Annotated in this window: 47 protein-coding genes and 4 tRNA genes; 41 read left to right on the top strand and 10 right to left on the bottom strand. The window is 45.4% G+C overall.

Annotated features, from left to right (window positions below):
- Window positions 1-330: 330 nt before the first annotated feature.
- On the bottom strand, window positions 331-1,419 hold the full coding sequence (locus tag M988_RS07310; protein WP_064573487.1) for a YeiH family protein: 1,089 nt from the start codon (window positions 1,417-1,419) through the stop codon (window positions 331-333).
- 668 nt (window positions 1,420-2,087) lie between these two features.
- On the opposite strand from M988_RS07310, the gene M988_RS07315 reads away from it, so the two are divergent.
- From M988_RS07315 to cirA, 7 genes are all read left to right on the top strand, one after another.
- Window positions 2,088-2,528, top strand: a complete 441-nt coding sequence (locus tag M988_RS07315) for a universal stress protein (RefSeq protein ID WP_008813916.1) — start codon at window positions 2,088-2,090, stop codon at window positions 2,526-2,528.
- A 318-nt stretch (window positions 2,529-2,846) separates the two neighbouring features.
- Window positions 2,847-3,710, top strand: a complete 864-nt coding sequence (gene yieE / locus M988_RS07320; RefSeq protein WP_064573488.1) for a DNA-binding transcriptional regulator YeiE — start codon at window positions 2,847-2,849, stop codon at window positions 3,708-3,710.
- 217 nt (window positions 3,711-3,927) lie between these two features.
- Window positions 3,928-5,412, top strand: a complete 1,485-nt coding sequence (locus M988_RS07325; RefSeq protein ID WP_008813915.1) for an amino acid permease — start codon at window positions 3,928-3,930, stop codon at window positions 5,410-5,412.
- Between the two features lie 242 nt (window positions 5,413-5,654).
- Entirely contained in the window at window positions 5,655-6,800 is a 1,146-nt protein-coding gene (locus M988_RS07330) for an ABC transporter substrate-binding protein (RefSeq protein ID WP_020303681.1), read from the top strand.
- Window positions 6,801-6,857: 57 nt separating this feature from the next.
- The gene (locus tag M988_RS07335; RefSeq protein WP_004089621.1) at window positions 6,858-7,940 is read left to right on the top strand and encodes a FecCD family ABC transporter permease; all 1,083 of its coding nucleotides are present in this window, start codon (window positions 6,858-6,860) and stop codon (window positions 7,938-7,940) included.
- Entirely contained in the window at window positions 7,937-8,725 is a 789-nt protein-coding gene (locus M988_RS07340; protein WP_064573490.1) for an ABC transporter ATP-binding protein, read from the top strand. The genes M988_RS07335 and M988_RS07340 overlap by 4 nt, the downstream gene beginning before the upstream one ends.
- Window positions 8,726-8,932: 207 nt before the next feature.
- Entirely contained in the window at window positions 8,933-10,894 is a 1,962-nt protein-coding gene (gene cirA, locus M988_RS07345; protein WP_008813911.1) for a catecholate siderophore receptor CirA, read from the top strand.
- 66 nt (window positions 10,895-10,960) lie between these two features.
- On the opposite strand, the gene metG is transcribed toward cirA, so the two are convergent.
- Window positions 10,961-13,015, bottom strand: coding sequence for a methionine--tRNA ligase (gene metG / locus M988_RS07350; RefSeq protein ID WP_064573494.1), 2,055 nt, complete (start codon window positions 13,013-13,015; stop codon window positions 10,961-10,963).
- 275 nt (window positions 13,016-13,290) lie between these two features.
- On the opposite strand from metG, the gene apbC reads away from it, so the two are divergent.
- From apbC to dcuC, 5 genes are all read left to right on the top strand, one after another.
- A complete protein-coding gene (gene apbC, locus M988_RS07355) occupies window positions 13,291-14,403 on the top strand; it encodes an iron-sulfur cluster carrier protein ApbC (RefSeq protein ID WP_008813909.1) in 1,113 nt (370 codons plus the stop codon).
- Between the two features lie 203 nt (window positions 14,404-14,606).
- A complete protein-coding gene (gene udk / locus M988_RS07360; RefSeq protein ID WP_004089611.1) occupies window positions 14,607-15,248 on the top strand; it encodes a uridine kinase in 642 nt (213 codons plus the stop codon).
- Between the two features lie 434 nt (window positions 15,249-15,682).
- Entirely contained in the window at window positions 15,683-16,264 is a 582-nt protein-coding gene (dcd, locus tag M988_RS07365; protein ID WP_008813908.1) for a dCTP deaminase, read from the top strand.
- Window positions 16,265-16,360: 96 nt separating this feature from the next.
- Window positions 16,361-18,229, top strand: coding sequence for an outer membrane assembly protein AsmA (gene asmA / locus M988_RS07370; RefSeq protein WP_064573495.1), 1,869 nt, complete (start codon window positions 16,361-16,363; stop codon window positions 18,227-18,229).
- A gap of 306 nt (window positions 18,230-18,535) precedes the next feature.
- The gene (gene dcuC, locus M988_RS07375; RefSeq protein WP_008813906.1) at window positions 18,536-19,894 is read left to right on the top strand and encodes an anaerobic C4-dicarboxylate transporter DcuC; all 1,359 of its coding nucleotides are present in this window, start codon (window positions 18,536-18,538) and stop codon (window positions 19,892-19,894) included.
- An 80-nt stretch (window positions 19,895-19,974) separates the two neighbouring features.
- Here the strand turns inward: dcuC and M988_RS07380 are convergent, their stop codons facing one another.
- Entirely contained in the window at window positions 19,975-21,558 is a 1,584-nt protein-coding gene (locus M988_RS07380) for a TerC family protein (protein WP_039187586.1), read from the bottom strand.
- Between the two features lie 507 nt (window positions 21,559-22,065).
- On the opposite strand from M988_RS07380, the gene M988_RS07385 reads away from it, so the two are divergent.
- The 15 genes from M988_RS07385 to tmaR all read left to right on the top strand — a co-directional run bounded on the left by M988_RS07385 (window position 22,066) and on the right by tmaR (window position 37,622).
- Window positions 22,066-22,686 (top strand): NeuD/PglB/VioB family sugar acetyltransferase, encoded by a 621-nt coding sequence (locus M988_RS07385; protein WP_064573498.1) that lies wholly within the window; start codon window positions 22,066-22,068, stop codon window positions 22,684-22,686.
- Between the two features lie 3 nt (window positions 22,687-22,689).
- A complete protein-coding gene (neuB, locus tag M988_RS07390; RefSeq protein WP_064573500.1) occupies window positions 22,690-23,730 on the top strand; it encodes an N-acetylneuraminate synthase in 1,041 nt (346 codons plus the stop codon).
- Between the two features lie 3 nt (window positions 23,731-23,733).
- Window positions 23,734-24,996 carry a cytidylyltransferase domain-containing protein gene (locus M988_RS07395; protein ID WP_064573502.1) on the top strand — a complete coding sequence of 421 codons (1,263 nt, stop codon included), beginning with the start codon at window positions 23,734-23,736 and terminating at the stop codon, window positions 24,994-24,996.
- The gene (neuC, locus tag M988_RS07400) at window positions 24,997-26,160 is read left to right on the top strand and encodes a UDP-N-acetylglucosamine 2-epimerase (RefSeq protein ID WP_064573503.1); all 1,164 of its coding nucleotides are present in this window, start codon (window positions 24,997-24,999) and stop codon (window positions 26,158-26,160) included.
- Window positions 26,161-26,223: 63 nt separating this feature from the next.
- Window positions 26,224-27,453, top strand: a complete 1,230-nt coding sequence (locus M988_RS07405; RefSeq protein ID WP_064573504.1) for a lipopolysaccharide biosynthesis protein — start codon at window positions 26,224-26,226, stop codon at window positions 27,451-27,453.
- Window positions 27,450-28,421, top strand: a complete 972-nt coding sequence (locus M988_RS07410; RefSeq protein ID WP_064573508.1) for a glycosyltransferase family 52 — start codon at window positions 27,450-27,452, stop codon at window positions 28,419-28,421. The genes M988_RS07405 and M988_RS07410 overlap by 4 nt, the downstream gene beginning before the upstream one ends.
- Window positions 28,414-29,562 carry a hypothetical protein gene (locus M988_RS07415; protein ID WP_064573511.1) on the top strand — a complete coding sequence of 383 codons (1,149 nt, stop codon included), beginning with the start codon at window positions 28,414-28,416 and terminating at the stop codon, window positions 29,560-29,562. The genes M988_RS07410 and M988_RS07415 overlap by 8 nt, the downstream gene beginning before the upstream one ends.
- A complete protein-coding gene (locus M988_RS07420) occupies window positions 29,552-30,523 on the top strand; it encodes a glycosyltransferase family 2 protein (protein ID WP_064573512.1) in 972 nt (323 codons plus the stop codon). Before M988_RS07415 ends, M988_RS07420 begins: the two co-directional genes overlap by 11 nt.
- Complete coding sequence (locus M988_RS07425) at window positions 30,520-31,377, top strand: glycosyltransferase family 2 protein (RefSeq protein ID WP_169817470.1); 858 nt, start codon at window positions 30,520-30,522, stop codon at window positions 31,375-31,377. Before M988_RS07420 ends, M988_RS07425 begins: the two co-directional genes overlap by 4 nt.
- Before the next feature lie 12 nt (window positions 31,378-31,389).
- Window positions 31,390-32,217 (top strand): glycosyltransferase, encoded by an 828-nt coding sequence (locus M988_RS07430; RefSeq protein ID WP_064573514.1) that lies wholly within the window; start codon window positions 31,390-31,392, stop codon window positions 32,215-32,217.
- A 2-nt stretch (window positions 32,218-32,219) separates the two neighbouring features.
- Window positions 32,220-33,176 carry an NAD-dependent epimerase/dehydratase family protein gene (locus M988_RS07435; RefSeq protein WP_064573516.1) on the top strand — a complete coding sequence of 319 codons (957 nt, stop codon included), beginning with the start codon at window positions 32,220-32,222 and terminating at the stop codon, window positions 33,174-33,176.
- 1 nt (window position 33,177) lies between these two features.
- A complete protein-coding gene (locus M988_RS07440; protein ID WP_064573531.1) occupies window positions 33,178-34,086 on the top strand; it encodes a sugar phosphate nucleotidyltransferase in 909 nt (302 codons plus the stop codon).
- A gap of 152 nt (window positions 34,087-34,238) precedes the next feature.
- Window positions 34,239-35,405, top strand: coding sequence for a nucleotide sugar dehydrogenase (locus M988_RS07445; protein WP_064573517.1), 1,167 nt, complete (start codon window positions 34,239-34,241; stop codon window positions 35,403-35,405).
- Between the two features lie 231 nt (window positions 35,406-35,636).
- A complete protein-coding gene (gndA, locus tag M988_RS07450; RefSeq protein ID WP_039186182.1) occupies window positions 35,637-37,049 on the top strand; it encodes an NADP-dependent phosphogluconate dehydrogenase in 1,413 nt (470 codons plus the stop codon).
- 249 nt (window positions 37,050-37,298) lie between these two features.
- Window positions 37,299-37,622, top strand: coding sequence for a PTS system regulator TmaR (gene tmaR / locus M988_RS07455; protein WP_004089583.1), 324 nt, complete (start codon window positions 37,299-37,301; stop codon window positions 37,620-37,622).
- A gap of 171 nt (window positions 37,623-37,793) precedes the next feature.
- Here tmaR and M988_RS07460 read toward each other — a convergent pair.
- The 4 genes from M988_RS07460 to M988_RS07475 form a co-directional block, all read right to left on the bottom strand.
- Window positions 37,794-37,869: transfer RNA gene (locus M988_RS07460), tRNA-Asn, on the bottom strand.
- 336 nt (window positions 37,870-38,205) lie between these two features.
- Window positions 38,206-38,281 (bottom strand) — tRNA-Asn (locus M988_RS07465).
- 321 nt (window positions 38,282-38,602) lie between these two features.
- Window positions 38,603-38,678, bottom strand: a tRNA-Asn gene (locus M988_RS07470).
- 730 nt (window positions 38,679-39,408) lie between these two features.
- A tRNA-Asn gene (locus M988_RS07475) sits at window positions 39,409-39,484 on the bottom strand.
- A gap of 175 nt (window positions 39,485-39,659) precedes the next feature.
- On the opposite strand from M988_RS07475, the gene M988_RS07480 reads away from it, so the two are divergent.
- Genes M988_RS07480 through M988_RS07500 form a run of 5 tightly spaced genes read left to right on the top strand, consistent with a single transcriptional unit; the run spans window position 39,660 to window position 42,838 of the window.
- Window positions 39,660-40,088 (top strand): PPC domain-containing DNA-binding protein, encoded by a 429-nt coding sequence (locus M988_RS07480; RefSeq protein ID WP_039186236.1) that lies wholly within the window; start codon window positions 39,660-39,662, stop codon window positions 40,086-40,088.
- A 2-nt stretch (window positions 40,089-40,090) separates the two neighbouring features.
- Window positions 40,091-40,672, top strand: coding sequence for an ECF transporter S component (locus M988_RS07485; protein ID WP_008813866.1), 582 nt, complete (start codon window positions 40,091-40,093; stop codon window positions 40,670-40,672).
- Window positions 40,672-41,379 carry an energy-coupling factor transporter transmembrane component T gene (locus tag M988_RS07490; protein ID WP_064573520.1) on the top strand — a complete coding sequence of 236 codons (708 nt, stop codon included), beginning with the start codon at window positions 40,672-40,674 and terminating at the stop codon, window positions 41,377-41,379. Before M988_RS07485 ends, M988_RS07490 begins: the two co-directional genes overlap by 1 nt.
- Window positions 41,364-42,191, top strand: a complete 828-nt coding sequence (locus M988_RS07495) for an energy-coupling factor ABC transporter ATP-binding protein (RefSeq protein ID WP_064573521.1) — start codon at window positions 41,364-41,366, stop codon at window positions 42,189-42,191. The genes M988_RS07490 and M988_RS07495 overlap by 16 nt, the downstream gene beginning before the upstream one ends.
- On the top strand, window positions 42,185-42,838 hold the full coding sequence (locus M988_RS07500) for an energy-coupling factor ABC transporter ATP-binding protein (protein WP_039186246.1): 654 nt from the start codon (window positions 42,185-42,187) through the stop codon (window positions 42,836-42,838). Before M988_RS07495 ends, M988_RS07500 begins: the two co-directional genes overlap by 7 nt.
- Here the strand turns inward: M988_RS07500 and mtfA are convergent.
- From mtfA to M988_RS07515, 3 genes are all read right to left on the bottom strand, one after another.
- Entirely contained in the window at window positions 42,831-43,625 is a 795-nt protein-coding gene (mtfA, locus tag M988_RS07505; RefSeq protein WP_008813862.1) for a DgsA anti-repressor MtfA, read from the bottom strand. The two genes, M988_RS07500 and mtfA, sit on opposite strands and share 8 nt — an antisense overlap.
- A 275-nt stretch (window positions 43,626-43,900) precedes the next feature.
- Window positions 43,901-45,535, bottom strand: a complete 1,635-nt coding sequence (locus M988_RS07510) for a phosphoethanolamine transferase (RefSeq protein ID WP_064573522.1) — start codon at window positions 45,533-45,535, stop codon at window positions 43,901-43,903.
- 210 nt (window positions 45,536-45,745) lie between these two features.
- The gene (locus M988_RS07515) at window positions 45,746-45,928 is read right to left on the bottom strand and encodes a YodC family protein (RefSeq protein ID WP_064573523.1); all 183 of its coding nucleotides are present in this window, start codon (window positions 45,926-45,928) and stop codon (window positions 45,746-45,748) included.
- Between the two features lie 379 nt (window positions 45,929-46,307).
- Between M988_RS07515 and efeU the strand changes: the two genes are divergently transcribed.
- The 9 genes from efeU (at window position 46,308) to M988_RS07560 (ending at window position 56,582) form a co-directional block, all read left to right on the top strand.
- Window positions 46,308-47,153: an iron uptake transporter permease EfeU gene (gene efeU / locus M988_RS07520; protein ID WP_039186251.1), complete on the top strand. Its 846-nt coding sequence runs from the start codon at window positions 46,308-46,310 to the stop codon at window positions 47,151-47,153.
- Between the two features lie 44 nt (window positions 47,154-47,197).
- Window positions 47,198-48,322 carry an iron uptake system protein EfeO gene (efeO, locus tag M988_RS07525; RefSeq protein ID WP_064573524.1) on the top strand — a complete coding sequence of 375 codons (1,125 nt, stop codon included), beginning with the start codon at window positions 47,198-47,200 and terminating at the stop codon, window positions 48,320-48,322.
- Window positions 48,323-48,346: 24 nt separating this feature from the next.
- Complete coding sequence (gene efeB, locus M988_RS07530; RefSeq protein WP_064573525.1) at window positions 48,347-49,645, top strand: iron uptake transporter deferrochelatase/peroxidase subunit; 1,299 nt, start codon at window positions 48,347-48,349, stop codon at window positions 49,643-49,645.
- 219 nt (window positions 49,646-49,864) lie between these two features.
- Window positions 49,865-51,262, top strand: coding sequence for an anaerobic nitric oxide reductase flavorubredoxin (gene norV / locus M988_RS07535; protein WP_064573527.1), 1,398 nt, complete (start codon window positions 49,865-49,867; stop codon window positions 51,260-51,262).
- Window positions 51,263-51,269: 7 nt separating this feature from the next.
- The gene (gene norW / locus M988_RS07540) at window positions 51,270-52,415 is read left to right on the top strand and encodes an NADH:flavorubredoxin reductase NorW (RefSeq protein ID WP_248846500.1); all 1,146 of its coding nucleotides are present in this window, start codon (window positions 51,270-51,272) and stop codon (window positions 52,413-52,415) included.
- A gap of 10 nt (window positions 52,416-52,425) precedes the next feature.
- Window positions 52,426-52,770 carry a TehB family protein gene (locus M988_RS07545; RefSeq protein WP_064573529.1) on the top strand — a complete coding sequence of 115 codons (345 nt, stop codon included), beginning with the start codon at window positions 52,426-52,428 and terminating at the stop codon, window positions 52,768-52,770.
- A gap of 188 nt (window positions 52,771-52,958) precedes the next feature.
- Entirely contained in the window at window positions 52,959-54,110 is a 1,152-nt protein-coding gene (gene flhB, locus M988_RS07550; protein ID WP_008813854.1) for a flagellar biosynthesis protein FlhB, read from the top strand.
- Window positions 54,103-56,178: a flagellar biosynthesis protein FlhA gene (gene flhA, locus M988_RS07555; RefSeq protein ID WP_008813853.1), complete on the top strand. Its 2,076-nt coding sequence runs from the start codon at window positions 54,103-54,105 to the stop codon at window positions 56,176-56,178. Before flhB ends, flhA begins: the two co-directional genes overlap by 8 nt.
- Window positions 56,178-56,582: a flagellar protein FlhE gene (locus tag M988_RS07560; protein ID WP_008813852.1), complete on the top strand. Its 405-nt coding sequence runs from the start codon at window positions 56,178-56,180 to the stop codon at window positions 56,580-56,582. Before flhA ends, M988_RS07560 begins: the two co-directional genes overlap by 1 nt.
- Window positions 56,583-56,929: the final 347 nt, after the last annotated feature.

Here is a 56,929-nt window from a genome sequence, read left to right on the forward strand (position 1 = left end):
AGTCGTAGGGAGAGCCGGCACGACAGGGATGTCGTGACGGAGTTTGGGGCGCCTTGGATGGGCGATACCAAACCGTAGCGGAGATGGCGTCTCGAATAAAAGCGCGCGAGTTGAGAGCCACCGCGCAACGGGGCTCTCATCGGTCGCCTTCGCCAGCGGGTTCATGGAAACGCATTTGCTGACTGGCGAACGAAACATTTCACAGCTGCTTCATAAACGACAGGCGGGCGGAATATTACACAGTAGTCACATCAACGACAGCCGAACGAAGCCGTTCACAGGGCTTCCATAGGATATTGGCTGATTGGCGGGCGCAAGCGCCTACTACAATTACACCCACATCCCCACAAAGTGATTAATCAACGCACCACCGACAACCAGCCACACGAATAAAATACTGGCCAGCAAAATAGGTTTAATACCCGCCTGACGGATGGCGCTGATATGTGTCGTTAACCCTAAAGCGGCCATCGCCATGGCGAGTAGGATGGTGTCCAGTGTGATCAACTGGTGTACCAGCTCAGCAGGGAGCAAGTCGAAAGAGTTAAATCCAGCGACTACAATAAACAGCACCGCAAACCATGGGATCGTGATGGCAGATTTTTGCTTAGTTGCATTTTGTTTGTTACTTGGCATGCTGCGGGCAATAAAACTCGACAAAATGACTAAGAACGGTGCCAGCATCATCACGCGGATCATTTTGGTGATAACGGCGGCGTTACCGGCCTCATCGCTGATCGCACGGCCAGCGGCGACGACCTGTGCCACCTCATGGATCGTTGAACCAATGTAGATACCAAAGCCTTCCTGAGTGGTTTGCAGCCACTGGTAATGCTCGTTAAGTTGGTATAACCACGGGTAGAAAAAGATGGCGATGGTGCCGAAAATGACGACGGTAGAAACCGCTACGGCGACTTTACTGGCATCGGCTTTGACCACAGGTTCAGTGGCCATCACGGCAGCAGCGCCACAAATGCTACTACCGGCACCAATCAACATCACGGTTTGGCTGTCCATACCAAATACTTTTCGCCCCACCCACATGGCGAGCAGGAAAGTGGATGTCAGCGTAATAGCATCAGTAACGATCCCCGTCATACCCACATCAGCGATTTGCTGAAAGGTCAGTCTGAATCCGTACAGGATTATCCCCAGACGCAGAAGTTTTTGCTTGGAGAGGTGTACGCCAACGGCGCAGGCCCCTTCAATGCGTGGATAGAGAGTGTTACCTAAAATAATACCGAAAATAATTGCTAGCGTGAGTGCGCCGAAACCGAGGTTTTCAACCCACGGAATATTGCCAGCCCACATAGCAACCGCAGTGATAACACCGGCAAGCAGTAGCCCTGGAAACAAATTGCCTAGAGCATGAAGATAGCGGGGAGAGTTTTTGTGTTCAAAAGCACTGTTTGCGTGCATAGATCTCTTACCTATAACCCTATTTCTGATGCGGTAAGAGTAGTGGGGGAGGGCTTAAAAATGAAATTGATTATATATTTATAACCTAACGGTATAAGTGGTAAGTGGCGGTGTTTCTCCTGGCTGACAGAGAAGAATGTCGCCGTCAGCCATGAGCACTAGCGGTGATGGTTCCCGCCATTGCCAGAATGTCCGTGAGAGTGTCCACCATAATGGGGGGCATTGCTGCCTTGGTGCCAGTCGTAATGTGGTGGTGGGGCATGATGGCCGCGATGATCTGCAACAATGCATCCGCTTAATGATGATGAAATTAATAATAATGCTGCTATTTTTAACATGCTTTTCATTTTATAACGCCTACCAGAGTGGTTATTACTGTGGCAGATTAAATCGGCAAAGAATGCCTCAATATAGGTTTTATCTTAAATGGGTGTTTTTATAATTAATTGATTTCTTTAAATAAAGTTAATCACATTAAATGTGATGGAAAAATGAAGAAATAAAGTATTTATTATGGATATTGTCTGATGACTGGCCTAAACACTATCGGATTTATTTTATGGTTTGTCGGGCATCACACTTTTGGTGCTGTAATATCAATCAATGGGTTAAATATGCTATTACAGAGATGAGAAATAAAAAAAAGCCCTTGCTGAAGGAGATGATAAATGGATTATGCGTACAAAATGATTCTTGTTCCTATCGATATTGAAGAGCCAAAGCTAACCGAAGGCGCGCTTAACCATGCTGCCTATTTAGCCAAAATGTCGCAGGCGAAAATTCGGCTTATGAACGTGCGCCCTTCGATCCCTACCTATTATATGGGGGAACATCCACAGCAACTGATTAAAATTCAAGATGATGCAACTAATAAGGTTCAGAAAGAGTTAGAGGCGTTAGCCTCTACGCTTGATGTATCGGCCGATCAGGTTTCTGTCGTGGTGACCTGGGGCTCTATTTACGATGAAATTTTGAAAGAAGCAGAAGTGTGTGGCGCGGATTTAATCGTGGTGGGATCGCGTCGCCCAACCATGTCTACCTATCTGATTGGCTCTAACGCGGCGCGCGTGGTTCGCCATGCCAAAACATCCGTATTGGTCGTCCGTTAAACGCGGTTAAAAGAATGCTCTCCGTGGTTGTTTTCTGCACAAATAATCACGGGGAGTCACGCGGGTAAAATGGATAGCCGTGTAAGTTCTTCTTATCTTCCGAAAGCACGCGATAATGATTCACTCAATGCTTTAATCTTGTGGTTATCTGCGCTTTATCTATATTTACGTTAAGTCTGCTATAAATAGGGATATTCGCGTTATACTTCCCTGCATCTCTCGTCCTCCTAAACCTGCTACTGAGCTTATCTCATGAGATTTGGGCTGATTTAGAGCATATCTCTTATAAATATACTGTGACTTTTTCGGATCTCTTTTATGCATATTACTCTGCGCCAGCTGGAAGTATTTACTGAAGTATTGAAGAGCGGTTCCACCACTCAGGCTTCTCATATGTTGTCCTTATCCCAATCGGCGGTGAGCGCAGCATTATCTGATTTAGAAACCCAACTTTCAGTGCGTTTATTCGATCGCGTAGGGAAGCGCTTAGTCGTTAATGAGCACGGACGTCTTCTTTATCCTAAAGCGATGGCGTTGTTGGAGCAGGCCGGAGAGATTGAACATCTGTTTCAAAGCGAAGCAGGCGCTTTACGTATCGCCGCGAGTAGCACTATCGGTAATTATATTCTGCCAAAAATGATTGCGGACTATCGTCGTGATTTTCCTGTCGCGCCTTTAGAGTTAAACGTGGGTAACAGCAGAGATGTGATTAATGCGGTTGCTGATTTTCGCGTTGATCTTGGGTTGATTGAAGGTCCTTGTCATATGCCTGATTTGCTGACGCATACTTGGCAACAGGACGAGTTAGTGGTTTTTGCGGCTCCCGACCATCCATTATTGCAGATGCCGATTACGTTGGAGTCGCTGGCACAGGCACCGTGGATCCTGCGTGAAAGCGGTTCAGGTACCCGTGAAGTAGTCGAGCATATTTTGCTGTCACATTTGCCGCACTTCGATTTGGTGATGGAGTTGGGGAATTCTGAAGCTATCAAGCACGCGGTTCGCTATGGCATCGGTATTAGTTGTTTATCGCGCCGAGTCATCGAAGAGCAGTTGCAGACGGGCGTATTAGTGGAAGTTCCTGTGCCATTGCCGCGTTTAAATCGCGCGCTTTATCTCATCCATCATCGTCAAAAGCATATTTCCAAGGCGCTTGAGCGTTTTCTTAGCTATTGCGATTAACGCTAGGAATGTGCAAAACGGCACAATTCATCTTTTGCTGTCGGTGATAGCAGATAAACAAATAGTCGCTACACTTAACAGTGGATTAACAGCTGACGCTAATAATCCACAGGCAATCATGAAGCTCTCTAATAAGATCAGATTGTTACTTTATGCAGGGGCCGGATTTGTTACAATTCGTCCTCTTTAATAATTATAGAGCAGATATAGGGTTCTAATGGCTCAGACAAACACTAAGACCTCCTCCACGGGGCGAGCACCGGCGCTGCGCCGGGAGTTAAAAGCGCGGCATCTGTCGATGATTGCTATCGGCGGTTCTATCGGTACTGGGCTATTTGTTGCATCAGGTGCTACCGTTTCTCAAGCAGGCCCAGGCGGCGCACTGCTTTCCTATATCATCATCGGTTTGATGGTGTATTTCTTAATGACCAGTTTGGGTGAACTGGCGGCGTTTATGCCGGTATCCGGTTCATTCTCTACCTATGGTTCTCGCTACGTAGAAGAGGGCTTCGGCTTTGCTCTGGGCTGGAACTATTGGTACAACTGGGCTGTGACTATCGCAGTGGACTTGGTTGCCGCGCAGCTTGTGATGGGGTATTGGTTCCCCGACACGCCAGGCTGGATTTGGAGTGCGCTGTTCCTCGGCCTGATGTTCTTGCTTAACTATATTTCTGTGAAAGGCTTTGGCGAAGCAGAGTATTGGTTCTCATTGATTAAAGTGACCACGGTAATCATTTTCATCATTGTCGGTGTTGCGATGATTGTGGGGATTCTGAAAGGGGGCGAACACGCAGGATTCCATAACTGGACTATCGGTGACGCGCCGTTTGCCGGTGGTTTCGCATCGATGATTGGCGTGGCGATGATTGTCGGTTTCTCTTTCCAAGGCACTGAGCTGATTGGTATCGCGGCAGGTGAATCTAAAGATCCGGGTAAAAACATTCCAATGGCGATCCGTCAGGTGTTCTGGCGTATTCTGCTGTTCTATGTGTTGGCGATTCTGATCATTAGCCTGATCATTCCTTATACCGATCCAAACCTGCTGCGTAACGACGTTAAAGATATATCGGTGAGTCCGTTCACGTTGGTATTCCAGAATGCGGGCTTACTGTCAGCGGCAGCGGTGATGAACGCGGTTATCTTGACGGCGGTGCTGTCTGCGGGTAACTCAGGTATGTATGCTTCTACGCGCATGCTGTTTACCTTGGCTTCTGAGGGCAAAGCGCCGCGCATTTTTGCTAAACTTTCTGCTGGTGGTGTGCCGCGTAACGCGCTGTATGCAACGACGGTAGTGGCGGGACTGTGCTTCTTAACGTCGATGTTTGGTAACCAAGAAGTTTATCTGTGGCTGCTGAATACCTCGGGGATGACGGGTTTCATTGCATGGTTGGGGATTGCGATTAGTCATTATCGCTTCCGCCGCGGCTATGTGAAGAAAGGTTTAGATCTGAACGCGTTGCCATACCTGTCAGGTTTCTTCCCTGTCGGACCGATTTTTGCCTTCGTATTATGCCTGATTATTACTTTAGGTCAGAACTATGAAGCGTTTCTGGATGACCGTATCGACTGGTACGGTGTAACGGCAACCTATATTGGACTGCCACTGTTCTTGATCATCTGGTTTGGTTACAAATTGGTGAAGGGTACTCACTTTGTTTCCTACAGTGAGATGGAATTCCCCATCACAAAGATTGATGACTAGTTAGTCATTTATTGACAGAAAAAGGCAGCCCTTGGGCTGCCTTTTTTGATCGTGATGCTGCCTCATCTCATAGGATATGATTGATGAATCAGCAATAATTTTTTTTGAATCAAAATTCCATCATTTATTAGAGAGTTATGGTGTGAAGTCGATTAATAAAATAAACAAATCACATTGATAAGTATTATCATTTGCTTTACCATTTTGTGCACTTATGGAATTGAAGAGCAGGAGTGGTGAAGGTGAAAGACACCGTTAAAGGAAGAAAATCGCGCTGGGGTATTCAATTACTCGCTGCAGCGACGCTGCTAGGCAGCATGAGTTCATGGGCTGCAACGGTCACGGATATTGCCGGCCGCAGCGTTGAAGTTCCCGCTAAAGTTGATCGCATTCTCCTCGGCGAAGGGCGCTTATTCTATGCCGTCTCATTGCTGGAAGGCCAAAAACCTTTTGACCGTATTGTCGGGTGGCAGGGGGATTTCCGCAAACTCGACCCGCAAACCTACGCCGTTTATCAGGCTAAATTCCCTGAAATTGACAAAATTCCGCTGATTGGCAATACCACTGCCGACAGCGTTAGCCCAGAAAAAGTACTGACGCTTAACCCTGACGTTGCCATCTTTGGCCTTTCGGGTCATGGACCGGGGCGCGATAGCCAACTGGTTAAGCAGTTGGAGAAAGCGGGTGTACCGGTTGTGTTTGTCGATTTCCGTACCTCTCCGCTGAAAAATACGCTACCAAGCATGCGTTTGTTAGGCCAGGTACTACACCGCGAACAGCAGGCTGAAAATTATATCAACTTCTACCAGGACAACGTGCGCTTGGTGACTGATATCACCAGCAAAATCCCCGATAGCCAAAAACCTAAAGTCTTTATCGAACTGAAAGCCGCAACCAGCGATGACTGCTGCGGTACCGCGGGTAACGGCAATATGGGCGACTTTATCGATCTCGCCGGTGGTAACAATATTGCGAAAGGTTTGCTACCGGGCGCGCTTGGTCAGATCAATCTGGAAAAGGTGTTGTCGGCCGATCCTGATGTTTACATCGCAAGTGGTGCTAAGGCGCCAAATGCCAAAGATCCGGGTATTAAGCTCGGGGCGCAGGTCGACGAACAACAGGCGCGCGATAGTTTGAACTTAGCGATGCAGCGAACCGGCATCAGTACGCTGAAAGCGGTTAAAGAAGGTAATTCGCATGCTATTTGGCACAGCTACTACAACTCGCCTTATAACGTATTGGCCGTGCAGGCATTCGCTAAGTGGATTTATCCTGAGAAGTTTGCCTCATTAGATCCTAAGAAAACCATGGATTCCATGTACCAGCAGTTCCTTGCTGTTGACCCAAGCGGCACCTATTGGGTTGATGCTAAAGCGTCGAATCAGTAATCGATAATTGTCCCTGCCAGCCGCCGCCAGCAGGGATGACCATTCACAGGTAACAAAATGAGTGCAAGCACCGAGCCAATGACCGCCGTGAAACGTCACGACGCTAGCGCAGTTAAAGGCCATTACCAGCGCATTGTGCGCCATCGCCTAGTGATTATGGGCGTGATTGTGTTAGCGATTTTGGCATCGCTGATCCTTGATTTCACCATGGGGCCATCAGGCTTATCCCTCAGTACATTATGGCAAACGCTGTGGCAGCCAGAAATGGCCGATGCGGGCACCCGCGTTATCGTTTGGGATATTCGTTTGCCCTATGCGCTGATGGCGATCGTCGTGGGATTGGCTTTAGGGTTAGCCGGCGCAGAAATGCAGACCATTTTAAATAACCCGCTAGCAAGCCCGTTTACGCTAGGTGTCTCATCCGCAGCGGCCTTTGGTGCTGCGCTGGCTATCGTGTTGGGTATTGGTTTTCCTGGTATTCCCGACCAGTGGTTTATTTCTGCTAATGCCTTTATTTTCGCGCTGTTCGCAGCGCTGATGCTAGATGGCATCACGCGCTGGACACGAGTGGCTACCTCAGGCGTGGTGCTGTTTGGTATTGCGTTAGTGTTTACCTTTAATGCATTGGTCTCAATGATGCAGTTCATTGCGACGGAAGACACTCTGCAAGGGTTAGTGTTCTGGACGATGGGCAGTCTGGCTCGAGCCTCGTGGGAAAAACTGGGCATTTTGTTGCTGGCTTTTGCCATTTTGATGCCGATTTCGATGATGAGCTCATGGAAACTTACGGCTTTACGCTTGGGTGAAGATCGTGCGGTGAGCTTTGGTATAGATGTGAAGCGCCTGCGTCTAGGGACGCTGTTGCGTATCAGTATTTTATCCGCTCTTGCAGTGGCATTTGTTGGGCCTATCGGTTTTATCGGCTTAGTGGCTCCGCATATTGCACGCCTGATTTTTGGTGAAGATCATCGTTTCTATTTGCCAGCAAGTGCCTTGATTGGTGCGCTGGTGCTGTCGATGGCATCGGTTGCCTCTAAAAATTTGATTCCCGGTGTGATTATTCCTGTGGGGATTGTGACATCACTGGTTGGTGTTCCGTTCTTCCTGAGCATTATTTTGCGTCATAGGGGGAATGTATGATTTCGGGATTAGAGATTTCGCATTTTAATGCGGGCTATCCACGTAGGGCAGTGATCGAAGACTTATCGGTTTTAACGTTGCCGCGAGGCAAGATTACCGTGCTGTTAGGGCCGAATGGCTGTGGGAAATCCACGCTGCTGCGTTCTCTGGCAGGACTTAATCGAGCTACAGGTAAACTGTTGCTCGATGGCAACGACTTGATGGCTCAGCCATTCAGCGAGCGAGCTAAGCAGGTGGTTTATCTACCGCAGTCTTTACCCGCTGGTGTTCACCTGCATGTTCTGGAGTCGATTATTGTGGCTCAACGCGCCTCGGGCGGTATGGGTCATAAAGGCAACGAAGGCGAAGTCATGCGGCTGTTGGAGCAGCTCGGTATTTCGCATTTGGCGCTGAGTTACTTGGATCAGCTATCGGGCGGGCAGAAACAGTTAGTGGGGCTGGCACAATCGCTGATCCGTCAGCCATCATTGTTGCTGCTTGATGAGCCGCTGAGCGCACTCGATCTGAACTACCAATTCCACGTCATGGATTTGGTACGCCGTGAAACTCAGCGGCGCAATATTGTTACCGTCGTTGTAGTGCACGATATCAACATTGCGCTACGCCATGGTGACCATGTGTTGATGCTTGAAAATGGAAAGCTGATTGCTGACGGTAAACCCGTTGAAGTGATTACGCCAGAAAGTTTGGCACGCGTTTATGGCGTCCGTGGACGCATCGAACATTGTTCGCAGGGAATGCCTCAGGTTGTGATCGACGGATTGGTCGCGGAACCCACCATCTGATTTTTTCCTGCCAGCAGTGTCGTTCATGAATAAGCTAGCTGAGCCAATTATCGGCTCCGCTAGCCATTACGTTCACGGCTAAACAACAGATTTCATCAATTTACTGAAGTACCAAAAGTGGGCTAAACGGCGCCATGAGAGCGCCATGCTTATTGAATAATAATTATTCTAATAACTATTTATATTAACCTCATGGAGATTGACCAAATGGCTAAGGCAAAACTTAACCCGTTAGCGAACTTATTGCGCGGGGGGCTTTGCGTACCGTTATTCATCGCAGCACCAGTGATGGCGGCCGAAGGGGACGACGTCATGGTTGTAACCGCTTCAGCAACAGAACAAAATTTGAAGGATGCACCTGCCAGTATCAGCGTGATTACGCGTGAAGATTTGGCGAAAAAGCCAATTCAAAATCTGAAGGATATTTTGCAGGAAGTTCCAGGTGTTCAATTGACCAACGAAGGCGACAACCGTAAGGGTGTGAGTATTCGTGGTTTGGATAGCAGCTATACCCTAATTTTGGTTGATGGGAAACGCGTAAGCTCGCGTACGGCGGTGTTCCGTCATAACGACTACGACCTAAGCTGGGTTCCTGCCGAGGCTATTGAGCGTATTGAAGTTGTTCGCGGCCCGATGTCTTCGCTTTATGGCTCTGATGCCTTGGGCGGCGTAGTCAACATCATTACCCGTAAAGTGGGAAAAGAGTGGCATGGTTCTTTAAGCGCTGACAGTACCATTCAGGAACATCGCGATCGTGGTGATAGCTATAACGGCAGTTTCTACACCAGTGGTCCGCTGATTGAAGATGTGCTGGGCGTTAAAGTCTTTGGTAATTTGGGCAAGCGTGAAAAAGATGATGCGCAGAAGTCCACAACGAGCAAAACCGGCGAATCAGGCCGTATCGAAGGCTACACCACGCGCGATGCTAACGTTGAGTTTGCTTGGACGCCAGAAGCTAATCAGGACATGACCTTTGGTTATGGCTTTGACCGACAGGATCGTGACTCTGACTCACTGGATAAGAATCGTTTAGAACGTCAGAATTATTCCATTGGTCATAATGGTCGCTGGGATCTGGCCAATACAGAAATTCGCGCTTATGGCGAAAAAATTGATAACTACAACGAAAATCGAATCACGGCTAAAAACAATGCCATCGACGGTAAAGTTGTCGTTCCTCTGGGTGACTTTAACCAGCTCTTCACTTTGGGAGGTGAGTACCGTAACGATAAGTTGAGCGATGCAGGTAACCTCAAAAACGGCGGTTCAACGTCAGCCAACCAATACGCACTGTTTGTTGAAGATGAGTGGCGTATCTTCGAACCGCTGGCCTTTACAGGCGGTGTTCGTATGGATAACCATGAAGATTATGGCGTTCACTGGAGCCCGCGTGCCTATTTAGTCTACAGCGCAACGGATACGGTTACGGTGAAAGGGGGCTGGGCAACGGCGTTTAAAGCGCCTTCGTTATTGGAGCTGAGCCCAGACTGGCAGTCTGCTTCATGTCGTGGCGCATGTACTATCGTCGGTAGCAAAGATCTCGATCCTGAAACGTCAGAAAGTTTTGAACTGGGTCTGTACTATGCCGGTGATGAGGGGATGTTGGACGGTGTGAACGCCAGCGTAACCGTGTTCCAGAATAACGTTAAGGATATGATTAATGTCAATCGTACTTCAGACGTTTCTGTCGCGCCGACGTATCCGAACTTTGTCGGCTTCGATAAGAATGGTAAGCCAATCTTTAGCTATTACAACGTTGATAAAGCGCGTATTAAAGGTGTTGAAACCGAGTTGAAGGTACCGTTTACCGATGAACTCAGCATTAGCATGAACTATACCTACAACGATGCACGTGACTTGACTAACGATCGCCCATTGAGCACACAGCCGTTCCACACTGCAAACAGCACGTTGGACTGGAAACCGGTTGAAGACTGGGCATTCTACGTTTCTGCCAACTACTCGGGCAAACGTCGCGTGGTTTCTAGCTCAGATAAAGCCTCGGGCGGTTATACGCTGTGGAACACCGGTGGTTCATATCAGATGACGAAAGATCTGAAACTGCGTGCCGGCGTTTTGAACGTGCTGGATAAAGACCTGAACCGCGATGATTACAGTTACAACGAAGAAGGGCGTCGTTACTTTATTGCTGCGGATTATACTTTCTAAAGCTGTATTCCACGTTTGTTGAGTATAAAAAAACCCGCCAATCGGCGGGTTTTTCGTATCAGGATATTATTTAACCTGATGGCCTGGCTGGGCACCGCTGTCAGGGCTGAGCAGGAAGATATCCTTACCGCCAGGACCTGCGGCCATTACCATACCTTCAGACATGCCGAAGCGCATTTTGCGTGGGGCCAAGTTTGCTACCATTACGGTTAAACGGCCAACCAGTACGCTAGGATCTGGATACGCTGAGCGGATGCCGGAGAAGACCTGACGGGTTTCGCCGCCTAAATCCAGCATCAATTTCAGCAGTTTATCGGAGCCTTCAACAAACTCAGCGCTTTTGATTTCAGCAATGCGCATGTCAACTTTGGCAAAATCGTCAAAGGTGATGGTGTCTTGAATGGGCTCATCGGCGAGTGGCCCGGTGGCTGGTTTGGACGCCGCCACTGCAGCCGCCGCAGCGGCTTTACCATCTTCAATCATCGCTTCAACTTTTGCCATTTCAATACGGTTGAACAGCGCTTTGAACGCGTTAACCTGATGACCGAGCAACGGTTGGGCAATACCATCCCAAGTTAACTGTGTATTCAGGAAGGTTTCGGTGCGCTCGCTCAGTGAAGGCAGAACCGGTTTCAGATAGGTCATGAGCACGCGGAACAGGTTGATACCCATTGAGCAGATAGCCTGTAAATCAGCGTCACGGCCTTCTTCCTTCGCTACGACCCACGGTGCTTGTTCGTCGACATAGCGGTTTGCCAGATCGGCTAGCGCCATGATTTCACGAATGGCTTTGCCTGATTCACGGTTTTCGTACGCCTGAGCGATTTCATCCGCAGCATTCACAAAGGTCTGATACAGAGCAGGATCGGCCAAATGCTCAGACAGTTTGCCGCCGAAGCGCTTATTGATGAAGCCCGCGTTACGAGAGGCTAGGTTCACCACTTTGTTCACGATGTCAGCGTTCACACGCTGAACGAAATCTTCCAAATTCAGGTCAATATCGTCAATGCGTGAAGAAAGCTTCGCGGCGTAGTAGTAGCGCAGGCAGTCTGGGTCTAAGTGATCCAGATAGGTGCGCGCTTGCACGAAGGTTCCGCGAGACTTAGACATCTTGGCGCCGTTAACGGTAACGTAGCCGTGGACAAATACATTGCTTGGCTTGCGGAAGTTGCTGCCTTCCAGCATTGCTGGCCAGAACAGACTATGGAAATAGACGATATCTTTACCGATAAAGTGATACAGCTCGGTAGAGGAGTCTTTGCGCCAGAATTCGTCAAAGCTCAAATCGCTGCGTTTTTCACACAGGTTTTTGAATGACCCCATGTAGCCAATTGGCGCATCCAGCCATACATAAAAGTATTTACCCGGCGCATCTGGGATCTCAAAACCGAAATATGGAGCATCACGGGTGATATCCCACTGCTGTAAACCGGATTCGAACCATTCCTGCATTTTGTTCGCGACCTGTTCTTGCAACGCGCCGGAGCGAGTCCATGCCTGCAACATTTCGCTAAATGAAGGTAAGTCGAAGAAGAAGTGTTCTGATTCACGCATGATAGGCGTAGCGCCAGAAACGACGGATTTAGGCTCAATCAGTTCGGTTGGGCTATAGGTGGCACCGCACACTTCGCAGTTATCACCGTATTGATCGGGCGACTTACATTTCGGGCAAGTCCCTTTGACAAAACGGTCTGGCAGGAACATCCCTTTTTCTGGGTCGTAGAGCTGAGAAATCGTGCGATTTTTAATAAAACCGTTTTCTTTCAGGCGACCATAGATCAGGCTCGACAGTTCACGGTTTTCTTCGCTATGCGTGGAGTGATAGTTGTCGTAGCTGATATTAAAGTCGGAGAAGTCTTTCTGATGTTCCTGACTCACGGCAGCAATCATCTGCTCAGGCTCAATACCCAACTGCTGAGCTTTCAGCATGATTGGGGTCCCGTGGGCATCGTCCGCGCAGATAAAGTGCACTTCGTTGCCGCGCATTCGCTGAAAACGAACCCATACGTCTGCCTGAATGTGCTCGAGCATGTGGCCGAGGTGAATTGAGCCGTTGGCGTACGGAAGCGCGCACGTCACTAAAATTTTTCTTGCGCTTGCTTGGGAGGTGACTGAAGCCATAGTGGATTTGCTGTCTCTTTAAAGAATGGAACGGTGCAGAAGATGTTACCTGATTGAGCCCGTTGCCGCTAGGTTGCTGTGTTTGTTAAGCGATTTTCTTTCTTAATGCGCGGATCTTAAGTTGTCTAACGCGGAGCCGGTGGAGTTCTGGTATGCTTATGACTGCTGTGTAAATAAGTAGAATGGCTGTGTAAGTGAGTTATGTAAGCGAACAAAGATAAAGACGCTTCGCAGCACCCTCTGAAGATAAAAAATGAATGACACAAGGAGCCGGGATGAGCAATAAATCCCATGAAACGTCCACTCCCGAAGCACTGCGGACGCAGGTCGGCGAAATTCTCGCGGCCTTTACCCATCCAACACTTAATCATCCGCTGAGTGCGCTCAAGGCGTTGCACCATTGTGCTCTGCTGGACAATACTTTACACATCGAACTGCTGATGCCTTTTGCGTGGCAAAGCGGTTTTGCTGCGCTGAAAGATGCCACAAGCGCTGAACTGCTGCGTGTGAGCGGAGCGAAGGCGATTGAATGGCGTTTGGCGCATAATATCGCCACCTTAAAACGTGCCAACGACCAGGCTGGCGTGAAAGGTGTACGTAACATTATTGCTGTGAGCTCTGGTAAAGGTGGTGTTGGCAAATCAAGCACCGCGGTGAATTTGGCGCTGGCGCTCGCCGCCGAAGGCGCTAAAGTCGGTATTCTCGATGCGGATATCTATGGCCCATCGATCCCGATGATGCTGGGAACGCCAAATGAGCGCCCAACGTCGCCAGATGGTCAACACATGGCGCCTATTATGGCGCATGGCTTGGCGACCAACTCGATTGGCTATTTGGTCACTGACGATAATGCAATGGTTTGGCGCGGTCCCATGGCCAGCAAAGCGTTGCTGCAGTTGCTACAGGATACACTGTGGCCTGATTTGGATTATTTGGTCTTGGATATGCCTCCGGGTACCGGCGACATTCAGCTAACGCTGGCGCAGAACATTCCAGTAACAGGCGCCGTGGTAGTGACGACTCCGCAAGATATTGCCCTATTGGATGCGATGAAAGGCATCGTGATGTTCGAGAAAGTCCATGTGCCAGTGCTGGGTGTGGTGGAAAACATGAGCATTCACGTATGCAGTAACTGTGGTTTCCATGAACCTATCTTTGGCACCGGTGGTGCTGAGAAACTGGCGGAAAAATACAAGATCCGTCTGTTGGGCCAGTTACCGTTGCATATTTCACTGCGTGAAGATTTGGATCGCGGTGAACCGACGATGGCATGTCGTCCAGACAGTGAATTTGCGCATATTTATCGTCAGTTGGCGGCGAACGTTGCAGCGCAGCTATACTGGCAGGGCGAATCTATCCCGACAGAAATCGCCTTCCGCGCGTTGTAATTCACCGTAGTATTATTTAGCGCCGAATGGCGGGTATAATGCGGGCATTAAACTGGATGCCCGTAATTTCACCGATTAAAACCTGCAAAATTCTGGTATCAATCCGCGTAACTCCCTATAATTGCCGCGTCCCAAGCAAGCAGCGGTGAGCTGTCTCTGCTTAGCCCCCCGTCGAACATTTAACACCAGGTCTTAAAAATTATATGACTGACAACTCCCATCAGTGCGTCATTATTGGCATCACGGGCGCATCTGCCTCAGGCAAAAGTTTGATCGCCAGCACACTTTATCGTGAATTGCGTGAACAAGTGGGTGAGGAGCACATCGGTGTGATCCCGGAAGATTGTTACTATAAAGACCAGACCGATCTGACGATGGAAGAGCGTGTTAAAACCAACTACGACCATCCAAGCGCGATGGATCATAGCCTGCTGTTTCAGCATTTGCAGATGCTAAAAGCAGGTAAAGCCGTCGAACTTCCGCAGTATAGCTACGTAGAACACACCCGCAAACAAGAGACCATCCATCTAGAACCGAAGAAAGTTATCATTCTAGAAGGGATTTTGCTGTTGACCGATGCTCGCTTACGCAATGAGCTCAATTTTTCTATTTTCGTTGATACCCCGCTGGATATCTGCTTGATGCGTCGTATCCGACGCGATGTGAATGAACGTGGCCGTTCCATGGATTCGGTGATGGCACAATATCAGAAAACAGTGCGTCCGATGTTCCTACAGTTTATTGAACCCTCTAAACAGTATGCAGATATTATCGTGCCGCGTGGGGGTAAAAACCGCATTGCAATCGATATTCTGAAAGCGAAAATTAGTCAGTTCTTTAAATAAAGCATTTTTGAACGGAAAATATTAAGGCCGATGACTCGGCCTTTTTTTATGCCAATACGCGGCTCATTTCACGCCAAAAATAAAGTCAACGTTGATTGACGCAACAATACCTCGGTTTTTCCCATCGTAAATATCATTTCAGTCATAATAATTTACTTTCATCTATTTCAACGCGTGTTTCAGAATCGCTATGAAGCAATAGACGCAAAGCGTGAGTCGCATAGCCTACGAATTAATTATTCTGAAAAAGCCCGTCTTAGGGCTGTATAGGACGATTGTTAGTCTCTGAAATGCCAACAGTTGGGTGAAATAAAACCAATAAGTGAAAAGTTTATCGACAAATCATGTGAGGCATTTCAGAAACTAAGTGTCATAAGGTAGTATGTGCCATAGTTTGCAGCCATTGCTGCTTTGCCCGTAACGGAGAGAAAACCATGAGACTTTGTGACCGCGATATTGAAGCTTGGCTAGACGCGGGAAAACTCACTATTTCACCTCGTCCGCCAGTAGACCGTATTAACGGTGCTACCGTTGATGTGCGTTTAGGGAATAAGTTTCGTGTTTTCCGTGGGCATACCGCACCCTACATCGATCTCAGTGGGCCCAAGGCTGAAGTGGCTGAAGCATTAGAACGCGTGATGAGCGATGAGATCATTCTTGGTGAAGAAGACGCTTTCTTCCTGCATCCCGGTGAACTTGCGCTTGCGGTGACCCTAGAATCAGTAACCTTGCCTGATAACTTAGTTGGCTGGCTGGATGGACGCTCTTCGCTGGCGCGTTTAGGGCTGATGGTGCATGTTACGGCACACCGTATCGACCCCGGCTGGCAGGGGTGCATTGTGCTAGAGTTTTACAACTCGGGTAAGCTGCCGCTGGCGCTTCGTCCTGGCATGCCAATCGGTGCACTTAGCTTTGAACCACTATCTGGGCCAGCAGCGCGTCCATATAATAGCCGCCAAGATGCAAAATATCGTGATCAGCAGGGCGCTGTGGCGAGTCGTATTGATAAAGATTGATGCTTGTTGATGTCCTTGGTGTTTAGCTGCCTAGCGATAGCGTTGACGGTTATGACATCGAGCTCGTATACCGCTTGTCTTTAGATAGAGGATGGCATGAGACGATTTTTAACGACCATTGTAATTCTGCTGGTTGTGCTGGCTGTTGGAATGACCGCGCTGGTGTTGCTGGTTAATCCCAATGACTTCCGTAGTTATATGACGAAAGAAGTACAGCAGCGCACGGGCTACGAATTGCAGTTAGATGGTTCGCTACGTTGGCATGTTTGGCCTCGTCTTAGCATTTTATCCGGACGAATGTCGTTGACGGCGCCCGGAGCGGCACAGCCGGTTATTAGTGCCGAAAATATGCGGTTAGACGTCGGCCTTTGGCCTCTTCTCTCTCATCAGCTTGATGTGAAGCAGGTGATGCTAAAAGGCGCCGTTATTCGTTTAACGCCGGGTAGCGACGCTCAGAAACCAGAGAACTCCCCGATTGCGCCATCGGGCTCACGCGAACTGTCCAGCGATGTCGCATGGAAACTGAACATCAAAAAAGTTCAGGTACGAGATAGCTTATTGATCTGGCAGCAGGATAAAGATGACCAGATTAATATGCGTGATATTAATTTATCGATCGATCAGGATAGTGCACGTCAGGCCAGTATTGAGTTATCGAGTCGGATCAACCGTAACCAGCGTGATCTTAACTTCAAGCTTGCCGCGAACGTTGATTTAAGCAGCTACCCTCAGCGCTATAGCGCCGTGGTTTCTAACTTTGATTATCAACTGAGCGGGGTTGGATTGCCTACCAGCGGAATTGCTGGGACGGGGAGTGCAACGGTCAGCTACCAACAACAGCCGCAGCAAATTGATATTTCAAACTTGCTGGTGACAGCCAACCAAAGCCAGTTGCAGGGGCGCATTCAAGGCGCAATGCAGGAAAATGGCACATCGGCTTACAAAGTGGATTTGCAGTCGGCAGCGCTTAATCTTGATAACCTGTTTGGCTGGACACCACCTACCGAAGGTGCTGATGGTTCTGCCAATACCGCTGAACAGGCAACGCTGCGTTCTCCGGTCACATCCAACCCAGAATCTACTGCCCAGGTTGGGGAGATGGCATTTTTACGTGACTTCACTGCTGAGTTAAAAATTCAGGCTAACGAAGTGATTTATCATGGCTTAAAACTCGCTGACTTCTCTTTGGCGGCACAAAATGAGCAGGGCAACGCCACATTACAGAATATCAGCGGCCGTCTGGGCAAAGGAACGTTTCAGGCACAAGGCACGTTGGCAGTGGTGGACAACCAACCCGCTCAGGTTAGTTTAACGCCGCAGATAGAAAATATTACCTTAGAACCTGTTCTTCATGCTTTCAGCCAACCCGATGCGCTGGTCGGGGATTTAACGCTGACCGGCAAATTTAACGGAACGGGTATGACTCTGGTTGATGTGATGCAAAATTGGGATGGCCATGCGCATATTTCATTGGCTAATGCTCGACTTCAGGGCATGAATATTCAGCAATTAATTCAACAAGCGGTGATCCGGAATCATTCGGATGTCTCGGGTAAAGACAGTTATTCTGATTATACCAAGGTACAGGAACTCAAAGCCGACACGGTATTACGCAATGGCATTTTGCGAATCACTCGGTTCTTTGGCAGCTCAGAGATTTTGACCGTTGGTGGCTCAGGATTGGTCAATCTAGAAAACCAGAGCTGTGACATGAACTTGAATGTGCGGGTGCTTGAAGGATGGAATGGCAAAGATAGCGTGGTTAAAGCGTTACAGAATGCGGTTATTCCTTTGCGGATTTATGGCCCATGGCAGCAACTGAGTTATTCACTTGATGCAGATAAAGTCTTACGCGATCAACTGCAACAAAAAGCCAAAGATGCACTCAATAATTGGCTGAGTAAGCATCAGGACAAAGACACAAAAGATAAGAAGGATGTAGAGCGGTTGTTGAATAAACTCTAATTCTTTTGCAAAGCAATTCTTCGAAGCCGTAGCCTGAGTGCTACGGCTTTTTTATTGCTTCCAGAATTTCGTTAAATTGCAATCGAGAAAGACTGAATTAAGCGGCAAATCACAAACTTATCACGGCATAAACAAACACGGGTAATCGTTGACCGAAGTCAGTAAAATCGTCTGCCTTTTTCGGCAAAGTTCGACTGTTTGCTGGGTTTATTGGCTAGTGATGGTGAATTCGTTCTTTTTTTCATCGCAACGCTATTCAAGTTCCGCAGAGAACTTATTTAAAGCAATACCTATAGAGGCTTTTATATGATTGAGTTGTTAATTGGTGTACTCGTTGCGACAGGGGTTGGACGGTACATCATCAAGGGCTATTCGGCTACTGGTGTATTGATGGTAGGCGGTATTTTGCTACTTATCATTAGTGCATTAATGGGACATCAGGTATTACCGGCCAGTGCCAAATCGACGGGGCTCAGTGCCACCGATATTGTGGAATACATCAAAGTGCTGCTGATGAGCCGTGGTGGCGATTTGGGCATGATGATTATGATGTTGTGTGGTTTTGCCGCTTATATGACCCACATCGGTGCAAACGATATGGTGGTGAAACTCGCATCGCGTCCGCTGCAATATATTAACTCTCCCTATTTGCTGATGATCGCGGCATATTTTGTTGCTTGCCTGATGTCACTGGCCGTTTCCTCTGCAACTGGACTGGGCGTATTGCTGATGGCAACGCTATTCCCAGTGATGGTTAACGTCGGTATCAGCCGCGGCGCCGCTGCTGCGATTTGTGCATCTCCAGCGGCAATTATTCTTGCACCGACCTCTGGCGACGTAGTGCTGGCTGCGAAAGCATCTGAAATGCCATTAATTGATTTTGCTTTTAAAACCACGCTGCCGATTTCTATTGCTGCCATCATCTGTATGGCCATCGCGCACTTTTTCTGGCAGCGCTATTTAGATAAAAAAGAAAACGTCTCGCATGAAATGTTAGACGTCAGCGAGATTAAAACCAATGCGCCAAGTTTTTATGCATTATTGCCTTTTACGCCAATCATTGGTGTTCTGATCTTTGATGGTAAGTGGGGGCCTGAACTGCATATTATTACTGTTCTGGTCATCTGTATGCTGGCCGCGGCTATTATTGAATTCTTACGTGGTTTTGATGCGCAGAAAGTATTTGTTGGGTTAGAAGTTGCCTATCGTGGTATGGCGGATGCTTTTGCTAGCGTTGTGATGTTATTGGTCGCCGCGGGGGTATTTGCGCAAGGACTCAGCACGGTCGGTTTTATTAGCAGCCTGATCGATCTGGCTCAGTCGTTTGGCACCGGTGGTATCGTGATGATGATGGTGCTGGTGGTCATCACCATGTTGGCTGCAATGACGACAGGGTCGGGTAACGCGCCTTTTTACGCGTTTGTGGAGCTTATTCCTAAGCTTTCAGCTCAGATGGGCGTTAACCCAGCCTATCTGACTATTCCTATGCTGCAAGCTTCCAACCTTGGCCGCACACTGTCACCGGTGTCTGGTGTGGTTGTGGCTGTCGCGGGGATGGCAAAAATATCTCCATTCGAAGTCGTTAAACGTACTTCTGTTCCGGTGTTGGTCGGATTGGTTGTTGTTATTGTTGCTACCGAAATTTTAGTTCCGGTTCATTTGTAACAATCACAGCGTATTGTATGTATAGAAAAGCGGGCTCGGCCCGCTTTTTTCATAATAACATTTTGATTATTGACGCTTAATCAGACTTCATAGTCATCTTCAGGCACCGCCAGCGGTGTTATTTTTATTTTCAGAATCCGGTGGCTAATAATTTCGAGTGGTTCAAACATGTAATCACCGATTCTAATTTGCTCGCCCACGTTTGGAATGCGTTGCAAATACTCCATCAATAAGCCTGCCAAAGTGTGATATTCACGCTTTTCATCGATTGGCAGCGGTATATAGAGAACCAAATCTTCCAACGGCATATAGCCGTTTGCTGTCCATGTGCCATCTTCGTTTTGCTGAATATCATGGCGAGGGTCAATGTCTTCGCCAGCGACAGGGAGGTTACCAGCGATCGTCTCCATCACGTCCGTCAGCGTCACAACGCCCTCAACAGACCCGAACTCATCAACCACAAAGGCAAAGTGAGTTTGCGCTTGCCGGAATTGTTCCAACGCCATCAGTAACGATACGCCTTCTGGGAAAATCAGCGGTTGCTTAACCAACGACCTCAGATCAAGCTCTTCGCCTTGTAGCTGTTGTTTCAAGAGATCAATAACGTGAATAACGCCCAGTGGCTCATCGGCAGCATCGTCGTCGGTCACAACGATGCGAGTATGTAGATTTTTCTGCAACAGTTCGTCGAGCTTACTTTTCGGGTCGTTGAGGTCTAACTGCTCCACATCATGGCGAGATGTCATGATGCTGCTGACAGTGCGTTGCGCCATGCCCAGTACGCGTTCAATCATCATGCGTTCTTGTGGAATAAACAGATCGGCTTCCCCACGATTATCGGCAATTAAGCTCGAGGTATTGGCATCAAGCTGTGCTTCTTCATGCTTGCCACTCAACAAACGCAGCACGGCCTCAGCGGTACGCTCACGAAGCGGGCGAGAAGAGGAGAGGAAGCGGCGCCGATTGTATTGAGAAAGCTGATTCAATATTTCGATAATTACCGAGAAACCGATAGCGGCGTACAAATAGCCTTTCGGAATGAGGTAACCGAAGCCTTCGGCGACCAAACTAAAGCCAATCATCAGCAGGAAGCTGAGGCAGAGAATGATAATGGTGGGATGCGCATTAACAAAATTGGTCAATGGCTTGCTAGCCAGCAGCATCAGGCTAATGGCGATACAGACGGCGGCCATCATTACCGCAAGGTGATCTACCATACCGACAGCCGTAATCACGGAGTCGAGAGAGAATACCGCATCCAGAACCACTATCTGAATGACGACTGGCCAAAACTTGGCTCCCTTGCGCTGATTATGATTTTCATGGTCTTTACCCTCGAGCCGTTCATTAAGCTCAACGGTAGCCTTAAATAGGAGGAATATCCCACCGGTGAGCATGATCAAATCACGCGCACTGAAAGAATGATCGACAAGGGTAAGGATGGGTTTCGTCAGGGTGGCTAGCCAGGAAATAGATGCCAGCAGAATCAGGCGCATCACTAACGCCAGTAATAGCCCCACAACACGTGCTTTATCACGTTGGTGACGCGGGAGTTTTTCAGCCAAAATGGCAATAAAAACAAGGTTATCAATACCTAGAACAATCTCGAGCACGACCAGTGTTGCCAGCCCCGCCCAAATAGTCGGATCAGCGATCCATTCCATATGCTTTGCTATACCTTTTAAGTTATTACGGTTATTCCAGAGGAATGATCGGTGGTTAAGCCGATGAATTCAAGTATAAGCATGCTATGGATAAGTGAAAACTATGGATAGACAGCAAAAACTCCAATTTGTATGTTAATTTGCACGTTTCTAAAACAGCTAAGCTTTTTGTGCGTATTTATCCTTGTATCAGGCCGCTAGAAGTATGAGAATTAGCCCGCAGTTGAAAACGTCAGAAATAGTGAACGCAGGGAAAGTTCTTAAAATGGAGTTAGATTAAGAATCATCCGAGGTAGGCGCTCTCCACAGAGGTGTACCCTCCCTGCACCCCTCGACAGGGGCCACATCGCCGCAAGTTTGAACAGTGCATTGGTAGCTGATGAGCCAAGGGCGGTAGCGTGGGTGGATTTGATATTGAATATAGTTGCAACTCAACATTTCCTAGCTGATTACCATGTAAGTCATAAGTTTAACTCCATGTAATAAAACTATATCGATGGTGATTTGATGAAAAAAAAATTAATAATTATAGGGGCCGGCGGATTTGCAAAATCAGTCATTGATAGCCTAGACTATGGTCTTTATGAATTGGTCGGTTTCATTGATTCATATAAAACAGGGATGCATCAAGGCCTAAGTATTTTAGCCAATAGTATTGAAAGCATAGAGTGTGCTGATAAGTATTCATATTTTATTGCGATCGGTGATCCTGATATAAGAGCTATGTGGTTCGAACTATTAGATTCGTATCATTTAGATATGATTAATGTTTTTGATGCAACAGCTATCATATCTAAGCGAGCAAAGCTTGGTATTTGTATTTATATAGGAAAAATGGCCATTGTTAATTGCGATAGCATCATTGAAAATGGTGTTGTTATTAATACAAGGGCACTGGTTGAGCACGGAAATAGAATAGGTTTCTGCACAAATATATCAACTAACGTGGTCCTGAACGGTGATGTCCGAGTCGGAGATAAGTCGTTTATAGGAAGCTGCACTGTGGTAAATGGCCAGTTAGAAATAGGCAGTGGAGCTATTATTGGTTCTGGTTCTGTCGTTATCAGGAATATTTCAAACAATATAGTAGTCGCAGGATCACCTACAAAATTGATTAAGGTAAGATAAACAATGAAACAAATATATATAGTTGCTGAGATTGGATGCAATCACAACGGTAGTTTTGATATTGCTAAAAAAATGGTTGAGGAGGCAAAAAACGCGGGAGTAGATGCTGTCAAGTTTCAAACCTTTAAAGCAGAACTTCTTATTTCAAAATTTGCACCCAAAGCCGAGTACCAAATTCAAACAACTGGGAATAATGATTCTCAACTAGAGATGACGAAGAAGCTTGAATTGCCATATGATGACTATATTAATTTAGAAAAATATGCCCGCGACTTAGGGTTGGATGTATTTTCAACGCCATTTGACCTAGATTCAGTCGATTTTCTAGCGAGTAGAGGTCAAACAATGTGGAAAATACCGTCAGGAGAAATACTCAATCTTCCATATCTTGAAAAAATAGCATGCTTACCAATTAAAAATAAAAAAATAGTATTATCCACAGGAATGTCTACTATTGATGAAATATTGATGTCTTTATCTGTGCTAGAAAAAAATGGAATGAAAAAAAATGACATTACAATATTACACTGCAACACGGAATACCCTACACCTTATGAGGATGTGAATTTAAATGTCATTAATTCATTTAAAAATATATTTGAAGGTTACAACATTGGATTCTCAGATCATTCAGTAGGATATTTTGCGGGAATAGCCTCTGTTCCATATGGAATTAGTTTTATAGAAAAACACTTTACATTAGATAAAAACTTACCTGGTCCAGACCATAAAGCTTCGGTAACTCCAGATGAATTACGCCTATTGTGTCAAGGCATTAGAGCTGTAGAAAAATCCTTAGGAGATAGTTGCAAAAAGGTTACTGTATCTGAGCGGAAAAATAAAATTGTTGCGAGAAAATCAATAGTAGCTAAAAGAGAGATAAAGAAAGGAGATATTCTTTCGGCTGAGAACCTTGCTGTCAAGAGGCCTGGAAATGGTATAAGTCCTATGCATTGGTATGAATTAATCGGTCAGAGGGCATCACAAAATTTTGCTGTCGATGAATTAATACAACATAAAGATTTTCCGCCTCAGGAGGTATGATGCATGGTTTGTAATAATAAAGTAGCAATTATACCAGCGCGTTCAGGATCTAAAGGGCTTCCAAATAAAAACATCTTGACCTTAATCGATCGACCTTTAATTGCATATACAATTTTGGCTGCTATTGAGTCTAATTTATTCGATAAGGTTATTGTTTCTACTGATTCACTTGAATACAAAAAAATATCAGAGGAATACGGTGCCGAGGTTTTACTAAGAAGTCCAGAGCTTTCTTCTGATACTGCGACGTCGTATATGGTTATTGCAGATGTGATATCAAGATTAGATAAGAAACCAGATTATTTTATGCTTTTACAGCCGACATCTCCATTTCGCGATTCGAAGCATATTAAAGAAGCTGCATCGCTCTTCGAAAATAGCAAGAATTGCGATTATTTAGTGTCGGTAGCAGAAAGTTTTAAATCATCATATTTGATCAAAGAAATTGATAAAGACCAAACTCTAAAAAATTTTGACCTAGATTACTCTAGCTATAGAAGACAGAAACATCAGGAGTTTTACCCAAATGGAGCCATTTTTGTTGGCTATACTGACTCATACTTAAAACAACAGCATTTTTTTGGGCCAAATAGCAAAGCTTATTTTATGACTAAGCGAGATTCTGTTGATATAGATGATGAAACAGATTTTTTGCTAGCTATAACAATTGCGAATAAGAAAAATACAAAAAAAAATCTTAACTTGCAAATAGTGAATAGAATTGAGGAGAAAAGGGGGGAGATGAATAAGTGCTACCCGATAACTTTTATGGGGCACTCAATTTTTGACTATTGGGATATAAAAAAAATAAATAATAAGAGGATAAACAACTTAGGTATTGCAGGAATTAATACACATGAGTACCTAGATTATATACTAAAAAAGAATTATATATCAAAGCTTGGTGACGATGTAGTTTTATTTTGTGGGACAAATGATATTGTTATTGAGGGTTGGAGCAGGGAAAATACGTTAGATTGGATTGAACAAACAGCTGATATCATAAATAAAATAAATAGTAAAACTAGAATATTTTTATTATCTGTACCTAAAGTTAGGGGGCGGATGGATCGTGACAATTCTTTGATTGAGGATTTAAACGTTTACCTGCAACAGAATCTTAGAGAGGATATTAAGTTCATTGATATAACGACAGGGTTAACCGATGAGTTTGGTAATCTGAGTAAAGAATATACTACTGATGGACTACACTTTACAAGATCTGCATACGAAAAATTAGAAATAATGCTATCGAAGGTACTCTAAATGAAAAAAATTGTCTATGTGACTGGTTCAAGGGCTGAGTATGGCATAATGAAAAATCTGTTACTGGCTCTAGATAAAGAATCAGGAATTGATTTAACAATAGTTGCTACAGGAATGCACTGTGAAAAAAAATATGGAGAAACTTATAAAATAATTGAAAAAGATGGGCTTTCGATTAGCAGACTAATACCAATTGATATTAATACAGAAAATAACGCAGCTATCTTAAAGTCTATGTCAATATGTCAGCTAGAGTTTGGCAAGTTTTTTGAAAAGAATAAATTTGATGCAGTAATCCTACTTGGAGACCGCTACGAAATTTTTTCCGTTGCAATCGCGGCAGCTATGAATAATTTGCCAATAATTCATATACATGGGGGAGAGAAAACACTGGGTAACTATGATGAATTCATCAGACACTCGATCACAAAGATGAGTAAGCTCCACTTAGCTTCGACTGAAATTTATAGGCAACGAATCATACAATTAGGTGAAAAACCAAGTACTGTATTTTACGTTGGTGCGATGGGAGCAGAGAATGCGCTGTCTATGTCGTTACCCAATAAGTCAGAGCTTATCAAAAGATTTGGAGAAATGACAAAACCATACTTCATGGTAGTTTATCATCCAGAAACATTGTCAGATCAAGCTCCCGAACTACAATTCGATAATTTACTTACGGCACTGGCAAACTATACTCATAAATATGATTTTATTTTTATAGGTTCTAACTCAGATACCGGTTCAGATAAAATAACTAAAAGAACTCTGGATTTTTGTGAAAAATATTCATCCAAATATTTGGTTTCTGTAACAGTTGAAGATTACTTAGCTTTAAATAAATATTCCAAGGGTCTGATTGGGAATTCATCATCTGGTTTGATTGAGATTCCATCATTTAAAATCCCAACGATTAATATTGGAAACAGACAGGCTGGACGAGTTAGAGGGAGAAGTGTAATAGATGTGCCTTGTGATACAGCTAAAATATTAGAGGCTATTGAACTTAGCCAGCAAAAAGAGTTTGAATGTATTTTAAAAAGCGATAATAATCCATATTATAAAAAAGATTCTATGAGAAAATCCTTGGATATTATAAAGATCTTCCTCTCCTCCAATTTTGGGGAAGGGGTCAAGGATTTTTACGATCTTAAACTTAATTAGCAAGTACATATGGCATAAAAATGGCATCCTATTGGAATAATATACATCTTCTGAGCGTATAAAATGCAATTAAGTTCGAAACTTTTGTCACACTCAGTTGTATATCTTAGCTGTGAACTGCTTGCAAAGTTAGTTCCTTTCATGATGTTACCATATCTGACTCGAGTTTTAAGCATGGACGAGTTTGGTAGGATTGGACTAATTAATGCACTTCAAGCTTTAGTTATCATTGCTATAAATTGGAGTTTTGAAGGTGGCGTTATAAGATATTATTATCGCTATGGAAGAAATGGCATAAATAGTACTTTATACGCTAGTGTTATTTTGATTAGCGTGCTAAATTTATTCGCGATATTTGTTAGTTTAATTATTGACAACGATTTACTGTTATTGGCAACGTTATATGCTTATTTGCAAGCTGTATTCAATATAAGTCTATCTGTTAAACAATGTCAAAAGAAAGTCCTAGAGTACGGCTTGCAGCAAATATTATTTTCAATCATGGGAGTAGGCTTTACTGTATTATTTTTTAATCTTTTCGAGTATACTGCAAAAATCAGAATTCTTGCGTTGTGTCTTGCTTTGCTTATATGTTCATCTGCGTGCATATGCACTATTATTTTTAATAAAAAAATAAAGCTTATTAGGGTTTTTAATAATAGATTGGCGTGGAGGAATATCAAATATTTAGCAGCCTTTGGCTTACCGTTAATTCTACATCAGCTAAGTTTATTCTCTAAAGGGCAATTAGACCGGCTTGTAATCGCTGATGTATATTCACTTCCCGATTTGGCTAAATATACAGCATCGATACAAATATCAAGTGCATACTTGGTAGCTATTACAGCATTGAATAAAGCATCGATGCCATTTTATTTTGAATATTTAAAGAATAGTAATGGCAAGAATAAAATTTCCAAATGGGTTTTGATATCTTTGATTGCTGGATCTATTCCTGGGGGGATCTCGTTATTATTACCCGATTCATTTTTTACTTGTGTTTTTGGTGCAAAATATGTTGGGCTTTCGTACTTTGTATCTATTTTTATGTTTGGATTCGGCCTGCAAGTCCCATATCTTGTTTTAGTAAACTATTTGTTTTTTTTCAATAAAACAACTCTCATTGCTATAAGTACTGGTGTTTCAAGCTTAGCGTACTTGGGGATATTATTTATATTGGCTGGTCATGGAATGAAATATATTCCTCTTTCAATGCTAATTTCTAATTTGATCTGCCTTCTAATTCTATCTTTTTTTGTTAGGCGACACATGATTAAAATGGCGACTATATGAATTTGCTGATTTGTTATACTCCACTCCAAATATTAATTGCAACTAAGCTCATCGAATCCTCAAAAATAAAAGGAATAAATACTTTTTTCATATATTATAATTATAATAAAACTGTGAAGACTGATTTCTATTGCGCCAAGCTGAGGGAAATGTGCAAAGATGGCATTGAAATAAATAAAAGATTCAGTTTTGGTTTATTGATGAAGTTACGATTTTTGTTGAGAAATAAAATTTTCGATGAGGTATATTTAGCTAGTGTAAATGATAGGGTTGCTCATTATATACTATCTTTTATTACTTTTGATAAGCTTTATACATATGATGATGGTACGGCTAATATATTCAAAAATAGTTTTTTTTACGAGAATGACAAAAGTCAATCAAGGTTAAAATCCTTAGGGCACTATATTTTGGGTCGTAAGTTTTACCTGCAGGACATTATAAGTAAATCATATAAGCACTATACTATATATAATAATAAAAAGAACATTATTGATAATATCGAATATATAGACATTTTATCAAAAATAGCCAGCACTACGTTGGATAATAATATTGAAAAAGTGTGTAATGTAGTTATTGGCTCCGTCTTGCCAGAAATACTTGAGCCAAATGCTCCACTTTCTGTGGTTTCTAGAAAAATTAAGGTTTTTGTACGCTCACTTGAAAATGTTACTTACATTTGTCATCCTAGAGATAAATCAACTGAATTTGATGATTATACATTGAATAAGCATTTGATTTTTGAGGATACTATATCTCAGTTATTAATGGAATATCAAAAAATTAATCTTTATGGGTTTGTGAGTAGTGCCCATTTTAATATCTTAAATATAAACACGGACAGAGTAAATTGCTTTGTGTTTGTATCTGGATTATTAAAAGAAAAATATGCGGGATTAACGAATGTCGCGATTTCTGAAGGTTCTAAAACTTTCGATTTTGACAAGGTTGATGTCAATGGATAAGTCTCTGTTAGCTAAGAAAAGTAAAAATTATGCAGCTGAAAAACTATGGCTAATATTATACTCTACTATATTTGTTATTGGCTTTTTATGTTACGTTTTCGGCGGTAGTGTTCTTCCTGGAGTATTTATGGTAGCCATGTTGCTATCTAGTGTGCTTGTTTTGGTTGATGGGATAAAAAAAAATGAACTATTGACTGCTGTTTTTTTTCTTTTTCTTTTTCTTTTTGGCGCATTAATTACATCAAAGGAAAGCGAGCGACTTGCAATAATTGTCAACTCATTTATATTTTTCGCGAGTTTTTTATTGTCATGTCATTTAATAAAAAAAAGAGTTGTTGTTAATTTTTCAATATTTTCATTTTTATTTTCTCACCTGTATTTCCTAGGTTTTGTGTTTTATTGTCTATATAAATTTGGCACCGTCAATGAAAATCTATACAACTCTATATTTGAGGGAAATAGCCGTAATATTGTATCTGCAGTTTTACTGATGACGTCTGTTTTTTTATTTTTTTCCTCATATTTATTTAAAGAAAAAGTATATTTGAGTGCACTTGTACTAGATTTGTTTTGCTCAGTTTTACTTTTTGGACGAAGCGGTATATTTCTATCTTTCGCGGTATTGCTTCTAGGAATATACGTTAAGTTTTTCAAGGGGACTTTTTTAAAGGGGGCTGTACTATGCACGATGATAGTTTTAATTCTTTTAGTTTCTTTTGCGGTTTTGGGTTTAGATGAATTTACATCATTGCTAGATAAAACGAACATCTCGTCTGGATTTGACACCCCAAGATTTGAAATGTGGTCTCAATATATAGAAAATATGGATATTAGTAGGTTTTTTCTAGGAGGGGATTTTTTTTATAGTCCGGCAATAATGGCATTTAATGGAAACCCTCATAACTCATTTATAATGTTACAAAGTCGGTTTGGTATCTGTGCTATAGTACTTTTTTCAATAATGATTTATCGATTGTTTTTTTTAATTAGAACAGATGTCGTTTTGTTCTTTTTAATTATGATTTTATTTATAAGAATGTTTTTTGATGTTTTTGCTTTATTTGGCTTTTTCGACTATATCTGGATTTGCATGCTATTCGGCTTGAGAAAAAATAATGAGGCTGTTTTCTATGAGAGATAAAAAAATACTATCTATAATAATGCCTGTATATAATGTTGAAGATTATGTTCGTGATTCTATATATAGTGTTATCTCTCAAAATGAGTTTGATGATATGGTTGAGCTAATTATTGTCAACGATGGCGCTACTGATTCTTCGGGTGAGATTATTGAGAACATTCTTGCTGTTGAGGAAAATAAAAACATAATATATCTTACTCAAGAGAACCAAGGTTTAAGCGCGGCTCGAAATACAGGTTTGAGTGTTGCACGGGGCGAGTTTATTGGGTATCTTGACTCAGATGATTTGCTTCATAGCAAATTCCTTAAAATAATTTTAAGCATTTTACTGGATAAAAATAATGCTGATATTATTAGATATAATTATTCCTTTTTTAAGGGAGATAGATCTAATATAGATGAATCAAACTTTAAAGATACTTCCTTCTACCTAAAGAGGTTTTACGGTGAGGATATTATTAAACATGAAATTAATGATGGCTCATGGTATGCGTGGAGGCGGATTTATAAAAGAAACTTATTTGATGGCACCCTTTTCCCACAGGGAAAAAAATATGAAGATGTTATAACTATTCCGTCTATAGTCTTAAAGGCGAAAGAGTTAATCGATCTTAATATTCCTCTTGTTTATTACCGTTCTAACCCTATGGGAATAACAAAAAATACAAGCGCGAGGGAATCGTTAGATGTATTGTATTCTATTGAATGTTTTAAATATAGAGCTGTACCAAAAGGGGTAAGTGATTCATTAATCAGAGAGTTCAACCTTTCAGTTGTTAAAATATTTATAAATTTGGTGTGCTTATCTAAAAACACAAAAATGAAATTTTTATTCACTTTACACGCAATTAGATTAGGAAAGTATAATTTTCACTTCGGTGAGTATAGTAGCCTTCTGAGACATTATTTTATATGTAGGTTAAAGGGGATAATATCTAAAGCATGGAGAGCGTTAAAGTGAATATTAGTGTAATCATAACAACTAAAAATAGAGAGTCACTTTTACTTCAAGCTCTAGAATCTATCTATAAACAAACGGTGAGAGTTGATGAAATTATAGTCATTGATGATGGATCATGCCGGCCTACAAATGTTCTCGGCGATGTGAAGTATATTCATAATAAAATAAGCCTTGGGACTGCAGCAGCAAGAAATTTAGGCATGAGTCTAGCCAGAGGAGATATCTTGTTTTTTCTTGATGATGATGATATCTGGCTATCAGAACATGTTGCATCTCATTGTGAGATATTTTGCGAAAATGAAAATATCGGTCTGTGCGTCTCTATGAAAAACATATTTTTTTCTGATGATAAAAAAATATTAAGAACAACAGGGCCCGTTAAACAAAAGAATATTTTTTCTAGCAATTTTATTGGCGGCCCTAGTTCTGTATCTATACGAAAGAAATTTGCTGTTGAGTTAGGAGGCTTTCAACCTCAATTGAAAGCTATGGAGGATTATGAGTATTGGATTAGATTTTGCTTAAAATACTCGTCAGACTCTATTGCAATATTGAATGCTCCTACAATAATGTATCGAGTATCAGCTAATAAGAACTCTAATGTGAGTCACCATGTATCGAATCATATAAGCGCAGCAAATTATATCTGCAAGGAATTTATCGACCAATGTAGTCGAGAAGATTATGAAAAGCTTGCACTCTACCTTGATTTCACGGTGGCTAAAACAATACATAGAATATCTTACTATAAAATGATTCTATTTTTGTTTAACTGTAAAAAAATTGATCGTCGATTTTTAAAACTATTAATCCCCTACAAAATATTAAATCTATTTGGGATTTATTCTTCGTAGAAGAGATTGCACATGACTAAATATCCTAGATTCAGTGTTCTTATGTCGGTTTATAAAAATGAAAAAGCAGATAGTTTTGATGACTGTTTAGCTAGTATTGCAGCACAGTCGTTAGCACCATCAGAGGTTGTCATTGTTTTAGATGGCCCTGTATCTGAAGATATATTGGTGCTAATCGCTAACTATCGCGATAAGCTAAATATAACTGAAGTCCCTTTAATTGAAAATGTCGGACTTGGTTCTGCGCTCAACATTGGTATGCGGTATTGCAAATCTGATGTTATCGTTAGAATGGATACAGATGACATATGTGACGCGGATAGGTTTTATAAGCAAATTAATTATATGGGCTCGAATCCAAATATAAGCCTTCTTGGCTCCGCTGTTGAAGAGTTCAATGAGGACTTTTCAATATCACACTGTGTAAAATTTTCAGTTATGGAACACAATGCGATTCTTAAGTATGCAAAAACCAGAAACCCATTTAATCATATGTCGGTCGCATTCAAGAAAGATGATATCTTATCAGTAGGTGGCTATATTGATCACAAGTATATGGAAGACTATAATCTTTGGCTAAGAGTTTTGGCCCATGGATACCAAACTCATAACTTGGAAGATGTGTTGGTTTATGTTAGAGCTGGTGACGCTATGATTTCACGGCGTAAAGGTAGAGATTATATTAAAAGTGAATATAAGCTTTTAAAGTTAAAAATAGACTTAGGTATTGATAGAAAATTTCATGCTATAATTATTTTTATTGCTAGATCCTTACCAAGGATATTACCAGTATATATTTTGAAGTATATGTATTCTTTTTTAAGAAAAAATAGGACGTAGTTATGTTAGCTATAATCGGTGGGTCAGGTTTTATTGGGAGTCGTCTTGCTTCTCTACTTCGCTGTCATGGTGTCTCATTTAAAATAATTGATATTAAAGAGAGTGAGATTTTTCCTGATGCGTATTGTTATGGTGATGTGACTAAAGAAACTAGCTTGGTAGACGCATTAGGAGACACAACTTGCATAATAAATTTGGCTGCTGAGCATAAAGATAACGTTCACCCTATTAGCCGTTACTATGATGTGAATGTAAAGGGGGCAGAGAATGTTTGTGCTGCAGCTGAACAGCTAGATATTGAACATATCGTTTTCACATCCTCAGTAGCAGTGTATGGATTTGTTGAAAAAGAAACTGGTGAAGATGGTGAGTTTCATCCGTTTAATGACTATGGGAAGTCAAAACTTGAGGCAGAGCATGTGTATGATGCATGGCAAGCTAAGGATTCTGATCGTACATTAGTAACAATTCGACCAACCGTTGTATTTGGTGAAAACAATCGAGGTAATGTTTACAATTTATTCCGTCAAATTGCTTCAGGTAAGTTCTTAATGATTGGCGCTGGTAATAATCAGAAATCTATGGCTTATGTTGAAAATATTGCAGCCTTCTTAAACTTTGCTACAACATTTGAGTCTGGTCGCCATGTGTTTAATTACATAGATAAACCTGATTTTACAATGAATGAACTGACTGATGTTATTTGTACGGCATTGCATCGAAAAAAGAATAATATTCGCATCCCATATGCGGTTGGTATTACTGGAGGGTATTGTTTAGATCTACTGTCGAAGATCACGGGAAAAGAATTCCCAGTGAGTAGTATCCGAGTTAAAAAATTCTGTGCTCGCACTCAATTCAAGTCTAACAATATTGCGGCAACAGGTTTCAAGGCTCCAGTGACTCTTGAACAAGGAATTGCGAATACAGTACGCCATGAATTCTTGGAAAAACACTAAAATGACTAATCTAAAAGCTGTCATCCCCGTCGCTGGCCTTGGTATGAAAATGCTGCCAGCGACCAAAGCAATTCCGAAAGAACTTCTGCCGATCGTTGATATTCCTCTGATTCAGAAGATCGTTAACGAGTGTGTTGCTGCTGGCATCAAAGAAATTGTATTGGTGACTAACTCATCCAAGAATGCTATCGAAAACCACTTCGATACTTCTTATGAGCTTGAAGCTTTGTTGGAAGCGCGTGTTAAGCGCCAGTTATTGGCAGAAGTGCAGTCCATTTGCCCTAAAGGTGTCACAATCAATAGCGTGCGTCAGCATAAGCAACTGGGGTTAGGGCATGCCATTCTCTGTGCCAAACCGTTAGTGGGCAACAATCCATTCGTTGTAGTGCTGCCAGATATTCTGCTCGATGAGTCAACTTTTGATGCTGCGAGTGAGAACCTAGCGGCTATGGTTGAGCGCTTTAAAGAAACTGGCCGTAGTCAGGTTCTTGTGCAGTCAACGCCTATCGAGGCCTTGTCTGAGTATTCCGTTATTAATTGTGATAATGAAGTCCTAGAGCCAGGCCAAACGGCGCGCATGACCTCTATCGTTGAAAAACCTGAGAATGCAGAGATGTATAACTCTGATTTATCAGCAGTAGGCCGCTACGTTCTCTCTGGTTCAATATGGCCTATTCTTGAAACCACGGGTTATGGTGCGTGGGAACGTATTCAGCTTTCTGATGCCATTGCAACGATGTTGCAACATCTACCTGTTGAGGCTTATCGGTTAGTCGGTAAGGCGTACAACTGCGGTGAGAAGCTTGGTTATGCTGAGGCGTTTGTTGCATATGGACTAAATCACCCATCGCAGGGGAAAGAATTTAGAAACTGGTTAAAAACAGTGCAGACATCCCTGCATAAGAAGTAATGTAGTGACATATATATTTTAGTTAAACCTTTTTTCAACAAGCTTGTAGAAAGCCTCGTGAATTAGTAACGAATTGATATCGGCGTCTGTTCACGACCCTATACAACGGGGTAGAGTATATTCAATCTCTCTACTCTGTCGTATAGGAAAAGATGAAAATAGCAATCAGTGGTACAGGCTATGTTGGGCTTTCTAATGGCATTTTGATTTCTCAGCACCACGAGGTTGTGGCATTAGATATTCTCGAGTCAAAAGTTAATCTGTTGAACCAGAAAAAATCACCGATTTCCGATCTGGAGATAGAAAATTATCTGACCAATAAACCCCTTAATTTCCGTGCAACGATCGACAAAGAAGACGCTTACCAAGGTGCTGATTTTGTCATTATTGCTACTCCGACCGATTACGACCCTAAAACTAATTACTTTAATACCTCGTCGGTTGAGTCTGTGATTAAAGACGTGATGGCTATTAATCCTAACGCGGTAATGGTGATCAAATCGACGGTACCGGTTGGCTATACGCAGAAAATTCGTGAAGAGTTGGGTGTTGAAAATATCTTCTTCTCGCCAGAATTCTTGCGAGAAGGGCGCGCGCTTTACGATAATCTTCATCCTTCCCGTATTGTGATTGGTGAGCGTTCTGAGCGTGCAGAAAAATTTGCTGCGCTGCTGGTTGAAGGCGCGATTAAAGAAGATATTAAGGTTCTCTTTACGGACTCCACTGAAGCTGAAGCAATCAAGCTGTTTGCCAACACTTATTTGGCTATGCGTGTTGCGTACTTCAATGAGCTTGATAGCTATGCAGAAGCTCTTGGCTTAAACACGCGTCAGATTATTGATGGCGTATGTTTAGACCCTCGTATCGGTAATCACTACAACAATCCATCGTTTGGCTACGGCGGCTACTGCTTGCCGAAAGATACTAAGCAATTGCTTGCTAACTATTCGTCAGTGCCGAATAATCTTATCGGCGCCATTGTGGATGCCAACCGTACGCGTAAGGACTTTATCGCTGAGTCCGTGTTATCGCATCATCCTAAGACGGTGGGTATTTATCGCCTTATCATGAAAAGTGGTTCAGATAACTTCCGAGCCTCCTCCATCCAAGGGATCATGAAGCGCATCAAAGCGAAAGGTGTAGAGGTCGTTATTTATGAACCTGTGATGGAAGAAGATACTTTCTTTAACTCGCAGGTTATGCGCGATCTGGATGCGTTTAAAGCGCGTTCTGATGTGATTATCTCTAACCGTATGGATGAGCAATTGGCCGATGTTGCGGATAAAGTGTATACCCGTGACCTGTTCGGCGGTGATTAATCCTTTAGAATTAGCCCAGTTAGGTAACGTAATTGTAAAAGCCCGCTTGCGGGCTTTTTTTATATTTTAAACTCACAGTTTTAGCAAACGTATGCGTACACCTTCTGAACGCTTGAAACATCTATCGCATCAATCGCTATCCCATTAATAGCAAGCTGAGTTAACATAGCTGCCACACATGTGCTGTGAGGAGAGTCCTCGCAGGTATCATCCCTTAGACAGGAGTTTCCAATGTCCAAACAACAGATCGGCGTTGTCGGTATGGCAGTGATGGGGCGTAACCTTGCGCTCAACATCGAAAGCCGCGGTTATACCGTATCCATCTTTAACCGTTCCACGGACAAGACCGACGAAGTCGTTGCTGAGAACCCGGGCAAGAATTTGGTGCCGTTCTATACGGTGCAGGAGTTTGTTGAGTCCCTTGAGAAGCCTCGTCGTATCCTGTTGATGGTGAAGGCTGGTGAAGCTACCGATAAGACTATCGACTCTCTGAAACCTTATCTGGAAAAAGGCGACATCCTGATCGATGGCGGTAATACTTTCTTCCAAGACACCATTCGTCGTAACCGAGAATTGTCGGCTGAAGGCTTCAACTTTATCGGTACCGGCGTATCCGGTGGTGAAGAGGGCGCTTTGAAAGGGCCATCCATCATGCCTGGCGGTCAGAAGCATGCCTATGAGCTGGTAGCCCCAATCCTCAAGAAGATTGCAGCGGTTGCTGAAGATGGCGAAGCGTGCGTCACCTACATCGGTTCCGATGGTGCGGGTCACTACGTAAAAATGGTTCACAACGGCATTGAATATGGCGATATGCAGCTGATTGCTGAAGCTTATTCTCTGCTGAAGCATGGTCTGAATATGTCTAACGACGATCTGGCCAGCACCTTTACCGAATGGAATAAAGGTGAACTGAATAGCTACCTGATCGACATCACCAAAGATATCTTCACTAAAAAAGATGAAGACGGTAAATATCTGGTTGATGTGATTCTGGACGAAGCTGCTAACAAAGGCACCGGTAAATGGACCAGCCAGAGTTCTCTAGATCTGGGCGAGCCACTGTCGTTGATCACTGAATCTGTCTTCGCTCGTTATATCTCTTCCTTGAAAGATCAGCGTGTTGCCGCATCTAAAGTACTTTCAGGACCTAAAGCACAGGTATTCAGCGGTGATAAAGCTGAGTTCATTGAAAAAGTACGCCGTGCGCTGTATCTGGGCAAAATCGTTTCTTATGCTCAGGGCTTCTCCCAGCTACGCGCTGCGTCGGAAGAATATAAGTGGGATCTGAACTACGGTGAAATCGCTAAGATTTTCCGCGCTGGCTGCATCATTCGCGCGCAGTTCCTGCAGAAAATCACCGATGCTTACGCTCAAGATGCTTCGATCGCTAACCTGCTGTTGGCGCCGTACTTCAAGCAAATCGCCGATGAATACCAGCAAGCGCTGCGTGACGTCGTCTCTTACGCGGTACAAAACGGTATTCCAACACCAACCTTCTCAGCGGCTATCTCTTACTACGATAGCTACCGCTCAGCCGTACTGCCTGCCAACCTGATTCAGGCGCAGCGCGACTACTTCGGTGCGCATACTTATAAGCGTACTGATAAAGAAGGTGTATTCCACACTGAGTGGCTGCAAGACTAATGTTCTGAGTTTTGAACATAAATCAAAGATCCGGGCTTGCCCGGATTTTTTTGCTTTAAAAAAGACCGTTTGCGCAAAAACGCAGCATTTGGTCATCTTTATTCACCATTCAATGTGTTTTTATCATATTGCCGACCGGCTAAACTGGGTAATATAAAGAAAGTGAGGGGCTATACCTCGAAGCCGTGAAACGGTATCTTGTTAGTCACAGCCTGATTTGAAGTTTTCTACTTAAGCAAAGGTATCAATATGGAAAATGTGAATAAGCCGACTTTCCAAAACGTTCTGGAATTTGTGCGTATGTTCCGCCGTAAAAACAAGCTGCAGCGTGAAATCGTGGATAATGAGAAGAAAATCCGTGACAACCAAAAGCGCGTGTTGCTGCTGGACAACCTGAGCGAGTACATCAAGCCAGGTATGAGTGTTGAAGCGATTCAGGCGATTATTGCTGATATGCGCGGAAACTATGAAGATCGTGTTGATGACTACATCATCAAGAATGCCGATCTGTCTAAAGAGCGCCGTGAGCTATCTAAGAAGCTTAAAGCGCTTGGCGAAGGCGAATCTAAGTAATATCAACGGGCAGGGCATTCTGCTCTGCCTGTACTCCACTCTCCGGCGATTTACTCTGTTTTGCCGAATTAATCCCTAGCAAATAACGTTGTGACTCTTTATAGAAGCCCGTCGCTATTGTCGTGCGTGCATAAAAGCAAAAAGCCTGCACTAGGCAGGCTTCTTAGAATTTGGCTCCTCTGACTGGACTCGAACCAGTGACATACGGATTAACAGTCCGCCGTTCTACCGACTGAACTACAGAGGAATCGTTTGAACGAGGCGAATAATAGCGAGCTTGTTGTGCCTTGTAAAGTCTAAAAACCAACTTCAGAATCGTTTGCTTATCAAATCAGCAACATGCTGTTTTTATAGCAAGTTAAACATCGTGTCGCCGCGTTTTAGCGCTCAAAGGTCATTCTTTATCTGGTATTCCATCTGACGCTGAAATGCTGAGTTTAGGGCACTAGCGGAAAACGACGTCTAGATTTGGCGCTGTTGAATGATTTCCACTGCGGGGGTTTTCGCTGCAAGTGCTGAGTGAGCAAAAGAGGGGGGAGGGCAGAAAAGTAAAAAGCCTGCACTAGGCAGGCTTTTTAGAATTTGGCTCCTCTGACTGGACTCGAACCAGTGACATACGGATTAACAGTCCGCCGTTCTACCGACTGAACTACAGAGGAATCGTGTGAACGAGGCGCATATTAGCGAGGCGTTTAAGGGTTGTCAAAGCCTGTTATCACACTGTTGGTGCGTTTGCTGATAAAACAGGCAAATGAGCCATTCTTGGCATATCTGGTGGTGTTAGTTTGCTCAGTGCATGGTGGAAATCCAAGGCACGGCGTTTGGTAAATGCTTTACCCATGGCGCCAACGGTGTGCCCATTATTGCTACCGCATATGCTCGGGACAAATATTGGGCGTGAACCCAAACCGCTGTGGATTATCAAAACTGATAGAAAGCAAAAAGCCTGCTTAAGTTTCCTTAAGCAGGCTTTTCTAATTTGGCTCCTCTGACTGGACTCGAACCAGTGACATACGGATTAACAGTCCGCCGTTCTACCGACTGAACTACAGAGGAATCGTGTGAACGAGGCGAATAATAGCGATCTCATTTGTGGCTGTAAAGCCAAAATCGTTCTTTTTTGCTTGTTCGCTTATCTTGTAAGCAAAACGGCGAATAAATACCAAATTACTGATAATTTAGAGAGCAGAAACTTGATTGAAGATGAATGCATACGGCAATAACCAAAAGGATATGAGAGCGTCTGTCTGGTTCATCTAAGTCATATACTGAGTCAGATAGGTGTGCCGATATATAGAAGCAACCTGTATAAGCCAGTAAGTGACGCTGACTGTCATTAGTCCATTTTTCATATCAATGATATACCGAAGTATCTGGGACATACATGAGTTAACTAGACAAAATATCCAGTTCATCCATATCTTCAGGCTTTTTCGGATGAAAAGACTTAACGCGAGGTGCTAGGGTGTTCAGAATAGCGAGCTGTGTAATTGTTATCTTACCTTTTATGCTCCCTAGTTGGCATTGATAGGGCACCCTATTATGAAGAAGGTGATAGGCCTTGGGTGCCAATTTTATTTATTAAACATGCCATGTCATCAAAACTAATCATTTGAAATGCCAGTTTCTCCGACTGAAGTATTGAGAAGTTCGCCGTTAACACCACAGGCAAATAGCGAGTTGCATAATTTTTGTCGGATAAGCTATGGGGATGAGCCGGCGAAGTGTAGAGAAAAGATCAAAGCAAAAAAGCCTGCTTAAGTTTCCTTAAGCAGGCTTTTGAATTTGGCTCCTCTGACTGGACTCGAACCAGTGACATACGGATTAACAGTCCGCCGTTCTACCGACTGAACTACAGAGGAATCGTTTGAACGGGGCGAATCTTAGCGAGCAGTGATAACGCTGTCAACGGCTAATTAGATTTATGCGTTTGTTTGCTGCTTAACTGCACAAAAAGCTAAAAGTTTGTTCTTTATCGCAAAGTAAGCATTTTTTTATCCTTACTATAATACGGTTTAATCACACACTGGAATTACTATGCGTGCTAAGGATTTAGTCTCATCGAGCCAGTTTTATTCTCTCAGACTCCAACCAGGAGCTGAGCTCATAGAGCAACTTCGTCAGTTTATTCAAGTTAATCACATCAAGGCCGGCTGGATCGCGTCCGTTGTCGGCAGTCTATCGTCCGTATCTCTGCGTTACGCTGGGTGTGAGTGGACGAGTCTTATTGAAGGGAAGTTTGAAGTCATTGCGCTAGGGGGAACTCTCGATAGCCAATTTGAACACCTCCACATGTCCGTGGCGGATGAAACGGGGCGAGTGATTGCGGGACATGTTATGTCAGGGAATATCGTCAGAACAACGCTAGAACTTATTATCGGTGAGCTCTGTGATGTCGAGTTTTCGCGGCAGCACTGTGTGTTATCTGGCTATGACGAATTAGTTATTACCTCTAAAGAAGGGTGAACATGAGAAAGGAACACCGTTTTTCCAGTCGTAGTCTGGTTCTGATCGTCATTTGCGTTGCTATTAATATGATTGCTGGCCAAATGATTTCTATGCTGAAACTTCCCTTGTTTCTAGATTCGATCGGCACCGTGCTTTGCGCGGTGCTGGCGGGGCCGTGGGTGGCACTCTTTACTGGGTTGGTAACCAATGTGCTATGGGGATTATTAACAGGTCCAATCGCTGCCGCGTTTGCCCCCGTCGCGATGGTTATTGGTTGCGTCGCTGGTTTTATGGCGCGCGCAGGATGGTTCAGAACGTTCGGGCGAGTGATCGTCAGCGGCGTCGTTATTACGCTGGCTTTGACCGTTGTGGCAGTGCCAATTCGGACCTATTTATTTGGTGGGGCGACCGGCAGCGGGGCTGATTTTGTCGTTGCCTATCTGCATGCAGTGGGAGAGGGGTTGCAAGAGTCGGTGGCTTTCACCGTTCTTGGGCTTAACCTGATAGACAAAATCCTCACAGTGCTCATCGTCTGGCTGTTATTGCGCCGCATGCCAGAGCGTACGCGGCATAATTTCCCGCAAATGGCACCGATACGGTAATGCATCCCTTTACCTTACTCATGCTCTGGATATGGTACTCGGTCAGCGCGCTATTTTTGCCTGTTAACCTGCTGGTAGGATGGAGCGCGTTACCGATTGTTATCATTTTGGCTTGGCCAGCGGCGCGTTGGCGGATAAGCATTATTCTAGCCGTTATGCTGCCGATGGGACTTGGGTTATGGCTTGTACATGGACATTGGCTGCATAGTCTCTTATCTGGGAGCGGCGGTGGCACTCTGGTTGCCCCTATTTTTGCAATAACGCTTTGGTTACGGTTATTGGTATTCTTTGCTGGGGCTCAACTCTGGTTACAAAAAGTCTCAACGCCATATTTTGTCCAGGCGCTATTTTCCAGCCGGTTGCCGCCTAGCATTGCGTATCTTTGCGCTGGCCCTTTGCTGCTTAAAGAACAGCTCAGGCAGCAATTAGCCGCCATTCGTGAGGCGCAGGCTGCACGCGGGGTGGCTTTTGATGGCAATGTATTCCAGCGTATCAAAACGATTTTGCCTTTGCTTTCTCCGCTATTGCTGCAAAGTTTGCACGATCTCAGCACCCGCAGCGCGGCGTTAGATGCCCGTGCTTTTCGATTTTTTCCTCATCGTACTATTTTGAATCCTGTTCGAGAGCATAAGTTCGAGCCGTGGCTACGGTTTATGCTTTTAGGATGTTTGTTGATAGAGGGAGGCACGTTTTGGCTGTATCGGTAAACATTGAACGTCTTAGCGTCGATATTCACCACGCTTTTCGACTGGGTCCGCTTTCTTTGCAGATGGAACAGGGGCAGTGGCTGGCGATTCTGGGTGGGAATGGCTCAGGGAAAAGCCTGCTAGCAAGTTTGTTAGTCGGTGGATTGGATGAGACCGAAGTGTCTCTCGTTGAAGGCCGTGGAGAGATATTAGGCCACGATATTATGCGCTCTGATATTCCACTTTATGCAAAACAATGGGTACAGCAATCACCGTATTTACAGTTTTCAGGCTGCTGCTTTACGGTAGAAGATGAGATTGCATTTGGACCTCAAAATTTGGCACTACCCGCGCCCGAAATTCTAAGCCGAGTGGAAACCGCGTTGCAACGCTTTGGCTGCCAACACTTACTCCAACGCAATCCCCAGTCATTGTCGGGCGGGGAAGCTCAGAAAGTGTTGCTCGCCAGCGTGATGGTTATGCATCCCAAGCTGTTAGTACTCGATCAGGCTTTGGGACGTTTGAGCATAGAGGCAACTTACCAATGCTTGGATGCCATTTTGCAATATTCCCGAGAGCTCCAATGTAGCGTTATCCTTCTTGAGCATCGGATTTTCCCTGCGGTGGACTACTGCCAGCAGCTGGTTTTACTCGATAAGGGAACAACATCTCCGGTCGATAGTCATGCGCTATTATCCTTGATTCCACGGGTGATTTTGCCTGATCAGCTTAAGAAAATACTGCTTGATAAACTACCACTTGATAAACCACCACATCACAACGACCTGTGGGATGTACTCAAACCATTTTTGCGGGACGGCCAAGCATGCTAATCATGAAAGATATGGCGTTTAGTTGGGAAGATCGCAATCCCTGTTTGCATAATGTGAACTTGCATATTCATCGGGGAGAGCAGTGGGTGATGACCGGCGAGAATGGGGCAGGAAAATCAACGCTGCTCAGATTGGCTGCGGGTCTGCTGGTGCCTAGCCAAGGCACTCTTTATCTCAACGGTACTGAGACAACAAGCATGAAAGCCGTCGATAAAGCGGCGCAGGCTGGGATGTTATTTCAAGAGGTCGAGCGCCAGCTTTTTCATAGTTCGGTCGTTGAGGAAATCCGCTTCGGGCAACGGTTGCAAGGGTTAGATAAAGAGGTGATCGAACAACGCACTGCTGACGCCTTGGCTTTGTGCGAATTAGCCTCGGTTGCTACAAAGCATCCGCTCGACTTGCATAGTGGTCAGAGACGCATGGTGGCAGTGGCCTGTCTCTGTGCCATGGAACCCCCGTTGTTACTTTTGGATGAACCCAGCAGAGATTTTGATCCCTATTGGCTTGCGGTGTTTGAACGCTGGTTATCCCACAGCCGTGAACGGGGTGCGACGGTACTTGCGATTAGTCACGATCCCGAATTTACCGCTCGGAATTTCCAGAAAGTTATTCATGTCTGCAACGGAACGGTGAATATGGTTAGCTGAGATGTGAGAAATGCGTATCCTGCTCTAGCGACTGACGTTGCCTCTCCAGCGGATCTTGCCGGTAGAAGCTTTTAAAGTGCGCGTACATCTCTGGAAAGCGCTCGGCAAGGAGCTCAGGGGCACTGAAAAAATATTCTGATAACACAGCGAAGCACTCTGCAGGCTCACTCGCTGCATATGCATCAAGGCTTGTCGCGCCTTCGCCGACCACGTCAATCTCATCTTGAATGGATGCCATCGCCGCATGGAGATCATGCTCCCATTGAGCCACATCTTTTAACGCAATCGGCGGTACGCCGCTGGCAACCCCAGCGTTACGCATATCAAGCTTATGTGCCGTTTCATGGATGATAAGGTTGTAGCCGGAAAGGTCGAAAGAGTCTTTAACATCCATAAGATTAAGGATCACAGGGCCTTGGGCGGAACACTGGCCAGCCTGCACCATGGGACCCGCATGGACTAACCCGATATCATCTTGCCACTCTTCATGATAGATGAACGGTTCTGGATAGAGCAGAATCTCGTGAAAACCATCTAGCCAGTCAATACTGAGTTCAAGAACGGGTAGAGAGAATAGCAGCGCAATGCGTGCCTCTATTAGCGGTGTGATATAGAGATCTTGTAGCGGAACAATACGTTTAAGCTGTAAAAATTTTGAGGCGATAAGCGTAAGCTTCTGAAGTTCACGAGGGGTAAGCGTTGAAAGCAGTGGAATAGCTAAAGCCTCTTCCCAAGGGTAATTGGCAAGAGGAGTATTTGCACCTGCGTTCCAAGGCCACTTAATCATTAGAAGGCTCGCAATATGAACGTTTATTCCCCACTGTTTTATCATGAATGAACATCAGAATAAAACAGCAAACTAAGCGCGTAGATAACCACTTTTTTGTGTGGTTGTCTGTGATAAAGTCCACGCTTGCCGTTCGTTAGAACAAATAAATCAAGATGTTGGCAGTGCTAGAATTCTATTGCTGAGGGGAACACGTGATTATTTTTTTTGGGTAAAAGAAAAGCCACGCATGTTCGTGGCTTTCGTTGTTTTTCAGGTTAAACACCGCAGCTGCGCTACGGGTTTTGTGTTCTGCATGTTTTCAAAATATCCAGATTAGGATCGTACTCTTTCGTCTGCACATTCATCATTGACAGCATAGTGTGGAAAAGATTGTCGTGAGAAAACTCGCTGTTTTTTGCAAGACTAGCCACGCAGGCACGGTCGATACCTTGCGCTTTCACATAGCTATCAGACAACCACATTTCCATTGGGACACGAGTCTGCTCTTCAGGTGCAAATTTGTAAGGGGTACCATGCAAATAGAGTCCGTCTTCACCCAAGGATTCACCGTGGTCAGAGACATAATATAGTGCAACGTTATAGTCTTTTTCATAGCCTTTTAACCGCTGAATAAACTGACTTACCACGTAATCGGTGTAGCGAATGGTGTTGTCGTAGGTATTAACCAACTGCTGCTGAGTGCAGTTTTCAATATCGCTACGTTGGCAGTCAGGCATGAAGAAGCGGAATTCTTTTGGATACCTTTTATAGTAAGTGGGCCCATGGCTACCAATAAGATGGAATGCTAAGGTTTTGTTTTTTCCGTCGTTAGGAATGAGCTTGTCTAAATCGTTCAACAATACGGCGTCGTAGCAGGTATCACCGTCACACAGATTTTTATCGCTATTGGTCGGCACGATTTGTGTAGGGATACGGTCGCAAGCGCCTTTGCATCCTTCGTCGTTGTCCTTCCAGTAGGTTGATACCCCCGCTTTTTGCAGGATATCCATTAAACCTTCGCTGTTACGCGCAATATTATTGTCGAAATGCGTACGTGGCATATTTGAGAACATACAAGGCACGGATACTGCGGTGGCGGTGCCACACGAGCTGACTTTAGTGAAGTAGATCAGATCCGGTTCTTGGCTGGTATAAGGATTCGTTGGGCGAGGATATCCCTGTAGCTGCTGGTTCTGATTTCGTGCGGTTTCACCCACAATTAAAAATACCAGCGTAGGCTTGCTGCCGGCTTTCTGTACTAATTTGGCATCGTCACCAATCTTACGGAAGGGAATCGGCTTAGTCAGATAGCGACGGTTAATGTATTGCGATGCGCTGTACAGATAATTAGTCGGCAGAATTTCAAGATTCAATGTGCGGTTATTACGCCCTACGGAGGCATAGTCTTGATAATACAGGCTAGCCACGAGCGCGATGATCAGAAGAGAAACCAGCATGGATACGAGGCGTAGCCCCAAACGCGCAATGACGCCATGAGCGTAGACAATCTGGGTTTTAATCAGCAGGATGCAGGGCAAAATACCGGTAAACAGCACCCACAGCACAACCGAGAAATTATAGTATGAAGAGGCTTCCGCAGAGTTAGTTTCAAAAATATTCTCAATCATTGAACGATCAAAAATAATTTTGTACTTCAGCTGTGCATAGCTTGCAAAGGCACTGATTACCAGCACGATGCAGAAAAAGGGTTTAAAAATTGGTTTAAACGTAAAAGGGGTAAAGACAAAGTTGAGTGCGGCGATCAATACCAGTGGAATTGATATAGCAAAGCCGAGTTTATAGTTATCCAGCGATGTGAGGATACGATAAAAATGCAGCAGGATTGGCAGGTTAACTACCAGAGTAAAATAAATCGCCAGAATAATAGTCAGAGACAAAAAGCTGACTTTCAAAACCTTTCGCTGCAAGGGAAACGCTCCTGAAATGCAAGTAAACGGCTTTTGCTGTCATGACAAAACCGAAAAATAAGCGAAAACGCTGTTGGTATCAGGCGAATTTACCTAACTAAACTTAAGATAGCCTTAAGCTCACGAAATGGATTAATGAGGTAGGATATTGAAAATTCATGGAAGTTATTAGACGCCACACAGAAATAGTGTGGCGTTGTGGGGAGTGGTTTAACACACGCCAAAATCACCTTCTTCGTGGTATAGCGTTAGCGCCTTGGCATCGACAGTCTCTTTTCTCTCGTTACCTAGCTCATTCCAGACGCAGGTGATTTCATCACCGTTCACAGCCAAAACGGTCATACGCGGACCTCCGCCGATCCTTTGAACGCTATCACCCATTGTGAAAGACATTTTACTCTCCTAAATAAAGCAGAATGAATGTTCGTTGATAGTGAGCTATCCAATTGAATTAGCTCAGTCTCCAAATACTTAACTTTTATAAGTTAGGCCAGCGCAGCTGGGATAGATAGCAAAAATATCCGACGGTTTTAGTGACCTTTTTTGAACAAACGCTGAGCTCAATATCAGTAGGCCATCTTCTTCGTTCAAGCTATTCGTTTGTTTTTAAAAATTATTTTCATTTCAAATACCCATGAGTAACAACTGGCTACACTTTAATTCACAAATATTATGCATTGGGCGCTTGTTTTTTTATTGGTCGTAATGATAATCGGTATCATTATTTTTACCATTCTTTACATGCGCGTTACGCGCAAGCAAGAGAGAAAACATGTTTGTCCCATTCCTCATCATGTTCCGCGAGGGGCTTGAAGCTGCACTGATCGTAAGCCTTATCGCCAGTTATTTAAAACGCACCCAGCGCTCTCAATGGCTAGGTATTGTGTGGATCGGCGTTATTTTGGCTGCGGCTCTCTGCTTAGGGTTAGGCATTTTTATTAATGAGACCACCGGTGAGTTTCCCCAAAAACAGCAAGAACTGTTTGAAGGGATTGTCGCCGTCGTTGCGGTCGGTATTTTGACGTACATGGTTTTTTGGATGCGTAAAGTTTCTCGCTCGGTAAAAACACACTTAGAAGGCGCGATAGACAACGCACTAAATGCAGGTAAAGGGCAGGGATGGGCGTTAGTCGCGATGGTGTTTTTTGCCGTTGCGCGCGAAGGGCTGGAATCCGTGTTTTTCCTGCTGGCAGCCTTTCAGCAAGATGTCGGCATTCAGGCTCCGATTGGTGCGGTGCTCGGATTAGTGTGTGCCATCATTGTCGGCATGATGATCTATTGGGGCGGCGTAAAACTGCATTTGGCTAAGTTCTTTAAATGGACCAGCCTATTTATTCTGTTTGTTGCCGCAGGCTTAGCAGCCGGAGCCATCCGCGCTTTCCATGAAGCTGGGCTTTGGAACTATCTGCAAGATATTGCCTTTAATTTCACCGATGTGCTCTCGACTCATTCACTTCTGGGAACGTTGCTCGAAGGTATTTTCGGTTATCAGGAAGCACCGACCGTCAGCGAAGTTCTGGTGTATTTCCTCTATCTCATACCAGCACTGATTTTCTTCTTCATGCCGCAGCGAGCCGTTGATGAAGCGGCGAACCGTAACGCGAGTCAGTCACGTTAATTAAAACCAAATAATATTGAACAACTTGTCAGGGAGTCACCGTTATGTCCATCCAGATTTTCCGCCGCACCGCGTTATCTCTTGCTCTGCTGGCGCTGCCTACCACTGCGGCTTTGGCGGCTGAAGCGCTGCCTCAGGTCAAAATTTCAGTTAACGACAAACAATGTGAGCCAATGACGCTGACCATTCCTGCCGGGAAAACCCAGTTCATTGTGCATAACAACAGCCAAAAGGCGCTGGAGTGGGAAATTCTCAAAGGCGTGATGGTCGTGGAGGAGCGCGAAAATATTGCTCCCGGTTTTACCCAAAAAATGACAGCAACTTTAGAACCGGGTGAATACGATATGACCTGTGGTTTGCTCAGCAATCCTAAGGGCAAAATTATTGTTCAAGCTGTTGACGGTGCGACGGCTGCAAAAACGGATGCTATGGCATTGGTAGGTCCCATTGCTGAGTACAAAGTTTACGTGATGCAAGAAGTGAAACAGTTGGTGGAACAGACCAAAGCATTCACTGATGCCGTGAAAAAGGGTGATTTAGCCACGGCGCAAAAACTGTATGCGCCTACGCGCCAGCACTATGAGCGAATTGAACCGATTGCTGAGCTGTTCTCCGATCTCGATGGCAGCATCGATGCGCGCGAAGACGACTATGAGCAAAAAGCACAGGATCCTAACTTCACCGGTTTCCATCGTTTGGAAAAAGTGCTGTTTGGTGACAAAACCACCAAAGGGGCTGATGGCTACGCTGACCGCTTGATGAAAGACGTGCTTGAGCTGCAAAACCGTGTGATAACCTTAACTTTCGCCCCAAGCAAAGTGGTTGGCGGCGCGGCGGGTTTGATTGAAGAAGTGGCTGCCAGCAAAATCAGCGGTGAAGAAGATCGCTACAGCCGTACCGACCTGTGGGACTTCCGTGCAAACGTCGATGGTGCGCAGAAAATCGTTAACCTGCTGCGCCCAATGTTGGAAAAAGCTAACCCGCAACTGCTGGCAAAAATTGATGCCAACTTTAAAACCGTTGACGCTATTTTGGATAAATATCGTACCAAAGATGGCTATGAATCCTATGAGAAGCTGACCGCTGCCGATCGCAACGCGATGAAAGGCCCAATTACGGCGCTGGCAGAAGATTTAGCGCAGCTGCGCGGTGTTTTAGGTCTCGATTAAAAGCAACGTTTTGAGGTTGGAAAGATGAGTGGTAAAGGATGCCCGGTCACCGGGCTGACTGGGGGGGCAGAAATGCCTTCTCGCCGTCGTTTATTGATTGGCGCAGGAGCGCTGGGCAGCGCGCTCGCGCTCGGTGGCGCGGTCAAAGCAGATACGGGAACCAAGCCTCTGGCGACGGCGACGTCATCGAAAAATGCACGCTGGCAGAAACAGCCGTTTTATGGTGAACATCAGGCCGGTGTGCTGACACCGCAGCAAGCATCGGCGATGTTGGTCGCTTTTGATGTGTTGGCGACCAACGCAGAAGATTTACAGCGTTTAATGAAGTTACTCACCAAGCGGATAGCATTTTTGACGCACGGCGGCAAAGCACCGCATGCCGATGCCAAATTACCTCCGCTAGATTCAGGGATCATGGGGCCGGATATCTATCCAGATAACCTCACTATCACGGTTTCGGTGGGTCATTCTCTGTTTGATGAACGCTTTGGGCTCGCGGCTCAAAAACCTACGCAGTTGCAAAAGATGACGCGTTTCCCCAACGATTCTCTTGATGCCAATATTTGCCACGGCGATCTGTTATTGCAAATTTGCAGCAACAGTAATGACAGCGTGATCCACGCGCTACGCGACATTATCAAATATACGCCTGATTTGCTTAGCGTCCGCTGGCGGCGCGAGGGGTTTATTTCCACCCATGCGGCGCAGAGCCAAGGTAAAGAAACACCGATCAACCTGCTCGGTTTTAAAGATGGCACGGCCAATCCCAATGCCAGCGATAAGCCGCTGATGGACGATATTGTTTGGGTGACGGCCGATCAACAAGAGCCAGCTTGGACGGTGGGTGGCAGCTATCAGGCGGTACGTATCATCCGTTTTCGCGTTGAGTTCTGGGATCGTACGCCACTGCAAGAGCAGCAGACTATTTTTGGGCGTGACAAGGCCAGTGGTGCTCCGCTGGGGATGAATCATGAACATGATGAGCCTGATTACAGCAGGGATCCCGACGGAAAAGTTATCCCGCTTGATGCGCATATTCGCTTAGCCAATCCGCGCACTAAAGAAACGCACAGCAGCTTGATGATGCGTCGTGGCTATAGCTATTCGCAGGGGGTTTCCAATTCAGGGCAGCTGGATATGGGACTACTGTTTGTCTGCTATCAACACGATCTGGATAAAGGATTTATCACGGTGCAAAAACGCCTGAATGGCGAGGCCCTAGAAGAGTACATTAAGCCTATCGGTGGTGGTTACTTCTTTGTATTACCAGGAGTAAAGGACGAAAACCACTATTTGGGCGAGGGCATGTTCCAAAAAGTTTAGTCTCGCTCATCTAGATAAATCCCCCCGTTTTCTCCATCCGTTGCCATTCCAGTCCCCCGCATCAGGGGGACTGGCTTTTGCATTGAATCTACCCCTCAAGTATTACCCTCTGAAAAAAATCGTCCTTTAAGTTGCATTTAAAATGCATATTAAATACCATAATCAAAAAGATGCATTTGAAGTGCATATTTAAGAGTGGGAAATAATCAGGAGTGGTTCATGGCTATTCAGGTAAAAAACAACGTCTATTGGGTCGGTAAACAAGATTGGGAACTGCGCGAATTTCACGGCAGCGAGTACTCAACTCACAAAGGCTCTAGCTATAACAGCTATCTGATTAAAGAAGAAAAAAATGTTCTGATTGATACGGTGTGGACCCCCTATGCCGCCGAGTTTGTTGCTAATCTCGAACGCGAAATCGATTTAAATAAAATCGATTTCATCATCGCTAACCACGCCGAGAGCGACCACAGCGGTGCGCTGCCTGCGTTGATGGCGAAAATACCCAATACGCCAATTTACTGCACCGCGAACGGGGTTAATTCAATCAAAGGTCACTACCATCAGGACTGGAATTTCCGTGTTGTGAAAACCGGTGATTCCATTGATATTGGCAACGGCAAAAAGTTGGTCTTTGTTGAAGCCCCCATGCTGCACTGGCCTGACAGCATGATGACCTACATGACCGAAGATGCTTTGCTGTTCAGCAATGATGCCTTTGGTCAGCACCTCGCCAGCGCCTGTTTATTCAATGATGAGATTGACCAAAACGAGCTGTACAACGAGTGCATCAAGTATTACGCCAATATCCTGACGCCTTTCAGCAAGCTGGTAACCAAAAAAATTGAAGAAGTGTTATCCCTAAATTTACCTCTCGACATGATCTGTACTTCACACGGCATCATATGGCGCGATAACCCAGCACAAATCGTTGAAAACTATCTGAAGTGGGCCGATAGCTATCAAGAAAACCAAATTACGCTGATTTACGACACCATGTGGAATGGCACTCGAACCATGTCTGAGGCCATTGCTCGCGGGATACGACAAGCCGATCCCAGCGTGGTGGTGAAACAATTTAATCTCGCTAACTCCGACAAAAACGACGTGCTGACGGAAGTGTTTAAATCCAAAGGTATTCTGGTGGGCTCGCCGACGGTAAACAACGTTATGTTGCCGCAGGTGGCAGGATTATTGGAAGAGATGCAGGGGCTACGTTTTACTGGGAAAAGTGCAGCAGCATTTGGTAGCCACGGCTGGAGCGGTGGGGCGGTCGATCGGATCTCCTCTCGTCTACAAGACTGCGGTTTCATGATGATGCGAGGTATTAAAGCCGAATGGAAACCGACCGAAGACGCGGTCACTCAGTGTGAAGCTTTTGGCGCCGAGTTCGCGCGCCAATTTGGTATTCCCGCCTGTTGTAACACGGGCTGCGGCGGGGCAGAAAAAGCAACGTCGGGCAAATGGATCTGCCGCACCTGCTCTTGGGTCTACGATCCCGAGCTGGGCGAGCCTAACCAAGGCGTACCTGCCGGCACCGCTTGGGAGGATGTACCCGAAAGTTTCCTGTGCCCAGTATGTCTGATGGGCAAAGATGATTTTTACCCTGCAGATTAAGGACAACATGATGGCAGATAATCATCCTCTTATCATCGTGGGTAGCGGTCACGCAGGATTACAACTGGCGCGCAACGTGCGTCGCTTGCAGGCAAGCTCGGGGCTGGTGATGATCTGTGCCGATGACGGTGTGGATTATTCTAAACCCCAACTGAGCCATGCATTTAGCCAGCAGCAAACGGCGCAGCATCTCACGCGCAAAACGGCGGAAGAACTCCGTCAGGAATTGAAAATGATGTTGCTCAATGGACAACGCATTGAGGCTATTCATCCCAACCAACGCACCGTTCAGGTCAACGGACGCACGTTGGCCTACAGCAAACTCGTGCTGGCAACGGGAGCTCGCGCTTTTATTCCCCCCGTGGCGGGGGATGCTAACGAAGAAATACTGACGCTTAACAGTTTGCAGGAATATCTCTATCTGCGTGAGCGTATGACGCGTGGAGAGCGCGTTCTGGTTATAGGCGGTGGATTGATTGGCACTGAAATTGCCCACGATCTGGCTGTGGCTGGCAAGCGAGTTAGCGTATGCGATCCGTCGTCGTATCTTCTCGCCAGCCTATTGCCTGAGTTTGCTGCCCAGCGCTTGTCCACGGTGCTGCGCGATCTCTCCTGTGAGCTCATGCTGAATAACACGCTGGAAATGTTACAACGGCTGCCACAGGGTGTACGAGCGACGTTCACCCGCGGCGAAGTGCGTGAGTTCGATCATGTGATTTGCGCTGCGGGGTTACGTCCAAATATTGAGCTTGCCGCTCAAGCAGGGTTAAACGTAGAGCGGGGCATTGTGGTGGACAACCAGCTACGTACGTCTGACTCCTATATCTATGCGCTAGGCGATGTTGCCCAAATTGAAGGGCGCCTCTGGCCGTTTTTACAGCCCATTTCGCAAAGCGCAGCGGCGCTGGCAAAAACGCTCAGCGGTGAGCCAACCCACGTATCGCTGCCGATCATGCCAATTAATGTAAAAACGCCACGCTTCCCGATACAGCTAGCCGGGGAAACATGCGCCGATGATGTGACTTGGCAGACAGAAGAGATGCCCGACGGCTTGTTAGCGAAAGGTTATCGTAATGACAAACTCGTCGCCTATATCGCGGGCGGTTCGGCTCAAATGCAAGGTTTAACGCTACTGTGTCAACTATCAATGTAGAGGTGGATATATGTTTAAAATCCCAGCAAATTATCGTGTCACTCGCAGTACTCCGTTCTTTAATCGTCAAACCGTTCCGGCTGCTCTGTTGAGCCACCACAACACCAAAGCCGGTGTATATGGTCGTTTATCGGTCATGCAAGGTGCGGTGAAATACTACGGTTTCGCTAATGAGCAGGCACAAACGCCTGAAATTGAGCTCACCATTCATGCAGGTCAGTTTGGGGTTTCACCGCCACAGTACTGGCATAAAGTAGAATTGCTTACCAAAGATACCTACTTCAATCTCGACTTCTTCGCTCAGGAAGAGGTACAGGCGGAGAAAGGTGATTTGAGCAAGGTGGTTGATTGTTAACGATACTTCGGCCATGAGCTTTATCCGCTCGTTTTAGCCCCCCTCGCAAAAAGATGAGGGGGCTGACATCTTTTACTTTCGATCACCCAATAAACCTAAATTTCCCCCCTTTATTCCCGCTATGGCTTTTTTTCTCCTCTGTCATCCTATGCACTGACTTATTTTCATCTTTGGTTCAGGCTTGCGCGGTGTCAGAAGATAGCGATCTGGAAAAAACAGAAGACCCCACATCCCACAAACTTGAAAAAGCGCGTGAGAAAGGGCAAGTACCGCGTTCGCGTGAGCTCACGTCAATGCTGATGTTGGCTGCCGGTATTTCCATACTACTGATCGGCGGTGAGCATTTGGCGCGCCAACTGGCTGCGATGATTTCGCAAGGCCTGCAGTTTGATCAGTTGCTGATCAGCAATGACAAACAGATGCTGAGACAGTTGGGTAATCTGCTGCAACAGGCCGTTGCCGCGCTAATGCCGGTGCTACTTGGCCTGATGCTAGTGGGATGGGCCGCCCCCATGCTGATTGGCGGTTTTTTCTTTAATCCTGGGTCGATCAAATTTGATTTAAGCAAAATGAGCCTACTCTCGGGCTTGAAACGCCTGTTTTCCAGTCAGGCGTTGGCGGAGTTGCTGAAGGGCGTGCTGAAGGTCATTTTGGTGAGTTGGGTTGCAGGATGGTTTCTCTGGCACTACTGGGGACAGATGTTGGCGCTGATTGCCGAGTCGCCGCTTGATGCCATGGGGGATGCACTGCATCTGATTGGCATGTGCGGGCTGTTGATCGTTCTCGGTCTGGTTCCGATGGTGGCGTTTGACGTTTTCTATCAAATCTGGAGCAACCTCAACAAACTAAAAATGACCAAGCAGGAAATTAAAGACGAATTCAAAGAACAAGAGGGTGATCCACATGTTAAGGGGCGAATCCGTCAGCAACAGCGTGCCGCTGCGCGCCGCCGTATGATGAGCGATGTACCCAAAGCGGATGTGATCGTCACTAACCCAACGCATTATGCGGTGGCGTTGCAGTATCAGGAAAACAAGATGAGTGCGCCAAAAGTATTGGCGAAAGGCGCCGGTGAGATTGCGCTGCGTATCAAAGAGCTGGGAAATCAGCATCGAATCCCTCAGCTTGAAGCTCCCCCTTTGGCGCGTGCGCTCTATCGACACAGCGAAATTGGGCACCATATTCCCGCCACGCTTTATGCCGCGGTTGCTGAAGTTTTAGCCTGGGTTTACCAGCTGAAACGTTGGCAAAAAGAGGGCGGATTAGCACCGAAGAAACCACAAAACTTGCCAGTGCCGGAAGCACTGGATTTTGCCGGAGAGAAGACCACCGATGAGTAATTTGGCCGCGTTGTTACGCATGCAGGGCATGAATGGTGCTCAGTGGAAAATATTGGCTGGCCCAATACTTATCCTGATGATCCTGTCGATGATGGTGCTGCCGCTACCGCCGTTCATTCTGGACTTATTGTTTACCTTTAATATTGCGCTCTCAATCATGGTGTTGCTGGTGGCCATGTTCACCCAACGCACGCTAGAGTTTGCGGCGTTTCCAACGATTCTTCTGTTCTCCACGTTGCTGCGCCTTTCGCTTAACGTAGCATCGACGCGCGTAATTTTGCTTGATGGGCACACCGGTGGCGCGGCGGCTGGTCGAGTCATTGAAGCCTTCGGCCACTTTTTGGTGGGCGGCAACTTTGCCATTGGTATCGTGGTGTTCATCATCTTGGTATTGATTAACTTCATGGTTATCACCAAGGGGGCTGGACGTATTGCCGAAGTAGGGGCGCGTTTTGTGCTTGATGGTATGCCCGGCAAGCAGATGGCGATCGACGCCGATCTCAATGCAGGGCTGATCGGTGAAGACGAAGCGAAAAAACGTCGTTCGGAAGTGACGCAGGAAGCCGATTTCTACGGTTCAATGGATGGTGCCAGTAAGTTTGTCCGCGGTGACGCTGTTGCCGGTTTGATGATTATGGCGCTAAACGTGGTCGGCGGATTGCTGGTGGGGGTGATTCAACATGGTATGCCCGTGGGGCAGGCGGCGGAAACCTATACATTGCTGACCATCGGTGATGGCTTGGTTGCACAGATCCCCGCGCTGGTTATCTCAACCGCCGCAGGGGTTATCGTCACTCGCGTGAGCACCGATCAGGATGTCGGTGAACAGATGGTGAATCAGCTGTTCAGCAATCCGCGCGTGATGATCCTTAGCGCCTCGGTGCTGGGCTTACTCGGTTTGGTACCGGGCATGCCCAACTTGGTCTTTTTGCTCTTCACCGCAGCACTGCTCGGCATTGCCTATTGGATCAGCAAGCGTGAAGGACGAGCAGCGCCGTCTCAGGCTGAACAGGTGGTACCTGAAGCGCCTCCGGTCGTGGAGGCAACGTGGGAAGATGTACAGCTTGAGGATCCGCTCGGTTTAGAAGTGGGCTATCGACTTATTCCTATGGTCGATTTCCAGCAAAATGGCGAACTGTTAGGGCGTATCCGCAGTATTCGCAAGAAGTTTGCCCAGACGATGGGATTTTTACCGCCGGTGGTACATATCCGCGACAACCTTGAGCTGAGCCCTTCGGGTTACCGCATTTTGCTTAAGGGCATCGAAGCAGGGCGTGGAGAAGCACATCCTGGTCGCTGGTTAGCGATCAATCCAGGCAGTGCCGCCGGTACGCTGGAAGGTGAGGCAACGGTCGATCCTGCCTTTGGTCTACCGGCCATCTGGATAGATAACGCGTTGCGTGAGCAGGCTCAGATACAAGGTTTCACGGTCGTTGAATCTAGCACCGTGGTTGCGACGCATCTGAATCATTTGATTGGGATTCACGCCAGTGAGCTCTTTGGCCGCCAAGAGGCTCAGCAACTGCTGGAGCGCGTCACGCAGGAGATGCCTAAGCTGACCGACGACCTTATTCCAAGCACTATCAGCCTGACTACGCTACACAAAGTGCTACAAAATCTGCTGGCGGAAAAAGTATCGATTCGCGATATGCGCACGATCATTGAAACCTTGTCAGAACATGCGCCAACGCAAAGCGATCCCTATGAGCTTACCGCGGTTATCCGCGTGGCGTTGGGACGGGCGATTACTCAGCAGTGGTTCCCCGGAGAAGGTGAAATTCAGGTTATCGGTTTAGACACGCCGCTGGAGCGACTGTTATTGCAAGCGCTTCAGGGCGGAGGCGGTCTTGAACCCGGTCTCGCCGATCGTCTGCTGGAGCAGGCTAAACAGGCATTACAACGTCAAGAGATGCTTGGCGCACCGCCAGTACTACTGGTTAATCACGCCCTACGGCCATTGCTCGCACGTTTCCTGCACCGTTCTCTTCCGCAGATGGTGGTGCTCTCAAACATGGAAATCAGCGAGAACCGTCAGCTGCGTATGACCTCAACGATTGGTGCCGCTTAATGAAACGTCTTATGTTCATGGGTTTGCTGCTAACGCTTCCGTTGGCAGTTAACGCTACCGGAGGCAGTTGGTCGGCAGACAGCACGGGGGCAACACTGAGCCACAAAGGCGTCAGCGTTTCATCCCGAACACTCAATCCACCCGTGGCGATTCCCGCCGGTGCGGTTATTCAGGATGTGGTATGGCGTTATCAGCTACTCAATCCCGCTCCCGCGGGATTAGCTGTACAACTCTGTTCGCCAAACCGATGTTTCTGGTTAGACAGCGCCAATGGACAAAGCGCCGCGCTGCAAGGCGAGTCAGCAGCCGTACCGCTCACGATGAGCCTACACATTCCCGGCAAGGGCGTGGTGTATCCACCGGTGAGAGTGGTGAGCCAGCAGGTGATAGTTAATTATCGGTAAGATGTGGTTGTTCTAGCGTCAGATTTCGTACGCCTGTCGTTTATGGGACGGTAGTGTAAAGTTTCGTACGCCTGTCATTGATGGAACTGCTGTGTAAGGTTCCGCCCGCCTGTTCATATCGAGCTTCATTGATACACTGGTGAAGGCGTACGGGCAGAGACCACCAGCGCGTGGTCTCTGCACTCGCGCGCTTTTATCCGAGACGCCATTTCCGCTCCGGTTTGGTATCGCCCATCCAGGGCGCCCCAAACTCCGCCGGTACATCCCTGTACCGGCGGCTCTCCCTACGAATACTTAAGCTAAAAATCGGGTAGGTTTTTTATTTTGATGTTGACCTTTTCCGGCAC

It is taken from the genome of Hafnia paralvei ATCC 29927 (genome assembly GCF_001655005.1).
In the GTDB taxonomy this organism is placed as follows: Bacteria; Pseudomonadota; Gammaproteobacteria; order Enterobacterales; family Enterobacteriaceae; genus Hafnia; species Hafnia paralvei.

Bases quoted from the DNA above. Each gene is read 5' to 3' on its own strand.
- M988_RS07310 (WP_064573487.1), bottom strand. From the start codon at position 1,419: ATGCACGCAAACAGTGCTTTTGAACACAAAAACTCTCCCCGCTATCTT.
- M988_RS07315 (WP_008813916.1), top strand. From the start codon at position 2,088: ATGGATTATGCGTACAAAATGATTCTTGTTCCTATCGATATTGAAGAG.
- yieE (WP_064573488.1), top strand. From the start codon at position 2,847: ATGCATATTACTCTGCGCCAGCTGGAAGTATTTACTGAAGTATTGAAG.
- M988_RS07325 (WP_008813915.1), top strand. From the start codon at position 3,928: ATGGCTCAGACAAACACTAAGACCTCCTCCACGGGGCGAGCACCGGCG.
- M988_RS07335 (WP_004089621.1), top strand. From the start codon at position 6,858: ATGAGTGCAAGCACCGAGCCAATGACCGCCGTGAAACGTCACGACGCT.
- M988_RS07340 (WP_064573490.1), top strand. From the start codon at position 7,937: ATGATTTCGGGATTAGAGATTTCGCATTTTAATGCGGGCTATCCACGT.
- cirA (WP_008813911.1), top strand. From the start codon at position 8,933: ATGGCTAAGGCAAAACTTAACCCGTTAGCGAACTTATTGCGCGGGGGG.
- metG (WP_064573494.1), bottom strand. From the start codon at position 13,015: ATGGCTTCAGTCACCTCCCAAGCAAGCGCAAGAAAAATTTTAGTGACG.
- apbC (WP_008813909.1), top strand. From the start codon at position 13,291: ATGAGCAATAAATCCCATGAAACGTCCACTCCCGAAGCACTGCGGACG.
- udk (WP_004089611.1), top strand. From the start codon at position 14,607: ATGACTGACAACTCCCATCAGTGCGTCATTATTGGCATCACGGGCGCA.
- dcd (WP_008813908.1), top strand. From the start codon at position 15,683: ATGAGACTTTGTGACCGCGATATTGAAGCTTGGCTAGACGCGGGAAAA.
- asmA (WP_064573495.1), top strand. From the start codon at position 16,361: ATGAGACGATTTTTAACGACCATTGTAATTCTGCTGGTTGTGCTGGCT.
- dcuC (WP_008813906.1), top strand. From the start codon at position 18,536: ATGATTGAGTTGTTAATTGGTGTACTCGTTGCGACAGGGGTTGGACGG.
- M988_RS07380 (WP_039187586.1), bottom strand. From the start codon at position 21,558: ATGGAATGGATCGCTGATCCGACTATTTGGGCGGGGCTGGCAACACTG.
- M988_RS07385 (WP_064573498.1), top strand. From the start codon at position 22,066: ATGAAAAAAAAATTAATAATTATAGGGGCCGGCGGATTTGCAAAATCA.
- neuB (WP_064573500.1), top strand. From the start codon at position 22,690: ATGAAACAAATATATATAGTTGCTGAGATTGGATGCAATCACAACGGT.
- M988_RS07395 (WP_064573502.1), top strand. From the start codon at position 23,734: ATGGTTTGTAATAATAAAGTAGCAATTATACCAGCGCGTTCAGGATCT.
- neuC (WP_064573503.1), top strand. From the start codon at position 24,997: ATGAAAAAAATTGTCTATGTGACTGGTTCAAGGGCTGAGTATGGCATA.
- M988_RS07405 (WP_064573504.1), top strand. From the start codon at position 26,224: ATGCAATTAAGTTCGAAACTTTTGTCACACTCAGTTGTATATCTTAGC.
- M988_RS07410 (WP_064573508.1), top strand. From the start codon at position 27,450: ATGAATTTGCTGATTTGTTATACTCCACTCCAAATATTAATTGCAACT.
- M988_RS07415 (WP_064573511.1), top strand. From the start codon at position 28,414: ATGGATAAGTCTCTGTTAGCTAAGAAAAGTAAAAATTATGCAGCTGAA.
- M988_RS07420 (WP_064573512.1), top strand. From the start codon at position 29,552: ATGAGAGATAAAAAAATACTATCTATAATAATGCCTGTATATAATGTT.
- M988_RS07430 (WP_064573514.1), top strand. From the start codon at position 31,390: ATGACTAAATATCCTAGATTCAGTGTTCTTATGTCGGTTTATAAAAAT.
- M988_RS07435 (WP_064573516.1), top strand. From the start codon at position 32,220: ATGTTAGCTATAATCGGTGGGTCAGGTTTTATTGGGAGTCGTCTTGCT.
- M988_RS07440 (WP_064573531.1), top strand. From the start codon at position 33,178: ATGACTAATCTAAAAGCTGTCATCCCCGTCGCTGGCCTTGGTATGAAA.
- M988_RS07445 (WP_064573517.1), top strand. From the start codon at position 34,239: ATGAAAATAGCAATCAGTGGTACAGGCTATGTTGGGCTTTCTAATGGC.
- gndA (WP_039186182.1), top strand. From the start codon at position 35,637: ATGTCCAAACAACAGATCGGCGTTGTCGGTATGGCAGTGATGGGGCGT.
- tmaR (WP_004089583.1), top strand. From the start codon at position 37,299: ATGGAAAATGTGAATAAGCCGACTTTCCAAAACGTTCTGGAATTTGTG.
- M988_RS07480 (WP_039186236.1), top strand. From the start codon at position 39,660: ATGCGTGCTAAGGATTTAGTCTCATCGAGCCAGTTTTATTCTCTCAGA.
- M988_RS07485 (WP_008813866.1), top strand. From the start codon at position 40,091: ATGAGAAAGGAACACCGTTTTTCCAGTCGTAGTCTGGTTCTGATCGTC.
- M988_RS07490 (WP_064573520.1), top strand. From the start codon at position 40,672: ATGCATCCCTTTACCTTACTCATGCTCTGGATATGGTACTCGGTCAGC.
- M988_RS07500 (WP_039186246.1), top strand. From the start codon at position 42,185: ATGCTAATCATGAAAGATATGGCGTTTAGTTGGGAAGATCGCAATCCC.
- mtfA (WP_008813862.1), bottom strand. From the start codon at position 43,625: ATGATTAAGTGGCCTTGGAACGCAGGTGCAAATACTCCTCTTGCCAAT.
- M988_RS07515 (WP_064573523.1), bottom strand. From the start codon at position 45,928: ATGTCTTTCACAATGGGTGATAGCGTTCAAAGGATCGGCGGAGGTCCG.
- efeU (WP_039186251.1), top strand. From the start codon at position 46,308: ATGTTTGTCCCATTCCTCATCATGTTCCGCGAGGGGCTTGAAGCTGCA.
- efeO (WP_064573524.1), top strand. From the start codon at position 47,198: ATGTCCATCCAGATTTTCCGCCGCACCGCGTTATCTCTTGCTCTGCTG.
- efeB (WP_064573525.1), top strand. From the start codon at position 48,347: ATGAGTGGTAAAGGATGCCCGGTCACCGGGCTGACTGGGGGGGCAGAA.
- norV (WP_064573527.1), top strand. From the start codon at position 49,865: ATGGCTATTCAGGTAAAAAACAACGTCTATTGGGTCGGTAAACAAGAT.
- norW (WP_248846500.1), top strand. From the start codon at position 51,270: ATGATGGCAGATAATCATCCTCTTATCATCGTGGGTAGCGGTCACGCA.
- M988_RS07545 (WP_064573529.1), top strand. From the start codon at position 52,426: ATGTTTAAAATCCCAGCAAATTATCGTGTCACTCGCAGTACTCCGTTC.
- flhA (WP_008813853.1), top strand. From the start codon at position 54,103: ATGAGTAATTTGGCCGCGTTGTTACGCATGCAGGGCATGAATGGTGCT.
- M988_RS07560 (WP_008813852.1), top strand. From the start codon at position 56,178: ATGAAACGTCTTATGTTCATGGGTTTGCTGCTAACGCTTCCGTTGGCA.